This window comes from Kitasatospora sp. NPDC092039, from assembly GCF_044756065.1.
Lineage (GTDB): Bacteria > Actinomycetota > Actinomycetes > Streptomycetales > Streptomycetaceae > Kitasatospora.
Map to the genome: position 1 here is coordinate 115344 of NZ_JBIVSD010000011.1, position 56566 is coordinate 171909.

Annotated in this window: 54 protein-coding genes (2 of these 54 only partly in view); 32 read left to right on the plus strand and 22 right to left on the minus strand. The window is 70.3% G+C overall.

Translation table 11 applies throughout. From position 1 onward, the window contains the following. The 6 genes from ACIQI7_RS22220 to ACIQI7_RS22245 form a co-directional block, all read left to right on the plus strand. Positions 1-592, plus strand: partial view of a hypothetical protein gene (locus tag ACIQI7_RS22220; RefSeq protein WP_401112644.1) — the 3' portion only. The gene continues 56 nt to the left of window position 1, outside the view; the window shows 592 of its 648 coding nt (coding positions 57-648); its start codon lies beyond the left edge, outside the window; its stop codon occupies positions 590-592. Then, positions 589-1431, plus strand: a complete 843-nt coding sequence (locus tag ACIQI7_RS22225; RefSeq protein WP_401112646.1) for a hypothetical protein — start codon at positions 589-591, stop codon at positions 1429-1431. The genes ACIQI7_RS22220 and ACIQI7_RS22225 overlap by 4 nt, the downstream gene beginning before the upstream one ends. 15 nt (positions 1432-1446) lie before the next feature. Continuing rightward, positions 1447-2280: a winged helix-turn-helix transcriptional regulator gene (locus ACIQI7_RS22230; protein ID WP_401112648.1), complete on the plus strand. Its 834-nt coding sequence runs from the start codon at positions 1447-1449 to the stop codon at positions 2278-2280. 116 nt (positions 2281-2396) lie between these two features. After that, on the plus strand, positions 2397-3194 hold the full coding sequence (locus tag ACIQI7_RS22235; protein ID WP_401112650.1) for a DUF317 domain-containing protein: 798 nt from the start codon (positions 2397-2399) through the stop codon (positions 3192-3194). An 18-nt stretch (positions 3195-3212) separates the two neighbouring features. After that, the gene (locus tag ACIQI7_RS22240) at positions 3213-4031 is read left to right on the plus strand and encodes a DUF317 domain-containing protein (protein ID WP_401112652.1); all 819 of its coding nucleotides are present in this window, start codon (positions 3213-3215) and stop codon (positions 4029-4031) included. Positions 4032-4059: 28 nt separating this feature from the next. Next, positions 4060-4545: a hypothetical protein gene (locus ACIQI7_RS22245; RefSeq protein ID WP_401112654.1), complete on the plus strand. Its 486-nt coding sequence runs from the start codon at positions 4060-4062 to the stop codon at positions 4543-4545. 7 nt (positions 4546-4552) lie between these two features. On the opposite strand, the gene ACIQI7_RS22250 is transcribed toward ACIQI7_RS22245, so the two are convergent. Both ACIQI7_RS22250 and ACIQI7_RS22255 read right to left on the minus strand, forming a co-directional pair. Beyond that, complete coding sequence (locus ACIQI7_RS22250) at positions 4553-4816, minus strand: hypothetical protein (protein ID WP_401112656.1); 264 nt, start codon at positions 4814-4816, stop codon at positions 4553-4555. Positions 4817-5170: 354 nt separating this feature from the next. Then, positions 5171-5974, minus strand: coding sequence for a restriction endonuclease (locus ACIQI7_RS22255; RefSeq protein WP_401112658.1), 804 nt, complete (start codon positions 5972-5974; stop codon positions 5171-5173). A 500-nt stretch (positions 5975-6474) separates the two neighbouring features. On the opposite strand from ACIQI7_RS22255, the gene ACIQI7_RS22260 reads away from it, so the two are divergent. The 7 genes from ACIQI7_RS22260 to ACIQI7_RS22290 all read left to right on the plus strand — a co-directional run bounded on the left by ACIQI7_RS22260 (position 6475) and on the right by ACIQI7_RS22290 (position 9117). Further along, entirely contained in the window at positions 6475-6822 is a 348-nt protein-coding gene (locus ACIQI7_RS22260) for a DUF317 domain-containing protein (RefSeq protein WP_401112659.1), read from the plus strand. Positions 6823-6853: 31 nt separating this feature from the next. After that, the gene (locus ACIQI7_RS22265; protein WP_401112661.1) at positions 6854-7198 is read left to right on the plus strand and encodes a hypothetical protein; all 345 of its coding nucleotides are present in this window, start codon (positions 6854-6856) and stop codon (positions 7196-7198) included. A gap of 159 nt (positions 7199-7357) precedes the next feature. Then, entirely contained in the window at positions 7358-7600 is a 243-nt protein-coding gene (locus ACIQI7_RS22270; RefSeq protein ID WP_401112663.1) for a hypothetical protein, read from the plus strand. 59 nt (positions 7601-7659) lie between these two features. Continuing rightward, complete coding sequence (locus tag ACIQI7_RS22275; RefSeq protein ID WP_401112664.1) at positions 7660-8067, plus strand: hypothetical protein; 408 nt, start codon at positions 7660-7662, stop codon at positions 8065-8067. Positions 8068-8143: 76 nt separating this feature from the next. Then, positions 8144-8356, plus strand: a complete 213-nt coding sequence (locus tag ACIQI7_RS22280) for a hypothetical protein (protein WP_280683814.1) — start codon at positions 8144-8146, stop codon at positions 8354-8356. 174 nt (positions 8357-8530) lie between these two features. Next, positions 8531-8773: an esterase gene (locus ACIQI7_RS22285; protein ID WP_401112665.1), complete on the plus strand. Its 243-nt coding sequence runs from the start codon at positions 8531-8533 to the stop codon at positions 8771-8773. Positions 8774-8886: 113 nt separating this feature from the next. Continuing rightward, positions 8887-9117 carry a MarR family transcriptional regulator gene (locus tag ACIQI7_RS22290; protein WP_401112667.1) on the plus strand — a complete coding sequence of 77 codons (231 nt, stop codon included), beginning with the start codon at positions 8887-8889 and terminating at the stop codon, positions 9115-9117. Between the two features lie 591 nt (positions 9118-9708). Here ACIQI7_RS22290 and ACIQI7_RS22295 read toward each other — a convergent pair. Genes ACIQI7_RS22295 through ACIQI7_RS22310 form a run of 4 tightly spaced genes read right to left on the minus strand, consistent with a single transcriptional unit; the run spans position 9709 to position 16965 of the window. After that, positions 9709-12477 (minus strand): RNaseH domain-containing protein, encoded by a 2769-nt coding sequence (locus ACIQI7_RS22295; protein ID WP_401112669.1) that lies wholly within the window; start codon positions 12475-12477, stop codon positions 9709-9711. Further along, a complete protein-coding gene (locus tag ACIQI7_RS22300) occupies positions 12477-13850 on the minus strand; it encodes a hypothetical protein (protein ID WP_401112671.1) in 1374 nt (457 codons plus the stop codon). The genes ACIQI7_RS22295 and ACIQI7_RS22300 overlap by 1 nt, the downstream gene beginning before the upstream one ends. Then, positions 13826-15787, minus strand: coding sequence for a hypothetical protein (locus ACIQI7_RS22305; RefSeq protein ID WP_401112673.1), 1962 nt, complete (start codon positions 15785-15787; stop codon positions 13826-13828). The genes ACIQI7_RS22300 and ACIQI7_RS22305 overlap by 25 nt, the downstream gene beginning before the upstream one ends. After that, on the minus strand, positions 15784-16965 hold the full coding sequence (locus ACIQI7_RS22310; protein ID WP_401112675.1) for a hypothetical protein: 1182 nt from the start codon (positions 16963-16965) through the stop codon (positions 15784-15786). Before ACIQI7_RS22310 ends, ACIQI7_RS22305 begins: the two co-directional genes overlap by 4 nt. 50 nt (positions 16966-17015) lie before the next feature. Here ACIQI7_RS22310 and ACIQI7_RS22315 point away from each other — a divergent pair, with 50 nt between their 5' ends. Then, positions 17016-17510 carry a putative phosphothreonine lyase domain-containg protein gene (locus ACIQI7_RS22315; protein WP_401112676.1) on the plus strand — a complete coding sequence of 165 codons (495 nt, stop codon included), beginning with the start codon at positions 17016-17018 and terminating at the stop codon, positions 17508-17510. A gap of 226 nt (positions 17511-17736) precedes the next feature. Here ACIQI7_RS22315 and ACIQI7_RS22320 read toward each other — a convergent pair whose 3' ends face one another. The 9 genes from ACIQI7_RS22320 to ACIQI7_RS22360 form a co-directional block, all read right to left on the minus strand. After that, positions 17737-18135, minus strand: a complete 399-nt coding sequence (locus tag ACIQI7_RS22320; RefSeq protein ID WP_401112678.1) for a hypothetical protein — start codon at positions 18133-18135, stop codon at positions 17737-17739. A 71-nt stretch (positions 18136-18206) separates the two neighbouring features. Then, positions 18207-19952: a relaxase/mobilization nuclease domain-containing protein gene (locus ACIQI7_RS22325; protein WP_401112679.1), complete on the minus strand. Its 1746-nt coding sequence runs from the start codon at positions 19950-19952 to the stop codon at positions 18207-18209. Then, on the minus strand, positions 19949-20299 hold the full coding sequence (locus ACIQI7_RS22330; protein ID WP_401112680.1) for a MobC family plasmid mobilization relaxosome protein: 351 nt from the start codon (positions 20297-20299) through the stop codon (positions 19949-19951). Before ACIQI7_RS22330 ends, ACIQI7_RS22325 begins: the two co-directional genes overlap by 4 nt. 264 nt (positions 20300-20563) lie before the next feature. Then, positions 20564-20788, minus strand: coding sequence for a hypothetical protein (locus ACIQI7_RS22335; RefSeq protein ID WP_401112682.1), 225 nt, complete (start codon positions 20786-20788; stop codon positions 20564-20566). Between the two features lie 80 nt (positions 20789-20868). Further along, complete coding sequence (locus ACIQI7_RS22340) at positions 20869-21915, minus strand: DUF2637 domain-containing protein (RefSeq protein ID WP_401112684.1); 1047 nt, start codon at positions 21913-21915, stop codon at positions 20869-20871. Next, positions 21912-22487, minus strand: coding sequence for a WhiB family transcriptional regulator (locus ACIQI7_RS22345; RefSeq protein ID WP_401112686.1), 576 nt, complete (start codon positions 22485-22487; stop codon positions 21912-21914). Before ACIQI7_RS22345 ends, ACIQI7_RS22340 begins: the two co-directional genes overlap by 4 nt. A 108-nt stretch (positions 22488-22595) precedes the next feature. Beyond that, complete coding sequence (locus tag ACIQI7_RS22350; RefSeq protein WP_401112688.1) at positions 22596-23303, minus strand: ATP-binding protein; 708 nt, start codon at positions 23301-23303, stop codon at positions 22596-22598. Further along, positions 23303-23554, minus strand: coding sequence for a hypothetical protein (locus tag ACIQI7_RS22355; RefSeq protein ID WP_401112690.1), 252 nt, complete (start codon positions 23552-23554; stop codon positions 23303-23305). The genes ACIQI7_RS22350 and ACIQI7_RS22355 overlap by 1 nt, the downstream gene beginning before the upstream one ends. A 792-nt stretch (positions 23555-24346) precedes the next feature. Beyond that, positions 24347-24667, minus strand: a complete 321-nt coding sequence (locus ACIQI7_RS22360) for a transcriptional regulator (RefSeq protein WP_401112692.1) — start codon at positions 24665-24667, stop codon at positions 24347-24349. Between the two features lie 618 nt (positions 24668-25285). On the opposite strand from ACIQI7_RS22360, the gene ACIQI7_RS22365 reads away from it, so the two are divergent. The 4 genes from ACIQI7_RS22365 (at position 25286) to ACIQI7_RS22380 (ending at position 29083) form a co-directional block, all read left to right on the plus strand. Continuing rightward, positions 25286-25705, plus strand: coding sequence for a helix-turn-helix domain-containing protein (locus tag ACIQI7_RS22365; RefSeq protein WP_401112694.1), 420 nt, complete (start codon positions 25286-25288; stop codon positions 25703-25705). A 440-nt stretch (positions 25706-26145) separates the two neighbouring features. After that, entirely contained in the window at positions 26146-26634 is a 489-nt protein-coding gene (locus ACIQI7_RS22370) for an ImmA/IrrE family metallo-endopeptidase (RefSeq protein ID WP_401112695.1), read from the plus strand. Positions 26635-26650: 16 nt separating this feature from the next. Beyond that, positions 26651-27895 (plus strand): MAB_1171c family putative transporter, encoded by a 1245-nt coding sequence (locus ACIQI7_RS22375; protein WP_401112697.1) that lies wholly within the window; start codon positions 26651-26653, stop codon positions 27893-27895. Positions 27896-27904: 9 nt separating this feature from the next. Beyond that, on the plus strand, positions 27905-29083 hold the full coding sequence (locus ACIQI7_RS22380; protein ID WP_401112699.1) for a cytochrome P450: 1179 nt from the start codon (positions 27905-27907) through the stop codon (positions 29081-29083). A gap of 183 nt (positions 29084-29266) precedes the next feature. Here ACIQI7_RS22380 and ACIQI7_RS22385 read toward each other — a convergent pair whose 3' ends face one another. Continuing rightward, a complete protein-coding gene (locus ACIQI7_RS22385; RefSeq protein WP_401112700.1) occupies positions 29267-30091 on the minus strand; it encodes a hypothetical protein in 825 nt (274 codons plus the stop codon). Positions 30092-30135: 44 nt separating this feature from the next. Between ACIQI7_RS22385 and ACIQI7_RS22390 the strand changes: the two genes are divergently transcribed. Further along, on the plus strand, positions 30136-30564 hold the full coding sequence (locus ACIQI7_RS22390) for an NUDIX domain-containing protein (protein WP_401112702.1): 429 nt from the start codon (positions 30136-30138) through the stop codon (positions 30562-30564). Here the strand turns inward: ACIQI7_RS22390 and ACIQI7_RS22395 are convergent. Continuing rightward, a complete protein-coding gene (locus ACIQI7_RS22395; protein WP_401112704.1) occupies positions 30559-32142 on the minus strand; it encodes an SUMF1/EgtB/PvdO family nonheme iron enzyme in 1584 nt (527 codons plus the stop codon). The two genes, ACIQI7_RS22390 and ACIQI7_RS22395, sit on opposite strands and share 6 nt — an antisense overlap. A 577-nt stretch (positions 32143-32719) precedes the next feature. Between ACIQI7_RS22395 and ACIQI7_RS22400 the strand changes: the two genes are divergently transcribed. The 6 genes from ACIQI7_RS22400 to ACIQI7_RS22425 all read left to right on the plus strand — a co-directional run bounded on the left by ACIQI7_RS22400 (position 32720) and on the right by ACIQI7_RS22425 (position 37586). Beyond that, a complete protein-coding gene (locus ACIQI7_RS22400) occupies positions 32720-33595 on the plus strand; it encodes a helix-turn-helix domain-containing protein (RefSeq protein ID WP_401112705.1) in 876 nt (291 codons plus the stop codon). Next, the gene (locus ACIQI7_RS22405) at positions 33592-33822 is read left to right on the plus strand and encodes a DUF397 domain-containing protein (RefSeq protein ID WP_401112707.1); all 231 of its coding nucleotides are present in this window, start codon (positions 33592-33594) and stop codon (positions 33820-33822) included. The genes ACIQI7_RS22400 and ACIQI7_RS22405 overlap by 4 nt, the downstream gene beginning before the upstream one ends. Continuing rightward, on the plus strand, positions 33819-34085 hold the full coding sequence (locus ACIQI7_RS22410) for a DUF397 domain-containing protein (RefSeq protein WP_401112708.1): 267 nt from the start codon (positions 33819-33821) through the stop codon (positions 34083-34085). The genes ACIQI7_RS22405 and ACIQI7_RS22410 overlap by 4 nt, the downstream gene beginning before the upstream one ends. A gap of 119 nt (positions 34086-34204) precedes the next feature. Next, positions 34205-35506, plus strand: coding sequence for a helix-turn-helix domain-containing protein (locus ACIQI7_RS22415; protein WP_401112710.1), 1302 nt, complete (start codon positions 34205-34207; stop codon positions 35504-35506). Beyond that, the gene (locus ACIQI7_RS22420) at positions 35503-36387 is read left to right on the plus strand and encodes a phosphotransferase enzyme family protein (protein WP_401112712.1); all 885 of its coding nucleotides are present in this window, start codon (positions 35503-35505) and stop codon (positions 36385-36387) included. The genes ACIQI7_RS22415 and ACIQI7_RS22420 overlap by 4 nt, the downstream gene beginning before the upstream one ends. A gap of 749 nt (positions 36388-37136) precedes the next feature. Beyond that, positions 37137-37586 carry a DNA/RNA non-specific endonuclease gene (locus tag ACIQI7_RS22425; protein WP_401112714.1) on the plus strand — a complete coding sequence of 150 codons (450 nt, stop codon included), beginning with the start codon at positions 37137-37139 and terminating at the stop codon, positions 37584-37586. Between the two features lie 69 nt (positions 37587-37655). Here the strand turns inward: ACIQI7_RS22425 and ACIQI7_RS22430 are convergent, their stop codons facing one another. The 5 genes from ACIQI7_RS22430 to ACIQI7_RS22450 all read right to left on the minus strand — a co-directional run bounded on the left by ACIQI7_RS22430 (position 37656) and on the right by ACIQI7_RS22450 (position 47248). Continuing rightward, complete coding sequence (locus ACIQI7_RS22430; protein ID WP_401112716.1) at positions 37656-41354, minus strand: hypothetical protein; 3699 nt, start codon at positions 41352-41354, stop codon at positions 37656-37658. A 362-nt stretch (positions 41355-41716) separates the two neighbouring features. Beyond that, a complete protein-coding gene (locus tag ACIQI7_RS22435) occupies positions 41717-43378 on the minus strand; it encodes a hypothetical protein (RefSeq protein ID WP_401112718.1) in 1662 nt (553 codons plus the stop codon). Beyond that, on the minus strand, positions 43375-44439 hold the full coding sequence (locus ACIQI7_RS22440) for a polyprenyl synthetase family protein (RefSeq protein ID WP_401112720.1): 1065 nt from the start codon (positions 44437-44439) through the stop codon (positions 43375-43377). Before ACIQI7_RS22440 ends, ACIQI7_RS22435 begins: the two co-directional genes overlap by 4 nt. Beyond that, positions 44436-45770: a hypothetical protein gene (locus ACIQI7_RS22445; RefSeq protein ID WP_401112722.1), complete on the minus strand. Its 1335-nt coding sequence runs from the start codon at positions 45768-45770 to the stop codon at positions 44436-44438. Before ACIQI7_RS22445 ends, ACIQI7_RS22440 begins: the two co-directional genes overlap by 4 nt. A 236-nt stretch (positions 45771-46006) precedes the next feature. Beyond that, on the minus strand, positions 46007-47248 hold the full coding sequence (locus tag ACIQI7_RS22450; protein ID WP_401112724.1) for a hypothetical protein: 1242 nt from the start codon (positions 47246-47248) through the stop codon (positions 46007-46009). 1229 nt (positions 47249-48477) lie between these two features. On the opposite strand from ACIQI7_RS22450, the gene ACIQI7_RS22455 reads away from it, so the two are divergent. The 7 genes from ACIQI7_RS22455 to ACIQI7_RS22485 all read left to right on the plus strand — a co-directional run. Then, entirely contained in the window at positions 48478-48861 is a 384-nt protein-coding gene (locus ACIQI7_RS22455) for a roadblock/LC7 domain-containing protein (protein WP_401112726.1), read from the plus strand. Continuing rightward, positions 48858-50324: a hypothetical protein gene (locus ACIQI7_RS22460; RefSeq protein WP_401112727.1), complete on the plus strand. Its 1467-nt coding sequence runs from the start codon at positions 48858-48860 to the stop codon at positions 50322-50324. The genes ACIQI7_RS22455 and ACIQI7_RS22460 overlap by 4 nt, the downstream gene beginning before the upstream one ends. Positions 50325-50371: 47 nt before the next feature. Beyond that, complete coding sequence (locus ACIQI7_RS22465) at positions 50372-50878, plus strand: response regulator transcription factor (RefSeq protein WP_401112728.1); 507 nt, start codon at positions 50372-50374, stop codon at positions 50876-50878. Positions 50879-50948: 70 nt separating this feature from the next. Beyond that, on the plus strand, positions 50949-52454 hold the full coding sequence (locus tag ACIQI7_RS22470) for a LuxR C-terminal-related transcriptional regulator (protein WP_401112730.1): 1506 nt from the start codon (positions 50949-50951) through the stop codon (positions 52452-52454). Positions 52455-52579: 125 nt separating this feature from the next. After that, a complete protein-coding gene (locus ACIQI7_RS22475; protein ID WP_401112732.1) occupies positions 52580-53047 on the plus strand; it encodes a hypothetical protein in 468 nt (155 codons plus the stop codon). A gap of 31 nt (positions 53048-53078) precedes the next feature. Next, positions 53079-54941: a glycoside hydrolase family 15 protein gene (locus tag ACIQI7_RS22480; protein WP_401112734.1), complete on the plus strand. Its 1863-nt coding sequence runs from the start codon at positions 53079-53081 to the stop codon at positions 54939-54941. A gap of 10 nt (positions 54942-54951) precedes the next feature. Further along, positions 54952-56566 carry the 5' portion of an NB-ARC domain-containing protein gene (locus tag ACIQI7_RS22485; protein WP_401112736.1) on the plus strand. 467 nt of this gene lie beyond the right edge of the window, so only the first 1615 of its 2082 coding nucleotides appear in the window; it begins with the start codon at positions 54952-54954; its stop codon lies beyond the right edge, outside the window.

Sequence of the window (56566 nt, forward strand, 5' to 3'; positions counted from 1 at the left end):
CCAGGCCGTCTCCGGAATCGTCACCGCCCGGCACGCCACCGCGCCCTCGCGCTCCCATCTCCACCCCGTCCTCGGGCCGCTCACCGCCGGGCCGCAGGTGATCACCGCTCTCGCCGGGCGGATGGAGGACCTGCTGGACGCGAGGCTGCCGACCACCCCCGCCACCCTGTTCACCGTCGCGTCCTACGCCTCCGCCCTGGGCTGGCTGAGCGAGTCGCTCGCCGACCTCACCCACGCCGTCGACCTCCTGGCCGCCGAGTCCGGTCTGCCGGCCGACGCCACAGTCACCGCCCCCGGCGAGACTGCGGACTTCAACCTGTCGGACTACGCCCCTCAGGACCGGCAGGCCATCGCGGCCCTCGCCGCCGAGGCCGCCCTCCCGCCCGGCCTCTACCTGCAGATCCTGGGCCATTCCCTGCTCGCCTCCACCGAGTTCATCGCAGCGTGCACGGAGATCATCGGCGCCCTTACCGAGGACGCCCAGCGTCTCTTGGACGAGTCGGTCAGCGTGGTTCCCCTCGGCGGCGAGGGCCCCGACAGCCTGCCCACCCTGGTCCGCTCCCTCCTCGCGCGGATGGAGACGGCGCGGTGAACCCGCATGACCCCCTGGTGAACCCCGGCGCCCACCTCGTCTACGAGTGCCTCGGCGCCCACAACGCCTGGGAGCTGAGCGCTGGCTACCCCGGGTCGGACCCTCTCGGTCGCCTTGCCTTCATGGTCGCCTCCTCAGCCCGCGAGGTCGACCAGCTCCACCAGGAACTCACCGCCCGCGCCCAGACAGTCATCGAGCGCCTGGAACCGATCGCCCGCGGCGACCACGCCACCATGCGCGGCGTCAACGGCATCATCCAGTCCGCCGGCCTCCAGGTCGAACTGCTCACCGCCCGCCGGGGAGCGGCCTACGAGCAACTCAGCAGCGCGGTCAACGCCTACGGTCGGTGCACCGACGCGGGCCTGCCTTCACCGGAGAGCCGACTCGCTCCCAAGCACGCGACGGCCGACGTCACCCCGGTGCCGGCCGCAGGACCCGACCTGCCCGGCGCGGCGGCCGGATACGACCCCCGCGTCCGGGAGTCCGAGGCCCTGGCGGCGATCGACCGCGGTGATCTGCGGCTGTGCGAAAGCGCCGTCTACGGCTACAAGTTCATGTCCGATGGCAGTGGCGAGAGCCCGTCGGTCTGGCCGCACACCGTCGAGGAGCTGATGGCCGAGGACCTCGTCGTTGCCGACACCAGCTCATCGCCCTACCGGCCCGGCCACCTGCTCTCGCTGACGCCCGCCGGCAAGGCCCTCCTCGACGCCTCGCGCGCCGCCGACCAGCGCGTGTCCGCCGCGCTCTCCCGCAGTGCCACCGGCCCCACCACACCACCTGCCGCCGGGCCTGCGCCGGCCACCCCCTCCGTCTCCGCCCAGTCGACCCGCTCCCGTTGACCAGGAACCACCGCCATGTCCCAGACCCGCGCCGCCGTGTCCTCCCAGTCGACCTCCATGAGCATCTCCGACGCGCAACGCACCGAGGCTCTCCTTCGCCGTCTCGCCCCGAAGTGGACCACCCATGTCGTCCACACGATCGCCAAGTGGGGCCCGCAGATGCGCGTTTCCGACGTCGCCCAGCATTTTCCGTCGATCTCCCAGTCGTACGTCAGCAAGCGCCTGGCCGCGATGTCCGAGACCGGCCTGGTCGTCCGCTACGGCGAGTTCGACCGTCTGGCGCCCTACCGGCTCTCGCCCGCGGCCCGCACGCTCGGCCCGGTCTACCGCGCGCTCGCCCAGTGGTCCACCGACCACGTCGGCCACACCCCGCAGGGCCGGCACGACCGGATCGAGGACGCCCTGCACCGCCTGCAACTGGCTGACACCACCGAGACCGTCCGCCTGCTCTCCGAGCACGGGAGCCTGCGCCTTCCCGGCCTCGCCGAACACCTCGGCACCTCCGAGCAGTCCGCCTCCGCCCGGCTGAGCCGCATGCAGGCGGACGGCCTCGTCGCCCGCGCCGGCAACCGGGTGCACGGCGCCCCCTACGTCCTCACCGACGCCGGACGGGCGCTCGGCCCCGTCTACTCCGCCCTCCAGCAGTGGGACCAGCGGCACACGACCACCGTCGCCCCCACGGTGCCGGTCGCCACGCGCACCCTGGCCTCCCCCGCGCCGTCCGTGCGCACCGCTGCCGCGCTGCGCCGCAGCCCGGCCCCCTCCGCGCTGTTCAGCCACGCCCCGGCGCCGCAACCACGCGTCCCCTCCGCCGCAACCGCGGCCTCCCGCCCCTCGCGTGGGCGGTGACCACCGTGGACTCCCAGCTCAGAGCAGCTCCCCGACCCCAGCGTCCCGGGCCCGCACGCCGTCTCACCGCCGTTGGCGGTGTGCGGGCCCGCTCCCCGCCGCGTTCAGGAGGCCCGTTGTCGTCCGCCGCCCCTCTGCTCGTTCGTCCGCTGCGTCTCGCCGGCCCCGGCGACCACCGCCTCGTCTCCGGCCTGCTCGGCTCTGCCCCTGGTTGGAGCCGCGCCCGCGCGCCGGACGGCGGCATCTCCTTCACCAGCCCCTGCCGCACCGCCGCCATCACCGGCTCCGGCCCGCCCGACCACTCGTGGGCCTGGACCGTCCACGGCTACCCGGCGCCCGGCTCAAGGCCGCTGTGGCGTGCGGCATTCGGCCCCGGCACGCCCGCCGAGATCACCGCCGCCTTCACCGCCGTCCTCGTCGACGGCCTGCGCAGCGGGCACCGCGACTACCTGCGCGGCGGACCGCACCACCTGCCCGGTACGCCCGCCTCCGTCCTCGCCGACCGCGGCTGGCAGCCCGCCCCGGGGCCGAAGGGCTTCCATGACCAGGTCGCGCCGGACGCCACCGCCCGCTACCGGCACCGCGTCGGTCACCAGCCGACCGACGCCGAGGTCGCCGGCCTGGCCCCGCCGTCGTGGACCATGCTCGCGGGCGACCCGAAGCACCCTTCCTGGCGTGCGGACTTCACCATCGGCGTGCCGTTCTACCCGCTCCTGCGCGCCACCCTCGCCTTCAGCTCCGTCGAGCCAGTCGAGCGGCCCCTCGGCGCCATCCCGGCCCGCCACCTACCCCATGTCACCGCCCGCCGCGCACCCACCGCGCAACCGGCCCGCCGTCCGTACGCCTGCCCGCCGCCAGGCCCCGCCGCCCCTGCCGCTGCGGTGCCTGCGCCCGGCGGAGCGCGTCGGCGCTGATCCCGTGAAGGAACCCTCATGCCGTACACCCCCGAGAAGCCCCGCGAGTACCGCGTCCAGCCGCGCTACCTCGCTGGGTCGGAGGCCGACGCCACCGATGCCGTCACCCCGCTGATCCGGGCCGGGTGGGCTGTCAGCAACGACGAGCTGGGCAACGCCTACGTCACCGCGCCGGACCTGACGGCCCGCCTGGCGTTCCTGCCCGAGGGCCCGGACTCGACGCTCTGGAAGATCAGCGCGGGTCCGGAGGCGACCGCGATGCCCCGGTGGCTGGTCACCTTCGACGACCGGGTGCCCTACGAGATCGTCCAGGACTTCACCACCGCCCTCGCCGACGCCTACACGCGGGGCCCCGGCGCCTACATCGGCGCCGGCCTGCCCGCCCCGCGCCAGGTGGCCGGGCGGTGGGCGGAGCCCCTCGTCGTCCAGAGCCCCGACCAGCTCGTCACGCGGTCAACGCGCCCCGGCTTCCTGCCGCACGCCGAGGAGATGGACGACACCAGCGAACGGTGGCTCTTCGAATCGGGACCGCCCGCGCGCCGCTGGTACGCCAGCGCCTCCTCGCACGTGCCCGCACCCCTGCTGGAGACGCTCACCGCCGTCGCCTTCGACCCGTCCCCGGTGCACCGGTACCTGCGGCGCACCGACCTTGCGCACCTGCCCGAGGGCGCCGTCGCGACACCCACGGCGCCAAGTCCGCTGGAGGTGGCACGCGTGCGGGCCGCCACCTCCCGCTCCGTCGCCGCGACGCGCGCCCCGGCCGCCGCGCTCGCCTACACCACCTCGACCCCACCGCTTGCGCCCCTTCGGGTCGCCCTCACCGGCCGCGCCCGCTGACCACCCCACCAACGTCTCGGAGGACACCGTGTCCGACGCCACCGCCCTCGACCACGCGGACGCCATGATCGAGCAAGCCTGGAAACGGCCGATCGCCGAACTGGAGCAGGCCGCGCCCCGCCTGCCCGTCGAGGACGCGATGCTGCGCGCGGCCATGCACCACCGCTCCCACCTCGTCGTCGTGTCCAACTCCATTGCCGTGCACCAGGACCGGCTGCACGCCCTGACCCGACCCGGTCACGTCCCCGCCTTCTACGACCTCGACCGGATCACCGCCTCGGCGAGCGCCCTGCGCACGGCCTACGCGGAGAGCAACACGGCCGTCCAGATGATCCGGCAGGTCATCGACGCCCGCGAACTCGCGCTCACCGCCGAGGCCGGCCCGGACGCCGAGCGCGTGCGGGCCGCCACCGCCCGCAGTTCTCGGGCACCCCAGCCCCTCGGACTTCCCGCCGATCAGCCCGCCCAGCCTTCGGCTGCCGCCGTGGCCCAGCCGGTGGCGAACCGGCGTTAGCCGCAGGTCAGTTCGCTTCCGGGTCTCGGTGGGCGCCCGGGTCGTTGGCGCCCACCACGCGGGCCAGCTCCTCCATCGTCAGCTCCACCCGCCGGCCGTCCACCAGCCGCGCCTGCACCGCCTCGTCCTGCCGCCGCTCGGCGCGGCTCGTCGTGGCGACAGCCCACTGGCCCTCGCCGATCGCCGCGACGTCGCCCAACGTCCACGCCCGCCCCGCGCTGCGGATCTTGCACTCCAGCGCCGCCATGTCCCGGCCTCTGCCCGCCGCCATCGCCTTCATCCCCTCGTGATCCCGTACGGCGTAGCGCCGTAACCCTGCTTCAGCACCCGGGCACCCCGATCCATTCCCTCGAAGTTCGCCCACGTGTGACTGGAAGCGATAGTTCGAAGGGGTGCCGAGGTGGGCTGGCGGGGGCCGGATCGGAATAGCTAGTTGGCCATGGTGGGAAGTCGTAGTTGGCCAGTGCTGCTGAGATTGGCCACGGAGCGTTGGGCTGGGGCTCTCATGTGCCGGGTCGGCCTAGTGGGCGAGGGCGCGGGTGAAGTCGTCGAGAGCCTGCCGCAGGGGCGCCCAGAAGGGGTTGCCGGGGAGCTTAAGGAAGCCAGCCGGGCCAGCTGATTCGCCTCACTGGCCACGGATGGCACTGAGCAAGCTCGTCAGGTCCGGCGGCTGCAATGTCTTCCAATCGACTGGACTTTCCCCTGGGGTCATCATGTGATCATAGATGCGCTGACACGTGACGATGGTATTTTCTGCGACGAATTGCAGACCCTCCCAGTCGGTGACATCAAACACCTCGCCGTCAACGAGATCTAGCGGGAAGTAAGCGACTGGCCAGCGATTAAACCTTGCACTCTCTAGCGATGCCCGCATCTGGGACAGGTGTGATGCAACACCGCTTACGGCGCTGGGCTTTCCTTTAAGGAAATCGAACCCAGGAGGTCCAGAGTACCGAGAGAACGCCGCATCTCGCTCATCCTGCGCTAGATCCCAGATGGCCGAAAATGCCTGCATGAGGGATGCGATTCGCTCATCGAGAACCCTCGCCTTTGTCGCCTTGATCTCATCTTCAAATTCTACCCTGAAGTCTTCCAGACTGGTCAGGGTCAGATTTGTATTCTCGGCGGCACGGATCGCCCCGGATTGGAATCCATTCTCGGAGAAGACAAACCCCCGGTCGGCCCCGATGTCATTTACGATGGACTGGAGGGTGAGAATCCTCTCTTTGGGGACCCGTCGATTCCACGCTTTGCACTCAATGATCCAAAGAATATCCACCCCAATAATCCCCATGCGGGCCGATACGTCGATGGCATGCTGGCCTCTCGCGCCATCAATGATTTCGTTGACGCGCGTTTCGAATCCGAGCTCGGACAAGAAAGAGGAAACATTCTGCTCGTAGCTCTGCCATTCTGGCGTAATGGACAAGTGGACACTCCGGCAGGTGCGAGAAGGGCGACAGATGCTGACTGATAGGAGTCCGGCTTCGCAGGTGATCATAACCAGAGTTGGCCCTCCCGGTGGTGGATCCGGCTGTGTTGATCGCCGTTCACTAGCCGTCCCAGTGCGCTACTTGTTGCTTGAAATGGGGTGTGACGTGCGATTCTCCAGCGAGACCCGCATTGACAGCTGATGCAAATCGGGCGGAGTGCCTGACGGCCGGCTAGCAGAAGCACGCTCGCCAGTGCCGTTGGTGGTCGCCCCGGGCTAGTTTCCGAGCGGACGCAACAGTTGAGCCGCTGCCCCGCAGTCACTCACCGTAGTCGGCCTTGGGGTGAGGCCAACCGCCATTGCCCCTGGCCAACTAGCACTTCCGGTCACACCACGGCAGAGGCACGTTCCCGGTAAACGACTACGAACTTCGGGACGCTGCATGTCAACGTACTCATGTCGCCGAAACCGCAGGTCAACGAAGGGACCAGCCCCCCATGAACACCTCCGGCAGCCTTCTGCCCGCCCCCGTCCGCCCGTCCGCCGAAGAGCGCTCCTGGCTCGCATCCGACCACAGCGCGGAGCCAGTCCTCACCCTGCTCTCCGGCCTCGGCTGGCCGATGGTCGACATCCCTGAGGCCAACGTGCACTGCACAAGCCCGGACGGGCGCGTCTACGTCGCCTGGCTACCCGAGGACCCCGACACCTGGAAGCGCGACATCGTCTGGCGCATCCAGGTCCAGCCCACCGGCGCCGCCCCGTGGACCCAGGAGTTCGGCGTCCACACCCCCTCCGCGGCCGTCGCAGGCTTCCTCGCCGCGCTCATCGCCACCCCTGCCCGCTGACACCGGCCAACTACCGCTCCCGGAGGACTTGTTGCCCACCCCTCGCCTCGACCACCGCGTCGCCCACGGCACCGCGCGCGACGCGCTCGGCCGCGCCCTGGCCGACCCGCACATCGCGTGCGCGGACGGCTTCCGCCTCTCGGTGCTCGCCCCCGACCCCGCCGACGTGTTCCTGCTGCCCGCCCTGACGGTGGAGGTCGGCTTCCCCACCCTGCGCCCCGAACCGTGGGAGCGCTGGCGCGAGCACCTCGACCCCGGCGCGGACGAGGACGACCCCACCGAATCCGTGTACCTGCACGTCCCCGTCGCGCTGGTGCGGGACCTGATCGAGGCCCACGGCGGCGAAGCCCTGCCCATTCCGCGCCAGCGCGCCTGACCGGCCAGCACCGCCACCGACCCGGCAAAGGAAGCAGCCCTGACGATCACCATCGTCCTCACCCGCGCCCCCGGCCCCGTCATCTCCGCGCTCGGCCTGACCAACGCCTTCTTCGTCCCGCCCGTCTCCACCGCGTTCGTCCTCAGCCTCGGCTTCGCCGTGAGCGGCCTGCTGCTCACCCTCGACGACGTCAACGAGAGCGACCTGCGCTGCGATGCCCGCGTCCTCGCCCAGCTCGCCAAGACACCCGGCGGCACCCGGGTACGCCGGATCGGCACCGCCCTCGGCCTGCGCGACCGCACCGTCGCCAGGTCCCTCGGCCGCCTGGCCGACTACGGCCTGGTCCTCCTCGGCCCCGAGGACGAGCCGCTTCCTCAGCGCTCCTGCCGCCTCGCTGACTGAACCACCACCGGCTGCCCCGGCCCGCGCCGGGGCAGCCGCCCACCACGAGGGGCAGTGCCGTGACCACCCACCACGTCGTCTTCCACCCGCTCATCGTCGCTTCCTCCACCGCCCACCGCGCCGCCCGCCTCCTCCTGGGCAGCTCCGCCCTTCGGATCGTCCGCGCCGACGAGGTCTGCCCCGGCGACCTGATCGTCTCCGCCTTCACCACCGACGCCCCCGGGCCCCTGCGCCGCACCGACTACTTCGCCGGCGGGCCCTACCCGGCCGACCCCGGCCCGTACGACCCGGCCTGCGGATGCGGCGTCTGCGGCCTGCCCGAGGTCGAGGGGCCGCACGGCACCGTGGTCCTCGCCCGGGACTTCCCCTGGGAGTGCTGCGACCCGTGGCCCGCCGACGAACCCGTCCTCGTCCGTCCCCGACGCCGCCTTCCCGACCCGACGATCCCGTCCGCCGAGAGGGCCTGAGCGGCTGTGCTGTGCGAGAGGCTCCTCCTCAATCTCCCGTGACCACCACCCGTCCCTCCACCGCCCGGAGACCGCTGTGCCCCAGTACCTGACCGTCGCCCACCTGATCGCCCAGCTCCAGACCGTCGACCCGAACCTGCGCGTCCGCCTCGCCGTGAACCCGGACTGGGCCTTCGCCCACTACATCGGCACGGACGTCGTCGTCCACGACGGCATCGCCTACCTCGCCGAGGACGGCCAGGACAGCTACCTGCCCGCCGCCGTCCGCGACGAACTCGCCTGGGCCTGAACCACCAACCGCCCCGAGGAGACCCGCATCCCCGCCACCCGTCGTCTCGCCCTCCCGCAGCCGCTCGACCGGTTCGCGCTACACCCCGTGCCGCCGTGGGCGGGCGGAGCGCTCGTCCGCCGCGTCCCCACCGACCCCGGCCAGCCGATCCCGGTCCTCTGGATCCCGAACACTGTGCCAAGACTCCCCTTCGGCCGCATCCTGCTGCGATGGGAGAAGGCCCCCGAGGCCGGCTGGGACGTCACCGCCCACCTCGGCCTCGCCACCACCGATGTCCACCTCGCCACCTGGCCCGCCGCCCCCGACGACTGGCCCCGCCTGGTGCGTCCCACCCTCCACGAGGTCACCGGCCTTTGCTCCGCCCTCGCCGTCGCCACCGCCGCCCTCAACCTCGCCAACCACCTCGCCGACTCCTGAGAATCACCGCACAAGGCCGCCCCGCGCCGACCGGACCGGGGCGGCCTCGCCGTACGCCTACCCGAGCGGCGACGCGTACGCTCGTCACCGAAGCACCGAGGAAGGACACACGCATGGCCGACGACCAGCAGCTCTGGGGCTACGCCGAGGTCGCCGCACACCTGGGCATCAGCGTCGGCGCCGCCCGCAACCGCCGAAACCGCGGCACCCTTCCCGCCCCCGACGACACCAGCGTCCCCGACCGCCCCCGCTGGAAGCCGTCCACCCTCCAGTGCTGGAAGCCGATCGGCCAGGGCCACCGCAGCGACCTGCATACCAGCCCGGCCACCGACACCAGCAGCTGACGAAGTCCGCCGTGCCTACCTCCTCCAAGGCCCTCGCCCTGTTCCCCGGCTTCGACTTCCGCGGCACGATGCCGACACGCCCGTGACCAGGCCAGCCCCAGGAAGGACTGCCCGCCGATGACCGACGCCCGATCCGCCGCCCCGGCGCGCTCATCCCCTGCTGCGCCCTCGCCGCCCTGGGCGCCGCCACCGCCGTCCCGGCCGCCCTGGCCGACGCCTACGCGGTGTGCACCATCGGTCTGTTCGCCCTCGCCGGCGGCGCGCTCGGCGCCTACCACGATGCGCGCGGCCGACGAGCGGACCGACCGCGCCGTCCTCGAACACCTTCAGCAGGCCCCCCGGCCTCGCACCCGAGACGCTGGCCGACAGCCTCGGCCTGCGCCCGGCCGCCGTCCGGCTCAGCCTCCACCAGCTGACCGTCTCCGGCCGGCTCCCCTCACTGACACCTCCTCCGACGCCGGAGCGCTGACCAAGCGCAAGGGACCGCCGCCCGACACCGGGTGGCGGTCCCTTCGCGTTTCCTGCCTATCCCGGTGGTGAGTACCTATTCCGGCGTGTTGTATTCCTTCCGCGCTCTCGTTGGTCGGTACCTCAGTCCTCGGCCCCTGAGTCAGCGTCGACGGTCCGGCGATACTCCCAATGGTCCTGGTCCATCTGAATGCCGAGGTGGATGGGTGCCGGGTAGCGGGTGCGGTAGTTCCAGTGGAGGGCGTGGTCACACAGGCGAGCGGCGGCCACGGCGTAGGTGACGGGGTCGTGGCCATGGGGAAGATGGAGGACGCTGATCTCCGTGGCGGTGTGGCTGTACCAAGTCTCGGCCTGCTCCTCTGCCGAGGTGCTGGCCCAGCGGGAGTACTTCTCTCCGGCACGGGCGTGGCGAGAGCCTCCCTTGTACTGCTCGGGCACGTTGCACAGGATGAAGTTGTGGGTGGTGCCGTTCATCCGGAAGATTCCGGTGGAGAGCTTACGCTCGTGGAATTCGGCGTCTCCCTCGCCTGTTCGCTCCAGCCGTTCGATGATGGCGGGTGTCGCGATGTGCTCGTTACCTGCGGTGACGCGGAGGACAGCTCGTGGGCGCTGATCGATAGGGAGGGTGAAGCCCGGCAGGGCAGGCCGCTTGTCGAGGGTGCCGTCGAGTTCGGGGGTCCGGCCGTGGTGGCGGTTGGCCAGTAGCGGCCAGATGCTACGGGCCTGGTCGCCGGAGATGTAGACGTTGTAGCCGGTGGCGGCGTGGGCGAAGAGGCCGAGTTCCCACAGTGCCCTGTCGATGGAACGGGGAAGTTGCGCGTCCCTGCGGCGGCCCTCGGGTAGGCGGCGCGCGCGGTGGCGCGTGTTGGCGGTGGCGTAGTCGAGCCAGAGGCCGCCCGGGGAGTCCCCGTTGGGCAGGTAGGCAAGGGACTGCCACAGTCCGTCAGGACCGGGCACGAGTGCGACGAGGGTCCAGATGAGGCGCGGCTGCTCGGTGGCGGGGCCGCGCCGGTCGCCGAGCTGTTGGCGCAGGTGCAAGCCGACGTGGACGAGCGGTTCCTTGATCCCGTTGGGGCCGAAGGTCAGGGCGTCGGTCAGGCGGGGGTGGATCAGACCGGCGGAGCGGTGGAGGTCGGCGATGGCCATGTGGCCGCGGTGGTCGCCTTCGAGTTCACGTCCGAGCAGGTCGAGATCGGTGGTGATCTCGCGTTCCTTCTTGCGGGGGTTGCGCCGTCCGGACTTGTGGGGGGTGAGGAATTGGGTGAGGACTCCGAGGCTGGCCAGTTCGCGGACGGCGTGGGGCTTGGCGTCGAGCTCGTAGGGGTCGATGACCGTCGAGTCGGTCTTGCGGGATTCGCGGCGCTGGCGGCCCCATGCCTTGGCGTCGTACTCGGTCTCGCACAGGGCGAGCAGCCTGGTGCCTTCGGAGGCATCGAGTCCTTGGAGTTGCCGGGCCAGGGCGGGGCGCTGCTTGTGGTGGTCACCGTGTCGGAGGAGGTCGTCTGCGGGTTGCAGGAACGCCTCGACGTGGTCGTTCAGCGGAACCGGCGTGCCCTCGGGCATGCCGGTGGCGGCGAGGTCGGGGCGGTTGTAGTGGTAGGCGAGCAAGCGCTGCATGCGGGTGCGCTCGTCCTGGTGGCGGTAGAGGACGAGGATCCGCAGGCGTTCGCGGCCGGCGGTGAGGAGGATCTCGCCCAGGCGGGGGTCGTCGAGCAGGACGCTGTCGCGGCCTTGGTCGGTGCTGCGTCGGCTACCGAAGGCGCGTCCGGCGACCTGTTCGGCTTGCAGTAGCGGTTGGTCGAGGGTGGCGCTGGCGTAGCGGGCGAGTTCGCGTCTGGAGTGCATGCCGTCGCCCTTGCCGATGGAGTACGTGCCGGAGAAGGGGATGAGGGCGCGCAGGTTGCCGGGTGGTCCGGTGAGGTCGCAGGCACTGGGGGCGAGGAAGTCGGTTTCGTCGGCGGCGCGCGGGAAGACGTCTTCGCCGTGCAGGCGGGTCCAGGCGTCCAGGGCGAGGCGTGTGGTGTGGTCGACGTGGGTGTGGTCGCCGCGGCCACCGAAGGCGAGCTTGAGGAGGGGGCCGTCTGCGGCACGGGGGGCGAACCAGCCGGTGCGGGCGCTGCGGAGGGTGTTGCTCAGGCGGGAGACGACCGGCTCGATGGCGGCGACGGGAACGTTCAGGCCGGGGTAGGACTTGGCGGCTACCTTCAGGTGTAGGGCTGCGCAGTGGGTGCGGGTCTTCCACTCCGGGATTTCCTCGCCGGTGGTGTCAGTGTCCTTGTCGCCGTACGCGGCGCCCCAAGTGTTCGTCCACAGTAGGTCGGTGTCCCAAACCAGGAGGTTGCGGTCCAGGTCGGGGCGGAAGCGGACGGTCTTGCCGTCGATCTGCCAGGGCTCGGCGGCGAGCTTGCTGGCGACGGCCCAGCTGGCTGCCCTCCACGCCCAGTCGGGGGCGTCGATGCAGCCGCCGGTGGGGGTGAAGTGTTCCCACAGCAGGGTCTCTTCGGGGGCGGTGCCGGCGATCAGGTCGGCGATCTCGCTCTGGTAGGCGAAGGAGAAGCGGTCGCGTTCGGTCTGCAGTAGTGCCTGTTCCCACAGGACGATCGCGTCGTGGAGGTCGTCACGGTCGATGGGGCGGCTGGTGGCCAGGTACTTCGGCGGGTGTTCCTTGCTCTGGGGGTAAAGGGCCGCGCAGGTGTAGCCGGTGGCGCGAAGGACGGTGAGCAGTCCCGCGTAGGGCAGGTTTCCCTTGGATCCGGTGATTCCGCGGTACATCTGCCGCAGGGCTGGCCATGCTTTGTCGATCTTGTCGGGCAGGGGGTAGAGGTAGGTGGTGCCGAGGAGCTTCTCGTCGGTGTGAGAGGCAAGCAGGGACAGCCGGGTCTGGGTGCTCATCAGGATCTTTCGAACTCTGCCGTGGTGGCGCGGGGCAGGGGGACGTGGACCAGGTGGGGCTGGTCGGTGGAGTGGGCGAGGTCGAGCCAGGCGGTGAGGGTGGAGCCGTAGGTGCGGCGCAGTTGGTGCTGCTGGTCTTTGGTGAGTTGGTCGTAGTAGGCGCGCAGCAGGGAGGGGTAGTCGGTGCCGAAGTGGGTGGCGAAGAAGGCGTTGTCGACGAGGTAGAGCTGTACGGGGGTGCCGCCTCGGCGGGCGCGTCCGGCGAGCTGGATCATGTCGACGAGGATCCCTGCGAGGACTTCGATCTTCAGGAACTTGGGGAGGCGGGAGAGCATCGGGCTGGCGCCGAGGAGTTGGTACAGGCGTTTGTGGGCGGCGCGGCTCTGGTTGGCGAGCATGCGGGCGGGGTCGGGGCCGGCGCGGCTGGCGGCGGTGCCGGCGGCGCCGATGCTGGCGTACATCGACGTCGGGGAGTGGAGGTCAGCGGGGGGCCGGGTGGCGACCCAGACCGAGGCGAGGGCGGAGCGGTCGGTGCCGGGGACGAGGATGTTCAGGGCGCGGGCGACCAGGCGCATCGGTGCGCAGATCACCTTGACGTTGGGGTGGGTGAAGGGGAGGTCTTCGAGTTGGTCGACGGTGATCATGATCACGCCCGGGGGCGGGGCGACGCCGCCGGGCGGCGTGTTCTTCTTTTTGACCACCACGGCGATCCAGGACGGGTCGGGGATCACGTCGGCGATGCCGGTGGCGAGGACCATGGCCTGGCTGTAGGCGTTGGAGACGACCATCGCGCGGGCCCGGTCGGGTTCGTGGTTCTCCAGGTACCTCAGGTGTTCTGAGAGGCGGTCTGTCCAGAGGCGGGCGCCGAGGTCGCGGAGCCGGGCCGGCTTGCTGGCCTGGTCCTGGCCGCCGATGGCGATGGGGTTCCAGCCGTTGGGGGTGTCGGAGACGTTGCCGGGCAGGGCGGTGACCGACCCGGGTGTTGCGTCGGTCATCACGTAGGCGGGCAGCGTGTGCAGGTGTTCCTTGGCGGCGCCGGGGAAGTACGCGGTCGCGGACAGGGCCAGGACGCTGCGTTCCACTCCGGCGGTGGCCAGGGCGATGGTTCCGCCAAGTTGGACGGTGCTCGTGTGGGGGTCGCCGCTGAGGGCCTGCACGGACAGGCGCCCGCCGCCGCGCTGGTCCTTCTCGACCTTGAAGCCGATCAGCTGGTAGCCCAGCGGCCCGAAGGGCAGTGCGGGGTTGCGGCTGAATGTCCCCAGGGCTTTGGCGAGGTCCCGACCGGCCGTCATCTGCTCCCGGCGCCCCATGCCGGCCAGGGCGGCTTTGAGGTGGCGCAGGGCTTGGCTCAGGCTGCCGAGCCAGGCACGCACCAGCAGAGCGTTGGTGATCTCGCGGCGCTCGTGCTTGGGGACTCCCAGCTTGCCCAGCGCTCTGTCGATCTGAGTCTTCGCCAGAGGCAGGACGTCGCGGCTGGCGTCGCGGCTGACGGCCTTGTCCAGCAGCGCGGCCAGGTCGGCGTAGCGGGGCGGTGGGGGGTTGCTCTTTTTTTCCTCCGGTCGGGAAAGATCTTGCGGAAGTCGCGGTAGACGTCCTGGTCGATCGGCTGGGTGACGTCCACGTGCAGCAGTTTGTCGAGCAGCCACCGGTCCCAGGCTCCGGGCACGTGCCAGCCGGAGTTCAGCCGGTCGTCGTCATCGTGCTCGGCGGGGTCCAGCCACAGGTCGCCTTCCAGGACGTAGTTGAGGAACTGCTCGCCCAGGCTGCGGGCCTTGAACAGAACGGGGACCAGGCGCCGGTCGCTGGCCGCGTCGAGGACCTCGCGCTGCCGGTCGACCTCCACCAGCAGCGACGATCTATGGGATCCCCGGCTGGCCAGGGTGAACTCGTCCGTGCCCATCTCGCACCAGCTCTGCTGCATCCGGTCGACTTCGTCGACCAGCAGCAGCTGGCACCGGCGCATCACAAACTCCAGGAGGCTGATGCGGTCGAGCACGCCGTTGTCGGTCTCCACGGGTACCGGCACTGCCCCGACCAGCAGGTTGTGGTGGTTGGTGACGATCACGTCCGCATCCACGGCCTCGCGGATCAACGCGTACTTGCCGCAGACGCCCAGCCGCGGGCAGGCGTGTGCGGGGCTCGGTCCCTCGCGGTCGTCTGCGGCATCGGCTGGCCTCAGGGACAGGCATGGCTCGGCTCCGCGCCGCACCGGCTCCCCGTCTGTGAGCCATGTCGACAGGTCGCAGCCGTAGGCCAGTTCCTCGAACCGTTGCTCGCGGCCCTGAACCAGGGCCCGGCCGGCCTGCTCGGCCAGCCGGGAGCCGGAGACCAGCGGCACGACCTTCAGCGTGGGGTGGGCGAGGGCGAACTCGGCGGCGGTCTTGCGCACGAGGTCGTCGTCACGCCGGATCTGTTCGTCGAGGGCATGTCGGGTGAGTTCGCCCTCGGCTTCGCGCATGTGCTCGGCGTTGCTCAGGCTCTCGTGGATCTGGCCGACGACGACCGCAACCGGCCCGGTCCGGTTCTGGGCCAGCAGGGGCGCTGCGGCCCTGAGCAGAACGGTCTTCCCGACTCCGGTCGGCGCGTTGACGAGCGTGACCTTGCCTGCGGGCATCCGCAGCCGGGTGACCTTGCGGTCGTCCAGGTCCAGCAGCCGTCCGAAGAACCGGCCCATCAGTCCGGGCTTCCAGCTGTTGCGCGCGTTCGCGGCCACCTGTCGGCCCACCGCCCTAAGCATCCGGCGGCGCGACAGGACGACCTCCTCCCGGTACGGGGAGGTGCGTACTCGTAGTGGTGTGATGCCGTCCTCGCCCTCCCCTTCCGGAATCGTGACGACGGAGTCCTTGCCGAAAGCCCACATCCCGGCGGTCGCTACGGGCTGCGGACCGCGGCTGCTGTAGTAGATCGACTCCGCCTCGCGCAGCAGGCCCCGCGCGAGCTCCAGCGGTCGCTGCGCGTGGGCAACGAGCAGGTGGGTCGCCTTGCGCGGGTCTACACCTTCCGGCATCCGGTAGAAGCTGTCCGGCTGGCAGGCCCACCAACACGCGAGCTGTTCGAATTCCTTCCGGTCGGCCAGCGCGGGAGGCCGCACGTGCCAGTAGGTGCCCGCCATCTGCCTTACCTGGCGGGGCACTTGAGTCCAGCGATCCCACAGATCGGTACGCGCGGCAGCGAAGACGTGCGCTTGGTCCAGCGGGACAATCCGCTGCCCCTTCGGGTCCACGAATCCGAAGTACTCGTCCGCCAACGCCAGTGGAATGGCCAGCGCCAGCTTCCGCAGCTCCCACTCCTCCTCGGCCCTGTCCCTCACCGGGTCTCCCTGGCAGCCCGCTTGACCTGCTCGACGAGGCGGGTGAGCGTGAGTACCTTCGTCCTCCGCCCGGTCAGCCGAGTGTTGAGATACGCCACCTCGTGGGCCTGGTGGTCAGGCAGGACGATATAGAGCGCATAGCGCGTCGGCTCGCGTTCCAGCAGCGCCTTGGCGAGAGCGTCGGCCGACGCCCAGTCCTTGGCGTCCACCCGCCAGGTCCGGTTCGGCCGTCCGGGCACCGCGACCGTGATCCTCAAGTCGTATTCGTCGGGACGCGGTTCGCCCGGCCACATCTCCACCTGTACGTGGGCCTGGCCTTTCAACCGGTCACGCAGTTCGATCTCCAGCAGGGTGGGCAGCACCCCGTACCGCCACACCGGACGGCTGAGCGCCAGGTGATCCACGCTGGCGGGAAGACCGACTACCGGCTCCGATGCCCTGCCCGTTCCCAGCAGGATCGGTGCCACCCCGTGCCCACCCCGTTCCAGGGACAGGCGGTAGTGCACGCCCCGGGCACGGTGCGCCTCGCAACGCACCTCTACCTCCTGGCCGGTCTCCACCACCCGCATCGGCCACCGGCACTTCGGGCACGGGTACCACCAGCCCTCCAGCTGACACCACGGCCAGTCGCTGACCGCCTCGAAGAAGTCGAAGCGCATCCACAACCGATCCCACCGCTTGCGCAACGTTCTCAGCGGCCCGGCCGGGCACTCAGCCAGAAGGGCCCGCGCCTGCCGGTACTCCTCCGGTTCCAGCCGACGCATCACCTCGTACAGGCGCCGCTCCTCCTGCTCCGCCCTCACCCGCGCCCAGGACCAGTGCCGGTCCAGCGCCGCCTGCGGAACAAGATGCTCCCGGCACAGATCCTCCAGTGCGTCACGGACCAACCCGGCATCATCCAACAGCCTCAAGCCACCGAACCGGTCATCGACGTCGCCCGGCGGCGGCAGAAGCTGAGCAAGCGGGCCGTGCAGACCCCGGCGGAACTCCCTCATCCCCAACTGCACTACCCGGCCTGACAGGTGGGCAGCACGCAGCACACCGAGGCAGTCCATCAGCATGGCTGCCCGCCGTACGCTCTCCAGCCCGGCGTCAGTCTCAGCCGCTACTGCCAGGCAGCAGGCGGTCAATGCCTGCTCCCGGCGAACCCGTACGTCGTCACATTCCGTCAGCGCCACACGCACAAGATGGAACACGAATAAGGGGTTCCACGGCATAGGCTGCGTTCGTGCACGCACACATCACTCGCACGGCCCATCGACGCCACCGAGCCCGCCCTTCGGCCATCACCAGCGACCCGTGGCTCTGGGCCACCGTTGGCGGTGGAGCCTTTCCGAGCGGCAGGCCGTCCGCGAAACCGTACGGAAAGTGGCTCTGGTTCCTGCCCCTTCGAGCGCTCGATGCCGGCTGGCAGCTGGTCGAAAAGGCTGTGCATGAAGGCAAGTTGGGACCAATCGCCAAGGTCGCCACGCTCGGAAACCCCTTCGACGGAGACCCCACCCGCCGACCTGTAGTCATCTTCACCGAAGACTGCAACGACAAAGAAGACATCCATCGAGTGCTGGTCGCGCTGCGAGACCTCGGCATCAGCGACGCGCTCGCCTACAAGACGCACGAAGCCACCAGACTGGGCGAGTACGGCGACAGGGTCAGCACCTACACCAGCCCCACAGGCACCACCACGCTCGTACGCCGCACCCCGCGCTACGTCGCACCTTCCTGATCCATCACGAACCAAGCTAGCACCGGACTTCGAGACCCCGGGCCACCCTGGACCGGTCCGGCATATCCGTTCCGAGCTGCATCCGATGCAACATCGCCAGGTCCGGGACGGCCGCCTTCGCCGGGGCGCCAAACGGGGAACCAACCTCAACCGGTTCCCCGGAGAGCCGCAGCTCCAGGCCGTGTGCAGCGCGCGCGAGATGTTGCACCGGATGCAGTACCGCTCGTTACTCCAGGTACAGCCCGGCAAACATGCCGTCGAACCCCAGAGCGATTCGGGCCTCGGTGAGGCTGCCGTACCGCGTCCAGGTCGGGTCCGCGATCATGGCGTCGAAGTCCCGCCGGGTGATCTCCGGCTCCAGCCACTCCGCCCCGCAGCGACAGCCGATCCAGACGTGGCGGCGGTGGTTGATCAGCAGCCAGTCGCGGCGCGCGCGGCAGCTGGTGCAGGTCACCGGGATGCCGCGCAGCGCCAGTTCGGAGGGGCACTGCGCGAGACGGACGGTCTCGGGTCCGCTGGGCGGCTGGGTCTCGTACTCCAGCTGCAGGAGCGGGTCGGAGGCGGCTGGGGCCTGGCTGATGATCGAGGTCGGGGCGGTGTTGGTGTGCTCGGTGGTTCTGGTCACGGGCTCTCCGTTCGCGGTGCTCGGGTACTTGCGTAACACCTGGTGGGACCGGGTGTCGAGGGATTTCGGGGTCAGCGGCGTGGTGCCGGGCGGTGCGGGCCAGCCGGGGGCTGGGGCGGTGTCGGCTGCGCGGGGCGGGCCTGGGCCGGCGCGGTCCGGGCACGGGCGCCGGCAGCCGTGCGGACGTGGGGGTGTTCGGGGTGGGCGGGCAGGTCGGCGAGGCGGCGGATGCGCCAGACGAGGACGTCGGTGGTGTTGCGGGCGGTTTCCAGCTCCCGCCGGTCGGCTGCCTTCTCCAGGAGGGCCTTGGGGTCGTGGCCGGCCTTCTCGGCTTCCGCGAGGACGGCGGCCAGGGCGTCGTGCTCGGGCACCGGCCCCTTCGGGTTGCCGGTGCTGCCGAGGACGGTGCGGATGGTGGTGTCGTGACGAAGGCGCTCGCCCTTCGGGAGGACGCGGCCGATCTCGCGCATGGTGCGCATGGGGGTGGCTGCGGCCTGCTGGTAGGCGGAGCGCAGGTGGTCGGCGGCCTGGCGGGAAGCGGCGGCCTGCTGGGCGTGGCCCCGGGCGGAGTGCCAGCGGGCGGCGGCCAGGGTGACCAGCACGAAGGTGGACAGGACCATAGCAGTGGCGCCGCCGTCCTCGCCCCGACCGAGCGCGCTGCCAGCGTGGACGATTCCGCGGGCGGCGGAGCGCAGGGCGCGGATGTCGGCGTTCTCGGCGCGGACGTGGCTGCGGGTGGCGCGTTCGAAGGCGCGGGCGGCTTCTCGGAGTTCGGCCCGGGTGGCGGCCGGGGAGGTCTGGGCGAGGGCGTCGAGGATCTCCCCGGCGCCGACGAGGTGGGCGGCGGCCTCGTCGTCGTCCTGGTCGAGGACGGCGGCGGCGCGCTCGACGACACCGGCGGCGTCCCGGCGGCAGTGCGCGGGAGCGGAGCGCCCGGCGCGGGCGGTGTGGTCGTCCGGCGCGGGAGCGCCGGTGGCGGGTGCGGCGTCGAGGCGGCGGCGGATCTTGGGGAGGGAGAGGTCGGGGGCGAGTTTGGATCCGGGGAACCAGATGGGCTCCCCACGGGCGTTGCGGTCACCGGGCAGGGCGACGTTGTAGCCGAGGGTGTCGCCGGAGGGCGCGTGGCGCAGCTTGACCCGGAGGCCGGCTTCGCGGAGGCGGGTGACGAACTCCTCCTCGGTGGCGGCTCCGGCGACGGCCTGGCGGACGGCTTCGCGAAGGGTTTCGCGTGGGGTTTCGATGCGGCCGGTTCGTTCGGCCTTGAAGTGCTCCTGGCTGGTGGGGTTCTTGGCGGCGGTGCCGTCGCCCGGGTTGAGCTGGCGCAGGCCGTACTCCTTCTCGATGAGGCGGGCTTCGGCCTGGGCCTTGCGGCGGTCGAAGGAGAGGCCGGCCAGGCGGCCGTCCTGGCGCACGAGGGTCGCGGCGATGTGGATGTGGTCGGGTGCGTGGCGGACGGCGACCCAGCGGCAGGCGGCGGTGTCGCCTTCGGGGGCGATGCCGGTGGCCTGGACGATGCGGCGGGCGATGGTGGCCCACTCGGCGTCGTCGAGGTGCCGGTCGCCGGGGGCTGTGCGGACGGAGCAGTGCCAGATCCTGGTGGCCGGGGCCTGCTTGCCGAGGGCCTTGACGGGCTGGTCGAGCTGGTTGGCGAGCTTGGCGACCTGGTGCCGTTCGGGGTTGGGGCCCGGGTCGGGTGCGAAGCCGTTCCAGGAGGCGACGAGGTGCTGGTGGGTGTGTTCCTCGTGTTTGCCGGGTCCGAAGAGGTAGTCGATGAGGGGGAAGGCGCGGTCGGTGCCGGTGCGGATCTTGGGGATCACCGGCGGATGAGCCAATCGACGGCCTCGTCGACGGCGTCGATGGAGGCTTCGACGCGGGCCAGGAGTCGGCGCAGGTCGGCGCCCGGCTGGGCGCCGGCGTTCACGTAGTGGGCGAGCTGGTTGAGGTTGTTGCCGACGGCGCCGAGCTGGCGGTTGGACTCCATGAGTTCCTGGATGCCGCGCCGGTAGTCGGCGACGGCGGCGCTGGGGTCGTCGCCGTCGGCGGCGGCCACGGCTGCGGCTGCGGTGTAGCCGCCGGGGGCGAGGTCGGCTCGGGCGGCGGCGCGCTGGAGGAGGGACCACTCGGGGTCGCTGAAGCGGGGGCAGATGCGATTGGTACGCGGCATGCTTTGGCGCAGGCGGCGGCGCGGCGCAACGCGGACGGCGTCGTCGGTCGGCGGGCTCTGCTGCTTCTCCCCCTTTCGTCGCAACCGGGGGGCGGGCCCCCCGGGGGGGGGCCGCCCCCCGGGGGTCGCCCCCCGACCGGGGAGCCTCCGCCCCCTCCGGGGCGGGGGCGGGGTAAGGACTCCTTACCCCACAACTTGCTCCGCCAGGAGCCTGATCACGGTCACTGACCGGTCCGACTGTGGTGCCGTCCTGATTGGGGGCGGTCACCGGCTGGCCTCACTGTCGCGCTGGCGGATGTCGAGGAGGAGGTCTTCGACGAAGTCGAGGGCGAGGACGGGGTGGTGGAGGGTCCAGGGGCGGGAGTGCCGGCCGCGTTGGATGCTGCGGGCATCGTCCGGGCCGGTTTCGACGCGGTGGAGGTGGCCGCGCTGGGTGAGGACAGCGAGCCAGGAGTCCGCCTCGACCCAGGTGGCGGGGGTGGTGCGCATGGTGGGGTGCTCCCTGGTGGTGGTGCGGGCAGGTGACCGCCGGGGTGACCTGGTCGGTCACCCCGGCGGTCTGGGGTCGGTCAGTTCCGGTCCGCGGTGATCGGCTGACCGTGCTGGGCGCGGAGCTGGGCCATCAGGCGGGTCAGGGTGTCGCTGGACAGGGGGATCTGCTGACCGCGGATCGCCTCGGCGACCACCTTGCGGGTCAGCTTGTCCTCCTCCCTGACCGCCTGCCGGGCGATCTTCAGCAGGTCCTCGGTGTCCGGGTCAGGGCGGCGGTCACTGTCCCGGTCAGTGACCGGCGGGGCGGCGGGCGGGGCCGTGACCGGCTGACCGGTGGCCTCGCTGGGGCTGACCCGCGCGGTGGTAACCGGCGGCTTGACCGCCGGTCGGTTGGTGACCGACCGGTCGGTGTCCGGGTGACCGCCCGGGTCAGAGGGCTTGATCAGGCTGACCGGGGTCAGCGGCGGCTGCGGCGCCGTGGCGGTGACTGGGGAAGTGACCTGGTGGCTGACCGGCTGACCGAAGACGGAGTGACCGGCGCTGTTCTGACCGGCGGTCGGCGCCACCGGCAGGCCGGTCAGTCCGGCTTCCTCCGCAGTGGCCTGACCGACGGCGGGGGCGGCCTGACCGAGGGCGGCCTCAGCCGGTCGGTCACCGTGACCGACCAGCCCAGCGGGGCTGACCGTCCCTCGGGCGATGAGGATGTAGAGGTGGACGGCGCCGGCCAGGGCGAGCGGGGCGATGGTGGACAGCACCGCGACCACCGTGTCGCCCAGCCGAAGTCCACCGGCTGCATTGTCCTGCTCGTTGAGCCGGACGGCATGCAGGGCGTTGGCCCACAGGCTTGTGCCCGTGGCCGCACCGAAGAGCGTCCACACGTAGATCCGGGCCCGCAGCGGTGCGGTGCGCAGGACCAGCAGGGCGCGGACCCCGTAGGCGATGAAGCCGTCGACGATGATCGGGAAGAGGTAGGTGAGGAAGCCCCGGACGTGGATGGCGCCGGCCATCTGCTGAAGGGCGGAGAAGCTCAGCGCGCAGCCGGAGGCGCCGAGGGCGATGACGACGGCGCGGTCCCAGCCGGTGGCGTGGGCGGCGGTCGGGGTGGTTGCGATCGTGGTGCTCATGCGGCCGTCCCGAAGTCGTCGCGGTTCAGCTGCTCGGTGCTGGTGGCGGCGTGGCCGGTCGAGGCGGCGCGGGCGGCGGCTTGCTCGGCGATCTGCCGGTGGCGGATCGTGCGGCGGGTCTCGCGGTAGAGCTTGAGGGCGTGCTCCGGGCTGATCTTGAGGAGCCAGGCGAGGCGCTCGACCGGGACGTCCTGGCGGTACCCAGCGAGGACGATCGCGCGGCGCTCCGCCTTGGTGACGGAGATGTCGCGTCCGGCCAGCACCGCGTTGACGCGGCTGTAGTCGAGGCGGTCGTTGATCTTGGCGTGCAGGGGTTCGCGTTCCTCTTCGGTGAGGCCGCCCCGGATGCCGTGGGTGTCGCCGGTTTCGAGGGCGGCGTCCAGGCAGACGCGGGCGACCGGGCACTGGGCGCACAGCGCCTTCGCGGTGGCGATCTTGTCGGCGTCCTCCGGCCCGGGAAAGAAGGTTTCCGGGTCGATCAGGTTGTACTCGGTCGGGGTGCAGACAGCCTGGTCCTGCCAGGTGTGGTCGCCGAGGGTGCGGTGGCGGGCAGGGGTGGTCGTGGTGGTCATGCGGGTTGCTCCGATCGCTCTCCGCGCGCGAGGTCGGCGTCGGCGGAGAGGTGCGCTGGGTCGGTGAAGTCGGGCGGCTCGCCGTGGGGCGGCCGGGCACTGCGGTCGTCAGGCGGCGCGCTGGAGGCGTCTGCGGTCGACCGGCTCGAACTCGACCCGGGTGGTCATCTGGGCGAGCCGGGAGGTGACGCGGTCACCGAGGTGGGCCTTGAGGTCCCTGATCGGCAGGTTCGTGGTGATCAGGGTCGGGCGCATGTGGTTGTAGCGGCGGTTAATCAGCCGGTAGGTCTGTTCCTCGACGAACTCGGAGGTCTTGGCCGCGCCGAGGTCGTCGAGGATCAGCAGCGGCACCCGGCTGTAGGCGGTGAGGACCCGCTCGGCGTCGGTGTCCGAGCTGGGCCGCAGCTGGGCGTAGAGGTCGGCGGCGGTGGTGGCGCGCCAGCGCACCCCGATGCCGGCCTGCACGAGGGCGCGCACGGCACCGTACGCCTCGTGGGTCTTCCCGGCGCCGACGACCCCGGCCATCAGCAGGCTGGGGCCGGTGGTGACTTGGCGTCGTGCGCCCAGGCTCGGGGCAGCGGCCTGGGCGGCGACCTGCCGCGCCCAGGTGAGGACCTGCGGGTTCGTGGCGAGCGCGTCACGGTAGCGCGGCGGCAGCCCGGCAGACAGGGCAGCCTCCGCCGAGTAGGGCTCCACCTCGTTGGGGAGGGCGTCGACCGTGTCCTGGTCGATGCCCCGGGCGGCGAGGATGCGGGCCATCCGGTCGAGCACCGAGGGCGCGTCGGCGAGGGTCTGCGGGTCGCGGCGGGTGCGCATCACAGCTCCTCGGCGTAGGCGACGGCAGCGTCGACCGGGTTGGTCCACGCCTGGTGGGCGGGCACGTTAGGCCGGATTCCCGGCCGCGCCAAACCGGTGCTTCGTGCGTTCATGGCGTCGTTGACCAGGCTCGGCAGCCGGGAGGGGTGGCCCTGGATCTCGGCGAACCGCCGCAGCCCGGCGCGGACATGGTCGGCGGCGATGCCCTCGTCCAGCAGGGCCTTGACGACCTTGCCGAGGTGGCCGAGCACGCTGCCCGGCGGGCGCTCGACACAGGCGGCGACGTACTCGCCGACCAGCCGACCGGCCGAGACGGTGTCCGCGTCGGACGCCTGGCGCCCCGTAGGGAAGGAAGATCCAAGATCCTAGATCCAGGCGCTGAGGACTCCGGGAGGGTTCGGCGAACCTTCGGGGAGGCTTCGCCGAACGCCGCTTGACCTGCGGTTTTCCGGGGAGCCGGAACCGACTTGCGCTCGGCGTCGATCACCGGGGCGACCGCTTCCGCGGCACCCAGAATCGTCTGCGGGTCGGGCGCCGGGATGGGCTCGTTCGGCTGCAGGAGGGCTGTGGGAGTGTTCGCCGAGGTTTCGGCGAAAGGTCGGGGAGCGTTCGCGACGTCCTCGGCTGCGGTTCCCGGGGTACGGGCGAGAGCGGCCCGCTGAATGCAGGGGCCCTTGCAGACGCCGCACCGCTCCGGCTCGCAGTGCGGGCAGGCGGGCAGCCGGGACAGGCTGGGCTTGTCGATCTTCTGGTGGTTGCGCCAGGTCGGGTAGTGGAAGTACTTGCGTCCGTCGCAGCCGGTGTAGCGGCAGATCGCCCCGGCGGTGGCGAGCTGCTGAAGGTGCCCCTCAACCTCGGTGCGGGAGATCTCCTCGCGCATCGGCCAGATGAGGCCATAGACGATCGCCGCGTTGTCGCGGTGACGGCCGTGGTCGTCGGCGTGGTTGGTCATGCCGAGGAAGGTGACCATGGCCGGGATGGATACCTCGGCCAGCGTCTCGGAGACCCAGGTCTCCGGCTTGACCGCTCGTATTCGGGCCATGTCAGCGGCTCCGAGCGGCGACAAGGCCCACGTTGAGTTGCCCGGTGGCGAGCTCGAGCGTGTGGGGTCGCGTCCAGTCCGCCTCCGGCCAGGTACGCAGCACCCATCGCGCGGTGACCTTGGTCGTGGCCCGGCTCAGCGGAAGCTGCTCTCCGTCGGCGTCGAGGGCCACCGTGTAGGGGTGGGGCCACTGGCGGTGCGGGTCAGCGAGGCTGACGCGGACGGCGACAGCGCCCGGGATCATGTTGGCCAGCTGGACGGCTAGCCGCCGCTGTATGGGGCTACGCGTCCCATTTTTGGTTTCCTTGGGCATGGCGAGCATGCGATACTCCGTGGCTCGTAGGAGCGCGCGCGGCGGTCTCTCGTGCGAAGAAAGTCCCGCCGCTCGCGAGGTAGTGAATCGGCACCTCTCGGGGTGCCGGCCCGGCGTCCCGGAGTTGGTAGCTCCAGGACGCCGGTCGCTTTTCAGGGCCGCGATCTACGGCATCCGCCCTCCCTCCGGCCCCACCGTCCGTCGCGGCGGGACCAGAACCATAGAGCCACCCGGGGCACCACATCCACTCTCTTAACTTCCAGGCCAGGCTTGACCTTTGGGTGCCGATCATCCATGGGCGACACCACCGCTTCCGTGTCGACTGAAGGCGCGAAAGCGGACATGAGAACTCCAGGCTGCGGTCGCCGACCGGCGCTCCGCCGGCCGAGCTGTTCATGCGAAGGACTGCTGCCGAAGGCATCCAGTGGAACCCCTGGGACTTCCCACCGAGGGACCTCCAGGACAGGCTCCGACGAGCCCACGGCCAGCTAGCTGGCCGTTCGGCGCGATCAACGTACACCAAACTGGCCGCGCCGTGGACAGTTAACTGGCTCACACGACGTGCAATCCGGGCCCGTCGGCCACTAAAGTGACCGAGCAGGATCAATCAACACGGAGGAGCAGGCGATGGCGGAGGCCAGGGCGGGCGGCGACGGCGCCGCGAGAATCACCGCCGTGTTCACATACCTGCTGGAGCATCGACACCCGACCGACAGGGCGCCATACAGCCTCGTCGAGGTCGCCGCCGGCACCAGCATCAGCGTCAGCACGCTCAAGGCGATGAAGTCGGGCGACAACGCGAACCCCAAGATCAACACCCTTCTCGAGATCGCGCGCTTCTTCAATGTGCCGCCAGACGTATGGGTCACCGACAAGCCGCTCGCTCACGTGCTGGCCGACCGGGACCTGCACGACGCCATGCGCGACGCCGGCGTGGAGTCGATCGCACTGCGAAGCAAGGACCTCACGCCAGAGAACAAGCAGCTGGTAGCCCAGGTCATCGCCAACGCCAGGAAGTCACAGGGCCTGGATCAGGACGCCCGCTGATCCTCCCAATTTTAATATTTATTTTTGAACCGAATCTATGCGCATAGATCCCAGCGATCTATGCGCATTTTTGCTACCACCCCGCCATCTACGGCAACGAGGGCCAACCTTCTCCGCCGAATCGTCAAATGAGACGCAGATCACGGACAGACTTGACGTGATCACGACGCTTCACTTTCAGTGATGAACTAACGACCCATCAATAAGTATCGGCCCCGAACTAATGGGATATTCATCAGGCGGCCCGAAGCCGTTCAGGCACGGTGCGTAGCGGACTTGACCGCATCCGGCATACATCCGGGCTGGGCAGCGAGGTAACTAAAGATCAACGACGCCCAACGATCTTCGCTTTGTGCTTACGATCGTTCCCGCCCTGCACAGCCCAGGCCGTGCAGGGCGAGTTAGTGACTTCGCCTTTCTTGATCACTTAGGAGGGGGCCGTGTATGCGGCGTGCGAGGAACGCCTCGGCCAACTGTTGCCACTCCTACCTCACTGCTTCACCGAGGAAGAGCTGGTTCAAGCAGTCTCCGCGCTGATCGGCCGACCGATTCAGATCGAACCGAGAGACTTTAAGGGAGACTTCGCCTGCGGCCTCCGGGAGCGCTATTCAGACCGCGAAGTGATCAGCTACCAACGAAATGCTTCGCCGCTCCATCGCCGCCAAATAATTGCCCATGAACTCGCGCACATCATCTGCGGCCACAAAGGGGAGTTGACCCTTGCAGATATCCCACCGGATGAGGAGCTGGCCAAATCGATCGACTGGTCCGTCCTCGGAATCAGCGCGCGCACGTCCTACGAGACGGAGGAAGAGCAGGAGGCGGAGCTGACGGCCACCCTCATAATTCGCCGAATGTACCGCGGGACCGTTCTCCCCCCGTCGAGTCCCAGCGGCGCCAACGAGCGCTGGGACGCACTTTTTGCTTGACCCTCAAGGACCCCCAATGATCAGCGTCATCTTCGGCGGCATGCCCATCCTGCTGCTCGCAGCCTCGTTCTACTGGGCGTTCAGACGCCGTCCGGGCAAGCGTCCGCCCGGCACCCTGAGCCTGTCCGCCCTCCTCGGTGCCTTCGCCGTGGCCTTCAGCGCGTACCAACCAACGGTCCGGGCGTTGGAGGATGCCGTGGCACTGGACTTCTCGCGGCTGGTGAGCAACTCCGCGACGCTGTCCGCCGCAGCCAGCGTCTCCGCAGTCCTCATCTACCTCAACCACGACGCTGCCGAAGCTCGGCAGCGGGTTCACCAACGCCTCTGCCTCCTGGCAACGGCCGTCACCACGATGGCCGTCGCCTTCGCGCTCACGCCTCACACCATGGTGTGGAGTGCCGTCGAGATCCGGGGCGGCCTCAATGCAGTGCCCACGTCGCTGCACATCTACTCCGCGGCGTACATCGCCTACCTCGGATACGCCGTCTACGACTGCCTCACCCAGACCTGGACTCGCTCCAAAGCCGCGACCCGCACCAGCCAGCGCCTGGGTCTCCGCATGACGGCCCTGGGCTGCCTCTTCGCTCTCGTCTACGCCGCCTACAAGACCGTCAACACCGTTGCAGCCCTGTTCGGATGGAACGCCGTCCCGGGCGGCCCCAAGTGCACAAGCCTGTTCACCCCTACCTCCTGTGCCTTCAGTGTCGCCGCGCCGGCCATCAGTGTCTTCCTGATCACGGTAGGCCTCACCCTTCCGGCCGTGCTGTGGCCGCTGACACAGGTCCTCCGACGCCGCTGGGAACGGAAGACGGCTGCCGACCTACTCCCCCTCTGGCGCGACCTGACCGAGGTCTGCCCCGACGTGGTGCTGCGGACCATCGGTGGTTCCGCCGAGTCCGACCTCGTGCTCTACCGCCGGGTGGTGGAGATCTGCGACGGCATCCTCGACCTGGACGCCTACCGGTCTCGCGCGATTGAACGGCTGGCCTCCGATGCTGTCGCGCACCGCGGGCAGCGTGGTACCGAGGCTGGCGCCGCAATCGTCGAGGCGGCTGTTGTAGCTGCGGCAATCGAGGCAGCCCGCACCGGCACTCGGCCCCATGATGACCCCGCACCGCAGGCGACCGGCGAGTCCGCCCGCGCAGGAGACCTCCGAGCCGAGGCCCTGTGGCTACGCTCGGTCTCCCAGCAGTACACGACTTCCGACATCGTCCGCACCGTCGTAGCTGCCCAGCGGCAGACGGCACTTGAAGCGGCATAGGGACTGACCATGGCCTCACCCTTCGCCGACCCGGCGTTCTACGCCGACAGGTACCCCACATACGCGAGGCTGCGCGCGGCCTCCCCCGTCCTACAGGTGTTGTCGGACGGCGTCACCTCAGCGACCGTCGTCACTGGCTACGACGAGGCTCGACAGGCATTCACCGCCCCGCTGTCGAAGGACACCAGCGCGTACTTCGCCGATAGACCATCGGGCCGGTCTCTGCACCCGGCCGTCGCACGCACAATGCTCGCAACCGATCCGCCAGAGCACACCCGACTGCGGCGGCTGGTGACCAAGGCGTTTACTCCTGCCCGAGTCGACGGCCTTCGCCCCTATATCCGTTCCCTGGCCGAGCAGCTCGTTGGGCCGTGGGGACCCGGAACCGAGGTCGACCTCGTCGAGGAGCTGGCCGGCCCGCTGCCGGTCACCGTGATCTGCCAACTCCTAGGGGTACCCCCGGTCGATCGGGCGTCGGTCAGCTCCTGGTCGACCGACCTGTTCGCCACCGGCGACCACGAGCGGATCGACGCTGCGTCCCACGCCCTGGCCGGCTACATGGCGGAGCTGATCAGCAGCACGCGCGTTCGCCCAAACCGCTCGCTGCTCTCCGACCTGATCGCTGTGCACGACGAGGACTCCGGTCGGCTCAGCGAGGACGAGCTGCTCTCCCTCGCCGTACTACTGCTGGTCGCCGGCCACGAGACCACGACTGCGGCAATCGGCACCGCCGTCCTCGCGCTGCTCCAGCACCCTGCCGAACTTGAGCACCTACGTGCCAGCCCGCACTGCATCCCGGGCGCCGTCGACGAGTTGCTCCGCTACGACTCCCCGGTCAGCATCGCCACGTGGCGCTGGGCACCCACCGAGGTGGACCTCTGTGGCACCGCAGTGCCCACCGGCAGCCCGGTGTTCCTGTGCCCCGGCGCGGCCAACCGAGACCCGCGGCAGTTCCCCGACCCCGACCAGCTCAATCTCGGCCGCGCGAACGCCACCAACCACCTCGCATTCGGACACGGGATCCACCGCTGCCTCGGCGCCCCGCTGGCCCGAGCCGAGATCGAGATCGTGCTGCAGGTTCTGTTCGAGCACTTCCCGAAACTCCGGCTGGCGGTAGCACCGGGTGAACTCGCCTGGCGGCACTCCCGCCTGGTCCGCGGACTGACCTCTCTACCCGTGAGGCTGTAAGGGGGTTGCGTTGACGACAGCCCATCCAACCGCAGAGCCGAGCCACGGCGCTGGTGTCGGGGCGCTGCGGCCGGGGTTGCGGTCCGGCTGTGCTTCGGCGACGCTCAGGGCCGCGCCATGGCGATCCGCACCTCGCGGCCGCGGTGTGACCCGCCCCGTTCGGTCCAGCGGTGGAGCATCACCTCAGACGACGCCGACTTCCGCGGCCGGTTCGGGGGCACCGAGGTCCACCATCAACTCGCCGGTGACGACCTGAACAACGTGGTTCCGGGCGTAGCCCGCGACGGCGAGGGAGAGCTTCGGCTCCGCGCGACCGGCGTGACGGGCGGTCGCCGCGAAGTGGTGCACGAGGCCGGGGGTGGTGCGCCCCCGGCCTTGGAGAAGCCGCAGGTTGTCCGGCCCGTGCTCGTCCAGCAGGCGGGCTGCCTCGACCGGACCGGGCTTCTCGACCAGGCCGGCCATGATCCGCACCGGCCCGGTGCCGGTGCACATGACGACGCCGTGCTGAGCAGCCCCTGCCACGTCGAAGGGTGCTGTGAGCACGGCCGGATGCTCGGGGTCCGTCTGCTCCAGCAGGGTGGCGAGCGCGGAGTGGGTGACGTCGACGTTGTCGGCGAAGGCGAACGCCAGGTTGCCGGTGCGCAGGTGGACGGACCCGTTCAGCACGGACGTGAGGTCCGCGTAGCGTCCCCGCTGCGCCATGAACTCGACGTCGAGGCCGGCGGCCGGCTGCGGCCCGATCTGCCACGTTCCGGTCGCTTCCTGGTAGCGCCGGTGGGCGTCGGGCGACAGCGCGTGGCAGGGCCAGGCGTAGAAGCCCGCGTAGTACGGATGGTGCACGACGACCGCGCGCTCGGCACCGCCGGCCACCGCCTCTTCGAGGACGTGGAGCAGGCCGGGCTGTCCCCCGACCGGGCGAAACTCCTTGGGCAGCAGCCGCGACCAACCGGCCACCCGGGTGCCCAGCCCACCGGCGGCGATGACCACGGGGATGGTGGGATTCTTCAACGGACGGTTCTCCTAAAGGCGTTGGGACGCGATACGGTGCGCGGATGCATACACGTGTGACGGGCATCGCCGTGCGGGACGGCCGGATGCTGCTGCTGAACCAGGACACGGAGGGACCACGGACGTGGTCACTGCCCGGCGGGAAGGTCGAGGACGGCGAGACCCTGGCTGGGGCGCTGCGCCGGGAGATGCGGGAGGAGACCGGACTCGATGTCGAGGTCGGCTCCCTCCTGTACGTCTGCGATGTCACGGCGGTCGGCGTCGTGCACATCACCTTCGAAGTCGCGGTGACCGGTGGCCGGATCGGCGACATCGCCGATGGTGCGGACACCAGGCCGATCCGGAGCGTGGAGTGGGTGAAGCTCGACGACCTTCCCGGCTACGGCTTTTCCGAGCGGTTCGTGAAGCTCGCCAAGGCCGACTGGCCGGGCGCCGGTACGTACATGGGACCGAAGTCGAACATCGGGCTATGACCTCGTGTCGGCGGGCCGGGTGAGCACGTCCACCAGTCGGCGGTCCAGCTCACCCGGCGTCCGGTCCCACTCGTCGAGTTCACCGATCCAGCCGACGATCCGCTGCGCGATCTCCCAGGCACCGAGTGCGTCGGCGGCGCAGGCCTCCGGGCCGCGCACCAGACGCACCCCGACGCCGCGCGAGGACCCGAGCAGGAAGCGCGACCGGTGTTCCTCGACCGTCCCACTGTCGCCCGGGGTGTTCCAGGCGGAACCGAACAGATACCGACGGAGCGGAGCCTCGTCGCCGGTGTCCGGCCCGTCGGCGCACCAGATCTGGAGGTTTCCTGTCAGGTGGTGGATCTGCCCGGCGCCCCTGCCGGGCTCCACCACCGAGATGGTGTCTCCGAACGCGTAGCCGGTGTTGTACCCGGGACCGGCCGTGGCGACCGCGGCAAGGGCCTCCTCGCGGGTGGGCAGTCGGGCGCCGTGCCAGGCCGCGAGCGCGGCGGCGCCCAGCCAGGTGACCCAGTAGGCGGGGTGGCGTTCGAACCCGGGGCTGGGTCGCCACCTTCGGCCCTGGTCGAGATGAAGGCGGCCGCCCCGCTCGTGCGGCATCGGGTTGACCAGCAGGTGTGTGCCGTGCCGCGTGTTCTCCAGGCCGGCCTCCAGCAGGGCGTTCAGCAGATCGGCGGCCTCCAGGTTCGAGATCAGCAGGTTGCGCCACATCACCGGGCTCAGCCCGCTCCGACGGTAGGCCACGCTCGGCGGCCGAGGGTCCGCCTGCGCCGGTACCGCCGCGCGCCGCCGAGTGTGTTCGCGTGGCTCACGCTGCTCGTACTCGTCGTCTCCGGCCAGCCAGTGGCTCGCAGTTTTCACGATCGCCGCGTCCACGAACGCGGTGGCACGGGCCAGGGCGGTCGCAACGTGGTGACGGACCAACGCGGCGCTGCCCGCCGGAAGTTCGGCGACCAGCTCGTTCTTGGATCGGCTGGTGTCGAAGTCCCCACCGTCCCCGCGCTTCGGCGGGCCGGACGGGGCGGTCAGCGGGACGCCCAGGAATCCGGCGAGCCCTGACCGGACTTCCGCGGGGGCGGCAACGTGCCGCTCGTACGACAGGTGGGCGAGGGGACGGCCGCATCCGGAGAGGTCCGCGCGCAGCGCCTCGGCGAGCAGCAGGGCGTTGACGGCGATCATCCGCGCGAGCGCCACCGACGGCTGCGGATCGTCCAGGGGCAGGAGCGGCGACCAGTCCCGCCATCGTGGCGTCCGGGCGGTGCGGGCAAGGCCGAGATAGCGCTCCGCGTAAGCCCAGCGCTGCCACAGGCCGCCGCGCTCGAACGAGGAGGCGATGCCGAGCGGTGCGCGGGTGAGGACCAGGACCGGGGAGTCCGGCAGCAGCCCGATGACCGACCTGGACGCGAAGAACAGGTTGGTCTCCTTGACCGCGTGCCGCTTCGAACCATGGAGGTCGTGGAGTGCGCAGACCAGGTGGTGCCGGTTGAGGCCGGTCAGCTGGGACTCCGGCCGTCGGTTCAGGGCCGACAACGGGTGTGCCGCGCCGAGTTGCTGCCGGAAGGGCTCGTTGTGCTGGTGCATCGAGGCTCGAAGCTGGTCGCTGACCCAGTTCGAGCCAACGCGTTCGAATGCGCCGATGATCAGCAACGGTGCACGGCCTGTGCGGCCTGCGGCCTTCACGATCTCTTCCAGCATCACACCCTCCGCCACGCCATCGCGCGCCGAATCCGTCCGTATCTCCTGGTCCACACGTCTTCCTTCCATCGGGCTACCTGAGGTCGCCGCTACGACCATGGCCTGCACCTGGTCTTGCCGTGCGTCGGCCGAGACGCGCGAGCGGTGGGACACACCAGGGCCAAGAGCGGGTCGTTCGTTCCACCAAGGTGGTCGCCCTGAGAGGGCGGAGAAGGCGAAGACCCTGGTGCAGACCTCGGCAAGACGTCACGAGGTCGCTGGGGCACAAGCAAGCGAGAGGTGGCAATCCGCATCCGGATCGCTTCGGTGCGTCACCGCCATCAGGGTCCCGTCTTCCCCGCGCGCCGTCAAGCACGTGACTGGCAAGATGCCAATTCTCTTGCCTCGCATGTGCCATGCACGCGCTGCCGCTAAGCTGACGGGACGACAGAGTCCCTTGAACCACGGCTTCGCGGAGGGATCCATGGCGCCAGCCGTCCCGCAGCAACCTCTGGCTGCACGCAGCAAATTCGGTGCCGACCTGCGACGTCGACGCGAAGCCGCAGGCTGGACGGCCGAAGAGGTCGGCGACCGGATCGGCTGCAGCACTTCCAAGATCACGCGGGTCGAAACCGGCAAGCGCAGCGCCACCCCGGCTGACTTCGAGGCCCTCATGGACCTCTTCGAGGTCTCCGAGCCGGACCGGGACCACCTGGAGGCGCTCTTCCGGCGAGGCCGGACGCGTACGGCCATGTGGTGGGACGCCTATGCGGACGTCCTCAGCAGCAGGTACGCGGAGTTCATCTCCTACGAGCACGAGGCCGCCTCCGCGGCCGAGTACCAGATCGCGTACATACCTGCTCTGCTGCAGACCGAGGCCTACGCCCGCGCCGTCACCGAGGTGGGCTTCGCGGCACTCGGCCCGGACCAGGTCGACGGCCTGGTCGAGGTGAAGAGCATGAGGCAGCATCGCCTGCACGACGAAGTCCCCCTTCGTTTGACGGTCGTCGTCAGCCAGGCGGCGTTGGAGTTCGAGGTGGGAGGGCCGGCGGTCCAGGCGGCGCAGCTCCGTCATCTCCAGGACATCTGCCGCCTGGAAAACGTGGACCTTCGAGTCGTCCCGTTCGACCGAGGAGCCGAAGGCGTGTTGACCGGAGCGTTCACCCTGTTCCAGGGCAACGGCCAGGAGGAGCCGGACACCGCCTTCGCCGAGGCCGTCACGGGGACGATCGTGGTCGACGACGCACTCGGGCTTCGGCGCCTCGCCCGCCTCCACTCCTACCTCCTGCGTGCCGCCCTTGGCCCCCAGGAGTCGCTGGCACTCATCGAGCAGACCGAGAGAAGACTGACCGCATCATGATCGACACGAACGACCTTTACGAAGTGCCGCTCGACAACGTGCGCTGGCACAAGAGCAGTTACACCGCGAACAACAGCAACTGCGTCGAGATGGCGGCCGTGCCGGGGTTGCCGGCCATCGCCATCCGCGATTCGAAGAACCCGGAGATCCCGGCGCTCCGATCCGGTACCGATCAGGTGCGTTCGTTCATCCGTGCTCTCGCCGCCGACACCCTGGTCGAAGCGTGACGACAAACGTTCCGGTCGCCAAGGCAGACCTCTATACGCTCGACCTCCGCACGGCCCGGTGGCTGTCAGCTCCGGGCAGCGATTCCGCGGACCGCCTGGAGGTCGCGCACCTTCCGGGCGGCGCCGCCGCACTTCGGCACTCGGCCACGGGGAAGGTCCTCTTCTTCACCTCGGCGGAGTGGAACGCCTTCGTTCGAGGATGCCAGGACGGCGAGTTCGAGCCGGACATCGACGAGGCCGAGCACCAGGCCGTCCGGCGCTGACGAAGACGCCGGGTACATCGCAGTAGATCTATGGAACAGCTGGTTCCCAGTCCAGGAAAGAGAACTTCCCCGGCATGGGGACAACGCGCTTGTCCCCATGCCGGGTCGAGGGGGCCGATATGGCGGCACGACCCAACACCCTGCACCCGGAGCGTTCGCCCGAGGAGTGGCTGGGCAACGAGATCCGGCAGTGGCGCACGCTGAGGGGCTACGGGCAGGACGAGCTCGGCGAACTGGCACACCTCAGCGGCGATCTCATCGGCAAGATGGAACGCGGTGAACGCAGGTGCCTACAGCACCACACCGAAGCACTCGATGTCGCTCTGGACACCGGCGGAGCGCTCACGCGCAGCCTCGTGCTGGTGTACATGCGGGTGGACCTCCGTAGCGGTGACGACGCCGCCGTCACGGCGGTAGAGGCACCCGGCCCGCACTCCTCCGCCGCGCTCTTTAACGCCTCCGTCCCCATCGCAGCCCCGACGATCCCCATCATCCCGGAACCAGGGACGACGGTGCGCCCGGGGGACGTGGCCCACGTACGGTCAGCAGCTGCGGTCCTGCGCAGTTGGGACAACCTCCACGGCGGAGGCGGACTCGTACGCGAGACAGCCGTCGCACAGCTCCGGTGGGCGGAGGCTCTCACCTCGGCGCCATGCAGTAGCCCATTGCGCCTGGAGTTGCTCACCGCGGCGAGCCGTCTCGCCTCGGCCGCCGGCGCCGTTCTGCTCGACGCGGGCGAGTTCGCCGAGGCCGGCCGGCGCCTTCGGTGGGCGACCGACCTCGCGGAGGAGGCGGGCGACTGGTCCGCACGTGCGGTCTCGTACAACCTCCGTTCCCGGCTCGCTACTTGGTGCGAGCGCTACGACGACGGCGTGACCCTGGCCGAGTTGGGCCTCGTTCGGTCCGACTGGCTCTCCTCGGCCGAGCGGGCCATGCTGCACAACGCCGCGGCGCGAGGGCACGCCCGGTTGGGCAACCGCCAGGCGGCTCTCGCCGCCATCGGACGGTCCGACGAAGCGTACGCCCAGCTCCGGGCCGCCGAGGAGTCGCGTTGGATGACCTACTACGACGAAGCCCAGCACCACGGCGACACCGGTCACGCCGTCTACGACCTCGCACTCGCGGGTCACGCGGTCGACGACGCACTCGACCGGCTCAGGACCGCCGTCGACGGGCATGCCCAGCCGTTCGCCCGGTCCAGGACGTTCAGCAGGACCAAGCTGGCCGGTCTGCTGCTGGTCATGGGAAACGCCGACGCCGCACTTCCGGAGGCCGAACGGGCCGTGGCCGAGGTCGCACAGCTCCGTTCACACCGAGCTGTGCGAGAGCTCCAGGAGCTGGCGAAGCTCGCACGTCGGTACGAACAGCACGCCAGGCTCGACGGCCTGCGCCTCCAGATCGCCGCTACGGTAGGTGAGTGACCACTGCCAGCGACTCCCATGTCGTCCTGCTCAGCGCATGTGCCGACGCCGGTCTGTCCGCCGATGGTGCCGAGCTGATCAGACTGGGTGAGAACGCCCTGTGGCGTCTTCCTGACGGAGTGGTGGCCCGCGTCGCCCGCCCCGGCCAGTGGTCCGCGGCGGTGCAGGAGATCGCGATAGCCCGCTGGCTCCACGAGTGCGGCCTGCCGGTCGTCCGGCCGGTGGAGGCCTTCTCCGCCCCGATCCCCGTCGGCGACCGGCCCGTCACCTTCTGGCACGAACTGCCGCCCCACCGACCGGGCACCGGCGCCGACATGGCGCCGCTTCTCCGCAGGTTGCACGACCTGCCGGCCCCCGGGCACATCGACCTCGGCCTCCTCGATCCCCTCGTCCGGCTCGCCGAACGGATCGACGAAGCAGCCACCCTCGACGTCCACCAGCGACGCTGGCTGCGGGCGTACCTCGCCGACCTGCAGACCGCATGGGACGAACTCCCCGTCGGACAGCCGCTCTGCGTGGTCCACGGAGACGCCTGGGGCGGCAACACCGCGGTCACCCCCACCACCACGTATCTGCTCGACTTCGAGCGCTCCTCGCGGGGCCGGCGCGAGTACGACCTCGCGACGATGGCGGCCGGCTTCACGAGCTTCGGCAGCGTAACGGCGAAGCAGTACGAGGCAATCTGCACCGCCTATGGTGCCGACGTCACGGAGTGGCCGAGCTATCCGGTCCTGCGCAACATCCGCGAGCTACGCGTCACCTGTTTCGCTCTCCAGCTCGCCGCGGCCGACCCCGTGCGGCACCGCGCCCAGGCCCACTACCGCCTCGCCTGTATCCAGGGTCGGGAAGGCGCTCGGCCATGGGGCTGGACCGTCCTGTAGAGAATCTCTGGCCTGCAAACACTGACGTCATCGCTGGCGCTGGCCCCGTCTACTTGCACCAGGGATCGGTCGCGTTCGATGCGCACGCCCTCGACTGTGCGGGCCTCGCGGCGCTGCGGCCGTGGTCCAGACAGGGCGTCACTCCGCAGCCCACCGGCCGCCTCGTGCGGCAGTCGCGGGCACGGGTCGCCCGCCCGGCCGTGGCCCCCGGGATTGGCCCGCTCCGGGGGTTTTCTCTCTGCCATCGGGTGAACACGCGCGGGGGCGCGTGGCAGACGGTCCGCCACAGCAAATGGTTCGAATACCAATGAATCTCTTCGGTGAGGTGAACCATGCCCCTTTTCCCCGTACGGCTAGGCCGGGCCGAGACCCCCCGCTCCCTCACGCACCACGCCCCCGGGGCGCCGCCCCGTTCCGGCAGGCGTGTGGCACGTCGACTGAGGCGCTTGGTGGCGGTGGCGGTGCTCGCAGCGGTCGCGGTTGTCGTCCCTGCCACGCCGGACGCCGTCGCTGCGACGGGCGTCAGAGCGGTACTGGCTCCGCCGCAGGGGTACAACTGCCCCGAGTACTATGCCGCCCCTACTCCCCCGGGCTGGCCAGGGCCAGGCGACTCCGTCCAGGACACGCAGCGCGCGGTCCGCTGGGACCTTGACAGTCTCGGCCGCCCGGCCAGGGCCCGCTTCATGCAGCCCAGGAACCGGGGCGCCTACCGGGATGACCAGCGGACCAGTGGCCCCTGCCAGGGGACGGTGGGGCACTACTACGAAACTCAGTGGGGGCAGCCCGCGCTGCCGCCGGTCGCCGCCGGCCCGCCTCCCGGCAACGGGCAGAGCTGGAACGGGGGGCATCTGATCGCCTACACCTACTTCGGGCCCGACACCCGCTACAACCTGGTGCCCCAATTGAAGCGAGTGAACACGGGGCTGTACAAGCGGTTTGAAAACGCGGCCCGCGCCTGCCTTATCCCCGTCAATCCTCCCAGGGCAGGCAGCGTCGACGAGTACTCCGTCACCGTCAATTACTTCAACGACGCCGCGCACGATCCGCGCTTCCCGCAGTCCTTCGATGTCGCGGTGACGCTCACGGGCCAGGCCGGAACCGCCCGGGCCACCGGGAGGATCCCGTGGGACGCCCCGTCAGGCAACGGGAGCCAGCTCGCGCAGGATCTGACAGCCGCGAGGATTGCTTCCGGCTGCTGAGCGGGCAGGGCCCGGGACCCGTACGGTGCACGCCGGGCCCGGGCCCCGGAGGTCGGCCGCCGTCGGGCGCTACAGCTTGCCCTCGGCGGTGTTGACGGCGCAGTTCTTGACGTCGTCGCCAAGGGTGCCGAGCTGGTCATAGATGAGTTTCGGAGTGTTCTTGAAGTGGTTGATGATGTCCTCGAAGCTGGTGATGCCTAGGTCGTCGACGCTCAGGTCGATCTTGGGCAGGTGGCCACCGGTAAGGGTGACGGTGGCTTTGAGGGCGAGGGAGACGGTGGCCTGGTCTTTGGTGACGGTGAGGGTGAGGCTGCCGGTGGCGTTGACGTCCAGGACGGTGCCGGTGAGCTTCCAGCTGCTGGGCGCGTCGATGCTGAAGTCGAGGGTAGCGGTGGCCTTGGCGGTGAGGCCGGAGTCGAGGTCGAGGGTGCATGCGAGGTCGGCGGTGAAGCCGCCGACCTTGACCTTGAGGTCGAAGGCGAAGCCGTCCTTGCCCAGGGAGGCGTCCAGGGAGGCGGAGGCGCCCAAAAGTTCCACCTTCCCGGACAGGGCAAGGATCTTCTTGGGGGCGTTGCCGCTCGTGATGTTCTTCAGGTCGAGGAGGTAGTGGGGACCTTTGGCCTGGTCGGTGGCGCTGGAGAGGGTGAGAAGTTTCGCGATCGTCAGCGGTTTTTCGATCTCGCTGTCGACGTAGATGCCGGTGCGGGTGATCTCGACCTTGAATCGCCAGTTGTTGTCGAAGAAGTCGATGTCGCCGGAGGCGAACAGGCCCTGCTGCCATGTGGTCTTCGTGATGTCGTCCTTCCAGCCGCCCGCGTCGGTGACCAGGCAGACTTCGAGCTGGTGGATGACGATCTTCTTGAGGATGTCGAGCCAGCTCGGCGGAGTGGTGACGAGGGCCGCGATGTCGTGGAGGCTGACGCCCTTCTTCGTGTCGGCGGGTTTCAGGGCGAAGTAGAAGACGGTGACCATGGGCGGCTCCACGCTGCCCTTGGCGGTCAGGTCCAGGGTGACGGCGTCGTTGCCGCTGCCGAAGGTGAGCTCCCCGCCGCCGCCCAGGACGAGCTTGCCGTCCTTGAGGCTGATCTCGACGAAGAAGCCGTTGATGGTGAACCCGTCGATGCCGAAGGCGTTCTTCCACGCGGGCGGGCTGTCGTAGAAGTCGGGGCCGGGCAGCGGTTCAGCGCCCCACACCTCGTGGGGGGTGGGCACCAGGAGCGCGTAGGGCACGTCGGCGCCGTGCGCCCATGGCAGCAGGGCGTCGGTGCCGGCAGCGGGTGGCGCAGTCCACAGGACGGGCACGGGGGTGTGGCCGAGGGCGGTGAGATCGCACAGGAGCCTCTCGAGGGCGGCCGGGGCCGGAGTGAGGACGGCGACCGCGGCCATGCCCGTGCCGGCAGGGGCCGGTTCGGGGTCGGGGGTGAGGAGGGTATAGCCGGGGGCGTCCAGGGCCAGGGCAAGCTGATGGGGCGGCACCTTTCCGGCGGCGGCGCCGTAGGCCTTCGCGGGTGTGAGGACAAGTTTCAGGGACAATGCCCAGCCGCCGGCGGAGGGCTTGCTGACGGCGCCCTGGCCGGTGAGCTGGAGCTTGACGCTGCCAGCCGCAGCGGGGAGTTGGAGGACGAACGCGGTGGCGAGGGCGATCTCGTAGGTGGCGGGTTTGACGGTGAGCGTGAGGGCGCCGAACCCGTTGCCAGCCTTGGCGAGGACGGCGGCGAACTCGGAGTTCTTGATCGGGCTGGCCAGGCGAGCGGTGACGGTGATGCCGCTGGCACTGGGGAACAGCCGGGTGAGGAAAGCGAGGTCGCCGCCGAAGCCGAGGGTGGAGAAGAAGGTGAGGCCCTTGCCGACCGTGGCGGGCAAGCCCTTGGGCTTCTTGACGGTACCGGTGTCGATGTTCTGCTGGTCGGCGGTGCTGACGACCAGTCCGGAGTCGGTGAAGGTGAGGTCGCCGAGGATGGGCAGGTCCTTCGCCCAGGCACCGATGTCGCGCGGGGAAAACGACCAGTTCTCCTGCCACAGGCCCACCACCAGGACGGTTGTCTTGCCGGTTGACTCGCCGGCCGGGCGGGCGGCCTTTCCGACGACGGACAGCGTGTACTTGTCGTAGGTGACGTCGCCGGACAGCGCGAGTTCCCAGCCCTGTCCGTACTGCACGCTCGCGGTGGTCTTGCTGAAGGTGATGGCGGGCATTCCGGAGGGCAGGGAGAGTCCGGTGTCGGCGGCGAGCTGCTTGATGAGGTCGGTCAGCGAAACGGTGGGGAACTGGCCGCTCAAACGGAAGGATCCGGGGATCGCGCAGGCCGCGGTGATCTTGATGCCGTCGGTGAGGGGCTTGCCGGTCGGGGCGACGACGGCGATGGCGTTCAGGCTCGCGGTGGTGTTCTTCTTGTCATGCTGGAGGGCGAAGCCGGCCTGGGTGAGGGTGATGGTTGCGGCGCCGAGTTCGAGGGCGGCGTTGGTGTCGGCGTCGGCCGCCATGCTGAACGTGCCCGTGGTGGGGGTGACCTCGCCCCAGAAGTCGGTGAGGTTGATGGCCGGCATGTGGCCGAGGTCCGTGCCGGGCAGGAAGTGCTGGACGACGTCTTTCAGCGGGACCGGCTTGAGGGTGTCGTCCGCGACAGTGAGGGTGCCGGGCGGGACGATGCCCTCGACGAGGAGGGGAAGCTTGTCGGCGACCTCGAAGCGGGCCCGGACGACGAGCCAGGCGCTGCGGGTGGACTGCAGGGGCTCGAACACGGACAGTTCCGCACCCACGCCGGTCAGCTTCAGGTTGCCCTCGGCGATGTCCCAGGTCCGGCCGGGGGCGGAGTCGATATCGACCGTGACCTGCCGCAGGGCCTTGGCCAGGCTTCCGCCGGTGTTCGTGGGGTCGATGGTGATCAGGACGTCGCGCAGCTGGAGGGTGTCGCCGAGGGGGAAGCCGGCTTTGTCGGCCTTCGTGAACGCCTTGTCCAGGCCTGCGAAGTCCTTGAGGTCGGAGGCGGCGACCGGATCCTTTGGTGGCGCCCCGGTCAGGATGAGAGTCGCGGGCCCGCTCTGGAGGCTTGTGCCGATCTCGACGGTGAGGGTCTTGGAGATCCGGACGTCGGCGCGCAGTTCCACGTTGTAGTAGGGGGTGGGGGTGTCCAGGTCGCGGGAGCCCGCCCACAGCAGGAACGACGCTTCCTGCATGTCCTGGCCGGCCTTGCTTCGGGAGCGCAGGTCGACGCCGGGGCGGCCGTTCTTGTCGGCAGGCATGAGGGGGCCGGTGAGGGTGAGGGCGCCGTCGGTCAGGGGCAGCAGGAAGGCCAACGCCGAGTCGGTGGGGGGTTTGGCCTTGGGGGCGTGGAAGGTCATCCCGGGCGGCAGGTCGGGCAGGCCGTCGGCGGCCTCACGTTTGGTGGAGGTGAGCAGGAGCAGGGGCGGTTCGGCGTAGGTGAGGCGGTCGAGCGCAAGGCCCTTGATCTTCGGGAAGGCGGCGCCGAACGTCCAGCTGACGGGCAGGACCAGGTGCGCGTAGAGGGAGGGACTCTGGTCGGCGGGGTCGATCCCGAAGACGACGGTGGTCTTGATGGCTTGGGCGGCCGGCCATCCCGCGAGGCTGCCGGCGGCGGTGACGCCGGTCGCGGCGTTCTCGAGGGTGGCGTCGTGGAGGGTCAGGCCGCCAGGGAACCAGGCGGCCAGCTGCCGGGAGGCGGCCTGGGTGTCGAGGTTGGCAGCCGTCACGGTCAGGGTGCCGTCCTTGAAGCATGACTCGATCCGGTCCTGCAGGGCCTTGGTGTCCATGGTGTTCCTGTCCGTCAGGCCGGACCGGTCCGGCAGGTGGAGGGACGTCCGGGCGGGTGGCCGCGGTCGGGCTGTGGGGCAGGACGGCGGGTGCGCCGGCGGGCACAGGAGTGGGGGCGTGCTGGCGCCGCGACGGCTGCACCCCCGCAGACGGCGGCGCGCCCTGCTGCGGCACGGTGCCGGCTCCCATAGCCTGCTTCGCCGGATCCGGCCGGCGCGCGTTGGGGCGAGGTGCGGCTGTCGCGGTGTCGCGCCGCGGCACTGGGCAGCAGGGCGGCGGACCGACGCCGTATCCGCCCGCAGTGCCCTATGCCCCGGGCCGGGGCGGCGCCCGCTGCGGTCCTGCGGTGCCGCGCGCCGAACTAGTCGAGGTTCTTGGCGATGGCGGCGCGGGCGGTTTTCGCCAGGGCCTTTCCGATGTCGGGGCGCTTGTCGTCGAGGGCTTTGTTGAGGCTTTTGAGGACGCGGTCTTTCATGGCGGGCTGCGCGAGGACCTGGTTGGCGGCGCCCTGCAGGAGGCTGCCCTCGGGGATGAGGACGGTGATTGTCAGGTCGTCGCGCTTGACGTCCAGGCGCACGGATTCGACGGTGACGGTGAGGTGGTCGAGGTCTTTGCCGCCGAACGTCAGCTCGGTGCTGAGGGTCGCGGCCGTGGCGCTGGCCGTGTAGTGGCCGTTGACGGGCGTCTTGTTCCAGTCGGCGGTGAGGCTGCCCTGGCACTTCCACGGCGGGTCTGGTACGTGCTGATGGCCTTTCAGGGTCGCCAGCTTCACGGTGGCGCTGACGCGCCCCTTCGCGAGTGCGGCGTCGGAAGCGGGGACGAGGGCATTGGAGAAACCCGTCGCGGTGCCGTCCAGTGTCACGTCCTCGAAAGGCTTGAACTTCCCTCCGAGAACGATCTCGCCGATCGTGATCTTGCCCAGGGTGTAGGGCTCCAGGACGGGGTCCTTCGCGCCCACGATCAGGTCCGGAAGGTAGAGAGGGGACTTGCCGTCGGCCAGGGCAGTGCGCATCCGGTCGAAGAGGTACTGGTCGACGGCGGGGTCGGGGCCGGTGCTGTCATGGGCGAGGGTGCCGCTGGTGATGGGGCCCATGACATTGTCGAGTGCGGCGGCGAGCTGGTCGGTGAGGGCGCGAGAGAGGGCGTCGAGGGTGGCGGCGGCGTTCAGGGAGTCGGTCAGGGCGGTGGTGAGCTTCTTCTGGCCGACGGGGTCGTCGAAGGCCTGCTTCGCCATGTCGAGCCAGGCCTTCTTGAAGTCTTCGTCAGCGCTCTGGTCGATGGTCAGGGCGGAGGCGTCGAGGGTGTATGTGGGGTCGGAGCTGGTGTGGCCCTTGGTGGTGATCTTGTTGACGGTGACGGTGAGGGTGCGGTCGGCGCCGGTTCCGGTGACAGCCACGGTGAGGTCGATGTCGGCGGCCAGGTTGCTCACGTCGAGGCGGAAGGCACCGGACCCGGTGACGTGGTCGACGGGCCATTTCAGGTGGGACAGCTTCGTGGGGGTCTTGGTGGGTTCGTGCGCGCCAATGTCGGCGGCGCACACGTCCTGGTCGAGGCGGTAGTGGCCGTCGAGGCCGACCTTCTTGGGCAGCGCGGCGCCGGTGAGGGCGCTGAAGAGCAGGGAGATAATCATGCTGTAGCCGCCGCTGGTCCCGGAGAGGTTCCTCAGGCCGCCGACCTGGACGTTGTCCAGTCCGGTGATCGTGGCAGTGGGGATCGCCAGAACGGGTTCGGGGGAGGTGGGCAGGGGGATGCCCTCGAACTTCGTGCCGTCGACGGGAGGGTCGGCATCGCCCGCGTTGATGTCGTCCAGGGCCGTCTGGTACCACTGCTTGGCGATGTTGACGGAGGTCTCGCCTCCGTCGAAGGCGCCCGGCTTCCAGTCGGTCGCCTTGACTGGCAGGAGCGGGGAGCCGTCCTTCGTGGAGGCCTTGGCGAGGATGGCGGGAAGGTTGTGCGGGTGGGCGGGGTTGTTCAGGCGCGGAAGCATCGTGGCGGCGATGAACTCGATGAGGGCCTTGCTCATACCGGGTCCAATCCGTGGTGGGGGAACTGGGGGTGCGGGGCGCGGTCGACGATGTCCAGGGCGACCTCGGTCAGGGCGTCGCGGTAGGGGCCCGCTGGGAAGGGCCGCAGGTAGGTCAGGGCGTCCAGGGCCTGGGTGCGGGCCTGGGCGTAGGCTCTCGCGCAGGCACCGGTGGCGCGCACCGCGCGCGCGGCCGCGCGCAGCTGCTCGTCGTCGTGGCCGGCGCCGCGCAGGATCCGGGTGACCGGGTGGGCAGGGCCCAGTGCGTGGGCGGCGTGGATTAGCGGCAGGGACCAGCGGCCGCGGGCGAGGTCGGTGCAGGGGGGCTTGCCGGTGGTGTGCTGGTCGTGGGTGACGTCGAGGATGTCGTCCATGACCTGGAAGGCGCGTCCCACGCGACGGCCGAAGAAGCCGGCCCGGCGGGCGTCGGCGGTGCGGCCGCCGGCCAGGGTGACGCCCGCCTCACAGGCGAGCCCGAACAGGACCGCTGTCTTGCGTTCGATGGTGCGCCAGTAGTGGGCGAGCAGCACCTCGGTGTCCCAGGCGGGGTCGGTACGCAGTTCGTCGAGCTCGCCGCAGCACACGCAGAACGCAGTGTCCAGGACGGTGCGCACGAGGTCGATGTCGCGCTGGGCGTCGATGCCGTCGACGAAGCCGCGGATGGCCTGGACGAACTGCAGGTCGCCGATGAGAACGGCAGTATGGGTGCCGCGTTCGGCATTCACTGAGGGCAGGCCTCGGCGCAGGCCCGAGTCGTCGACGACGTCGTCGTGGATGAGGGTGGCCACGTGCAGCATCTCCAGGCTCACTGCGCCGTTGACGACCTTGTCCGGCAGCGGGCCGCTGCCGTGGACCATGCGAGCGGCCAGCAGCAGCATCATCGGCCGCAGCTTCTTGCCGCGCCGGTGCAGGGCGTGCTCGGTGGGGGTGAGGTACTTGGCCTGCGGGCGCAGGGCATCCTCCAGGACCTGGCGGTACCGGACCAGGTCCTCGCTCAGCAGCGTGCGCCACACCCCCTCCAGCACGTCGCCGCGGGCGTGCTGGCGGGCGTCGACGATCACTCGTCCTCCTCCTGCCGGCCGCCCCGGGTGCTGGGCGGTGCGAAGGAGGGGTGCGCGGTGCGGGCGGCGGCGGCGACGCGTTCGCGGATCGATTCGCGTAGCAGCACGGCGATGAACCGCATGGATGCGATGCGGGCCCTGGCCGCCGCGGCGACCTCTCCCTGCCAGCCGCTGTCGTCGAAGTCCAGGACCGGCTCGGGCACGTGGACGTCGATCCACACCGGAGGGCCGTCGTCGCCAGTGGTGGCGGTGGCGGTGGCACCCTCGACGACAGCTTGGAAGGTGCCCTGGTGGTAGGCCTCACCGACGAGAGCGAGCCGGGCGGCGTCTGCGGCGATGATCGCCGCGCGCACACGCTGGATATGCCTCAGGTCCTCCCTGTCCATACCCGGCGGCAAGGCACCGGAGCCCTCACGCTCCACCCGGTCCAGGTAGCGGTCGGGATCGAGGTAGACGTCCGGGTCCGCCACCGACACTCTGCGCTTCCCATCGGCCGGGGCCTCCCTGACCGCCTTTCGGATCTCGGGCGCGGTCCTCGGCGTGATCTGCTTCTTGTCGTTGCCCGTCCGGTCCTTGACACGCGTCGCGAACTCGTCGGACGCGGCCGATGCGTCCATGTACTCCTGCTCCGCGACGGGGTCGTTCTTCTTCTTCGCGGCCTTCGCCAGATGCAGCATCGCCGTCTTCAAGGTGTTGTGCTGCGTGAACGCGTTCTCGTTGTAGGTGACGTCCTTGCCGTCGACCTTCTTGATCACATCCGGCTTGTTCACGACTTTCGTGTCGTCGCCCATCGCGTCGGCCGTGTCCACAGCCATCTGGGCGGTCACCCCGCCGCGTTCCCAGCCGTTCATGTACCCCGAGGTGAAGGCGGTGTTGTAGTGCTCGTTGAAGCGGTAATAGGTGCTGACGAGCCGGAATCCGTTGGGGCTTTCGGCGATCAGCCGTGTGCGCTCCTTGCGCGCGGCTGCCAGGTGCTGCTCGCGCGTCGCGTCGTCGAGGTTGAGGAAGAGGGGGTCACCGGGCGAGGGCGGGGCCTGGCCCAGCGGCATCAGGCTGCCGCCGCTGTCGACCGGGTTCTCCAGTTCCGGGCGCACGTCCAGGCTGTAGCGTCCGTGCAGCAGCAGCGGCGGCAGCGCCCAGGCGCAGGCACCCTCCCGCCCGGCCTGCGCGGTCGGCACGGGTCCGCCTTGCGCCGTGAGTGTCATGTCCCCCAGCCGCAGGCTCAGTACCGCGGTCGGGGCGAAGCGGTGGCCGGCCGGCAAGGCCACACCCGAGGCCAACGGGAAGCTCGGCGTATCTGGAAGACGCAGCATGGCGGACGTGTCAGGCACAGAGTCTCCCAAGGGAGCGGAGGTCGGAAGGACACTGACGGCCCGGCAGGCGGGGCGCCGGCGCGAAGCGAGCGAGGTCCGTCACGGGGATCGGTCGCGGTTGGGACGCCCCGTGACATCGATATGACCGCCCGGGATCAGCGGCATTCCGTCCCCCGGGGAGGGGCCGCCGCCGGGCCGTCCCAGCCGGTCCGGGACGGTGAACACCATTCCCGGTGCCGGCAGCCGGCCTCGGATCACGTCGCTTCGACATCGGCTCCAAGAACCAGATACGAGACCTCGCCGGACCCGTCCAGCAACTTCAACCGGACGGTGAGCCCCTCGGACTTCATCTCCAGCGGCAACGAGAAGGGGAAGCTGTAGGTCTTCCCTTCGTAGTCCTTCTTCAGTTCCTTCCACGGATCCTTTTTGTGGTCGCTGTTGAGCTTCTTCTCGAGCTCATTGAGGCCGCCCGACTCCACTGCCTTGTACCTTGTGTCGAACTCTGGAACGTTAGCCTTGACCTTGATCTCTGTTTCGCCCAGATCGGTGATCTCGCACTGGATCAGGATCGGGTCCGGGTCGGTAGTGGCGTCGAACTCGGGGTTTTCCTCAAGTTTGAAATCGACGGTAACCTTGAACTTCTCGAGTGCGATATAGACGTTGATGACCGGGTCGAACAGGTTCCGATCCATGGCGGCCCCCTTGAGGACCGGATAGAGCGTGGCCTTGGTTTCCTTCGTGGTGTAGGTCTTCTTTCGGTTCAGGCCGAGCTCGTCGGACTTGGCCGCGATGGCCTTGTTCACCATGGGCTCGGTCAGAGCGGGGCCAACAGCGATCACGCAGGGGTGGCGCTTCTCCCAGATCTTCTGGCCCGTCTTGCCGATGGCGAGGTTATCGAGCACCCCGTGCTCCGTGTGGACGTTATTTCTTGCCAGGTTCGCGCCCAGGGCCACGTAGACGCCGTCCACGACACCGCGGCTTGCCGGGACCAGCTCGGAACCGCCGATCTTGGGGAGTTCGAACTCCGGCAACGCGTTGTTCGCCGCCCCGAGGAGCTCCGGCAGGAGCTGGAGCAGTGTTTCGCGGTTCAGCTCGCTGAGCTTGGAGTCGCCCAGGTCGGCTGCCAGCGCGATCGGCTTGAATTTGGCGAAATCGCGTAGCACGTCCATGTACACCACGATGTCCACACCGGAGACACCGTCCTCGGGCTTGCTGCCGGTCTGGATGGTGATCGCCGGCAGGGTGACCTGGAGGACAGCCGTATTGGAGGCCGCCGGCGGCGTCTTGCCACCAGCGTCGGTGGCCTTGTCCCACTTTGCCATGCTGGGCGGCCCGACGGCCACCGTGGGGGCCTTGGTGACATCCCAGGACACGGACACCCCGCTCTGGGTCGTGGTGCCCTTGAACCACTTCGGGTGCGACCTGTAGACGGCGCTGACGCAGTCGTCGAATCCCTTGGCGGTGACGCCGATGACGAGGTCGTTCGGGTAGGGCATGACGCCCACGATGACTCCCGGAGGGTGATTTCCGCCGGGCCTGCCCCGCACGGTGACCCATCTATCCCTGCCGCGGTCCGCACCCCACACTGATCCGTATTCGAACCACGCGGACGGTGGAAGCGCCGTCACTCCAGCAGGGCACCCTCCATTCCGCCGACCGCCGGGCATTGACATCCCCGCCCTCCGCCGGGCCCAGAACCCTCAACCACGGCGAAGCCGTGAGCGTCCCCGTCATGGCCATCATCGAGGCAGAACTTCGCAACGCCGTGCGAGGGCTCGCCTCGCAGTTCGCCGGTCAGGTAGTGCTCGACGACGGTGCCGGCGCGGTCGGCGGAGATGCCCGCGGCCCGGCAAGATGCGGGTCATCAGGTGGTCCTCGATCGAAACGCGCACAGCTCACCGCCCCCGGCAGCCAAGCGGGGCGGGCACAGGGCCGGCGGGCGTGCGGGGATGTGCGCGGGTGCGAGGCGGGCACGGTGTGCGCCTCCACGGGAAAGGGGACGGCGAGCCAGCGGCGGGCGGAAGAGGGACCACCCTGGACGGCAGCCGGAGAAGGCCGGAACGCCTCTGAGGCGGCGCGGGCCGGGGCGGCTCAGCCGAGCCCGGTCTCAGCGGGAGGGAGGGTCAGACGCCGGCGTACACGAGGTGGTCGAGCGCGGTCCGGCCGCGGTCGACGAGCATGGTGTTGTCTTCCAGTACGACTGCCCATCGGAGTCAGGCTGCCGGGGAACTACGCCGAGCCCTCACACAAAACCCGGGCGGCTCCACCGCGTTATCGGTCGCGTTCCCTTCAAGGCGACCCAACGACCGCCCCTAACGGTTCGATTCCTCTGCCACCCGTAAGGGGCAGAGCTCGCGGACGCACCCGCTCACGTTGAAGAGTTCGGCGTCCGCCTTCTCCGGTCTCGAACTCTCCCTACCCCGAAGGCGACAGCCAACGAACGTGTCGAGGTCCAGATCAGCGTGCCGACGTGGTCCCAACGTTCCCGTGACGAGAAGCGGGGCTACAACTCTTGTTCGCTACGTCGTCGAGGCTGCCCGGCTCCGTCGATGGGGACAACTCAGTCCTCCCGGGGTTGTCCCCATCCACCCCCTCCCGCTCGCGCTGCCCCTTGGCCACTCTGAACGTGTTGGAGACGCCACCCGGCGATCCCCTCGGGTCCCAGCCGATCCTCAGGCTTCGGTCCCCTCACCCCACGTTCGTTCTGGCCAAGGAGGCTCACGCGTTGCGCCATCCGCAGTTCCTGAAGGACTTGGTCACCGGCACCGCCGGCACCATCGCCGCCATCCACGTCAGCCCCGAGGGGCTGGTCCTCGGCAGTTCACCCGGGGTCCGCGAAGACGAGGCCGACCACTGGGCGGCCGTGATGGCGGCGCTGCATGCCGTGAGCAGCCGCGGCGCCGAGATCATCGGCCGCCGCACTGCCGAGCACGCCTCCTGGGGGCACAGCGTGATCGAAGACCGGTCCGGCTGCACGCTGATTCTCGTCGGTGCCAACGACGGCACGATGCTCGCCGTGGTATGCGGGAAGAACGCTCAGTTGGGCGATGTCGCCGCCAGGCTCGTCGAACTGGCGGACAGCACCGTCGCCAGGGGGGCTGCGGCGTGAACCCGATCTCGACCAAGATCCCCATCCGCCTGCGGCGCCCGTTGCCGCTGCCCGATGTCCTCGGCACCGTGCACATCCCCGACCCACTCAGCCCCGGCATGGCTGGACTGGCCTCCTACCTCACCCGGCGCCACGCCCGGATCACGATCTCGCCCGTGCAGGCGGACCTTCGTCCCGAGCTGGTCGAGCGGCTTGAACGTCACGGGGCCGTCCTCCGCGGGGCCGCGCCCGGTACGGCCTCGCTGGTCTGGGGCGGTGATAACACCGTGACCCACGACATCACCAGCCACATCGCCGGCCACGGTCTGCCCATGATGGGCTACGCACGGGCCATCGAGCTGCTGGCCGGCACGGCGCCGATCACGGTCGCCGTCGCGGGCAGCCATTCGACCACCATGGCTGCCGCCGCGCTCACCTGCGCGCTCGTCAGCCGCGATCCCGGGTGGATCCTCGCCGAGGCCCCGATGGGGGACACTGCCGGCTATGACGGCGGCGGAGAGGTCCTGGTGGTGGACCTCTGCCCGGACGGCTCCAGCCACGAGACGTCGCCGCCCGGTTGGCGCTTCCGCACGCTCGGCGAAGGGCTGAGCCCCACGGTGACGCTGGTCACCGCCGTGGATGCGGCACCGCCGGCTTTCTGGAACCAGCAGGAAGCGCTGGACCAGATGGAGGACCTCGCCCGGCGGAGCGACACGGTGGTGGTGTGGGCCGCCCAGCCCGGGTGCAAGGAGCTCGCGGACCGGCTGCGCAGGCACCGGCCGGGTCCGAGGGTGGTGACCGTCGGCCGCGGCACCGACATGGACGTCCAGGTGCTCCGGACGTTCTGGACCGGGGAGGACCACCGCGTCACCGTCCAGGCCGACGGCGAACGCCACACGTTCACCGTGCCGGTCGCCGGTACGAACAACGCCATGGCCGTGGCCGCCGCGTGCGCCGCGGGCTGGGCTCTCGGTGTTCCCGGCCGTGAACTCGTCGACGGACTCGGCGCGTTCGCGGGCGTCGAACGGTCGCTGACCCGGCTGGGCTCGACGGGCGGCATCGACGTCGTCGAGTCCCGGGCTGTGCACCCGAAGGAAATCGCTGCCGACCTCCAGGGCGCCCGGATGCTCACCGAGGGCGCGGTGGTCGCCGTCTACGAGCCCTCCGGGCACCTGCGGTCGAACGCCCTCGCCAGTCTGATCGCCGAAGCCTTGGGCGCCGCCGACCGGACCGTACTGCTTCCCGTCCACTCGACATTCCCCCGCGGTCAAAACCACGCTGACGGCGGCGAATCCATCCTCAACGCCAGTTCCACCGGCACGGTGATCCGCTTCGAGTCCGACCTGCACCGGCAGGGCTCCGAGGCCCTGGTTGCCTCCCTCGTGCAGCAGGGCGACCTGATCCTCACCATCGGCTCCCAGGCCGCCCGGCGGATCGGGCCCTCGCTGCTGGCCGCTCTCCACCGGCCGCAGCCCGCCCGATAGCCCCAACCCCACCCCCGTCACGACCCCGCTCCTGTTGGAGGTCCCCCATGCCCACACCCGTTCCCGTCAAGCCCGATCTGTCCGACGCCGACGTCCTCCTCCTGCAGCAGGTGGCCCGCGGCGCCCTTCGCGGCGAGACCAGCCGCGCCACCGGTATCGAGAAGGCCAAGGTCGGCGCCGCCGTCGGCGCCCTGGCGACGAAGGTCGGTGCGAAGTCGCGCTTCCACGCCTCCGCTTTGGGTGCCGCCTGGGGCTTGGTGACGGACGTGCACGTGATGAACCCCACCGGAAAGTCGCTGTCGGCGCGGCACGTCGAGGTCCTCGCCTGCCTGGTGGGTGGTGAGGGCCCGGCCGCCATCGCAGAGCGGCTGGGGCTGACCGTGAACACGGTGAAGACCTACATCCAGACGATCCTCCGGGCCCTCGGGGTTCGGTCGAGGGAGCAGGCGAGCGCGGCGGCCGTGTTGGCCGATCTGGTGCCGTTGCGAGCCTTGGGGGCCGGTTGGCCGAACGTGAAACTCAGCGAACTTCCGCAGCCGACGGGGACGCGCTGATGCCGCGCCGCATCCGGCAGGCCGGAGGCCCCGGCGTGCTGCCGATTCCCACGCCCGGGGTGATCGGCTGATGCGGACGAAGGTACCGCGCCCGACGCTGACCGCGCAGCAGGTCGCGGTGGTGGACCGGGTCGGCCTCGGGATGACGAACGCGGAGATCGGCGCGGCGATGAACCTGGGTGTCGACACTGTCAAGGGCTACCTGCACCAAGTGTACGACCGGTTGGAGACGACGAACCGGGTTCACGCCTTCGTGCGGGCGTGGCAGTCCGGTCTGCTCCCCCGTAAGGCCTCGATGGGTGCTGCTCCGGTGCTGTCCGACGAGCAGAAGTTGATCCTGCGGATCTGGGCGCAGGGTGGGAACCGCCGCGATGTCGCCCGCGCGCTGGAGGTCCGGGAGAGCGCGGCTGAGCTCTACGAGGACGCCGTCCTGGATGCCCTCGGTACTCGCAAGCGCGTTGTCGCCGTCCGCCGGGCGCTCGAACACCTGCTGATCGATCCGGCCTGGGACACCCTGGCCGACCTCACCACACCCATGGCGGCCGATCCGGGCCAGGGCCGCACCCTGCACCACCGAACGAGAGGAGGGGCCGGTGCATCCGAGCCCGTAGACGAAACGCACGCCGAACCCGAACACCCTGATCCGCTGGAACGCTCGGTCGCGATGCTGCGCTCCGCGCAGGGCCTGGCCGTGCACCTCGGTGCGCTGGCCGGCCTGCCGGAGGTGCCGTCGCTGGCGGCAGTCCTGGCCGGGGCGGCACTTCGCGGGGCGGCGCCGGCCGTCGTGCGGCTGGTGCACCAGGCGCTGGCCCTCGGTGTCCCGTGCGCCTTGGTGTTTCCCGCGGCAGTGGACGATGCCGACTGTGCCGTCGAGGCGGTAGGTCTGGGAGCGGCCTGGTCATGCGCGGTCCGCCAGGGGGCGTACGACCGCGGCACCGCCGCCTATCTGGAAGCGGCTCACTTGCTCGGGGCCCCGCTCGACGAGCTGGTGGTCGTGTGCACCACCGACCAGGCGCCCGTGGCGGAAAGAGCCGGGCTCCGCAGGATTCTGACGACCCCGAGCATTGTGCCGGGCACCAGGCCTCGACGTCCCCCGCGACCCGAGTTGAACGCACTGGAACGCCGGATCGCCGAACTGGCCGCACAGGGACTGGGCGTCGCCGAGATCGGCCACCGGGTCCATGCCGGGGAGTACCTGGTCCGGACCCGCCTGGCCGACTTGCGCCGGCGCATCGGCGCCGTGGACGACGCACACCTGGTCGTCCGCCTGATCACGGCGAAAGCGATCAGCACCGAGCGGCTGCGCGCCGATCTGCCCGACCTCGCCCCCGAGCTGGATCAGGCGGGGCGGGCCGTGATGGCGCTGATCTGCACCGGGACGCTGAGCGAGGCCGGGGCGAACGCCGTCGGCCTGAGCCTGCGCACGGCCCGCACGGTCGAGGGGCGCGTCGTCCGTGCGCTCTCCCGGCGCGGCAGCCGCACCCATGCTGCGGCCGTCGCCGTGCTCACCGGAATCGTCGTGCTGCCCCCGCCGAGCCACACCCACCCCTTGGAGCCGATATGCCCGGTGGCATGAACCCGGCCGCACGAACGGTCCTCTCCCGGCCGCCGTCCAGGCCCGCCGACCGACGCCCGCTCGCCAGGTCGTACGGAGGAACCCCACTTCTGCCGGACCGTGGACAGCCCGCCAAGGCTGGGGCAGTGCAGTACGTACGGGCGCCCTTCCTGACGTTGCCCGGCGACAGTCCGATCATCCTCCTGGTCGGTTCTGCGACCGGGCGTCCGCACTGGCAGCGGCACGCCTTCCGGCTGCTCGCCGACAACGGCTTCGCCGGGACCGTCCTCGACCCGTACGTGCCCGGCGACACCGAGCTGCCGTGGCGCACGGGCTGGCTCGCCCGAGCCGAGGAGGCAGCCGACGTGCTGCTGTGCTGGCGGCCGCTCGGCCCGTGGCCGGTCACCCGCGCGCACCGCACCCACGTTGTCGACCGACGTCGTCCGGCGATCGTCGTCGGGTGTCCCGCCGACGCCGGCTGGCAGGAAGCCACCCGGCGCTGCCTCGCGGCGGATGTACCCGATCTGCCGGTGCACTCCACGCTCCACGCCACCGTCGAGGCGATCCTGCGGCTCTTGGAGCAGCCCGTCGCGCATACCCGACGCCGCCCCTGACAAGCTACCTCCCCACCAACCAGGACTTCGTATGCCCGTTCCCCTCCCGATCGAGGGCTATGCTCCGATCGGCAACGGCCGCTCCGCGGCGCTCGTCGACCTCCACGGTGCGATCCCGTGGCTGTGCCTGCCGGAGTTCGACTCGCCGGCGGTGTTCGCCGCGCTCGTGGGCGACCGGCGCCACGGCTACTGGTCGCTGTCCCCCGCCTCCGCTCAGCCCCTCCCCGTGACCCACCGCGCCTACCGCAGCGGCGGCCTCGTCCTGGACCAGGTCTGGGAACTGCCCGAGGGGACCTTGCAGGTCACCGAGTTCATGCCCGCCTCCGCCGCCGAGCGGCCCGCCCAGGTGATCCGGATCGCCAGGTGTCTGCGCGGCCGGGTCGGCGTCACCTCCCGCATCGTCGTCGCGCCCGACTACGGCCGCGCCCACCCCGCCCTGCGCGAGGTCACCGGCCCGGACGGCGTCCGGCGCTTCGCCGCCGAGTACCAGGGCGCCACCCTCTGGCTGGACGGTGTCGCCCACCGGTCCCGGCGACGCGGTGCCGCCGTTGCCGAGACCGTCCTGACCGCAGGGCAGCAGACCGCGTACGCCCTGACCTGGCAGAACGTCGGTGCCTCGGTTCCGCCCGTACCCGACCCCGGCCAGGCGCTCGCCGCCACGCTGCGGGAGTGGGCCGACTGGAGCGCCAACGTCACCTGCACCGGGCACTACCGCGACGCGGTCCTCGGCTCCGTGGCCGTCCTCGGCTCCCTCATCCACCACCCCACCGGCACGGTCATCGCTGCCCCCACCACCTCCCTGCCCGAGGAGATCGGCGGCGAACGCAACTGGGACTACCGCTACGCGTGGCTACGCGACTCCGCGCTCACAATCCGGGAACTGCTGCGTGCCGGGCACTTCCTGGAGCAGGCACGTGCCTGGCGGACGTGGCTGGTCGACACGATCGGCGACCCGACCACCGCGCGGATCATGTACCGGCTCGACGGCAGCAGCGAACTCACCGAGACCGTCCTGGACCATCTGCCCGGCTACCAGGGCTCCCGCCCGGTGCGGATCGGCAACGGCGCGGCCTGCCAGCTCCAGCTCGACGTCTTCGGCTACGTGGTGGACGCCCTGCTGGCTGCCGAGGACGCCGGCCTCGAACCGGATCCCTCCGCCGACGCGCTGCTGCTCGGACTGGCCGAACTCGTCGTCGCCACCGCCCACAAGCCGGACCGGGGCATCTGGGAGATCCGCGGGCCCGAACGCCACTTCACCCACTCCAAGATCATGGCCTGGGTCGCGATCGACCGGACCGTCCGACTCCTGGAACGCCGCCCGGACCACGACCGCGCCGCCCTGGCCCGCCTGCGCGGAGTCGCGGCGCTCCTCCACACCGACATCCTCGCCCGGGGCTACGACGAGGAGCGCAACGCCTTCACCCAGTCCTACGGCAGCCGCGAGCTGGACGCCTCCCTACTGTTCCTGCCGCAGACCGGCTTCCTGCCGCCCGACGACAAGCGGGTGATCGGCACCATCGAAGCCATCCAACGCGAACTCGCCACCTACGACGGGCTCGTGCTGCGCTACCGCACCCAGCAGGACGCCGACGCCAACGTGGACGGCCTCGCGGGTGAGGAGGGCGCGTTCTTCGCGTGCTCGTTCTGGCTCGCCTCCGCGCTCGCCCTGATCGATCGTACCGACGAGGCCCGCGAGCGTATGGACGCGCTGCTCGCCCTGCGCAACGACGTCGGCATCCTCGCCGAGGAGTACGACCCCGGCAGCGGCCGCCAGCTCGGCAACACCCCGCAGGGGCTGAGCCACCTGGCGCTTGTCAACGCCGCCGTCACCCTCGGCGCCCCCTCCGCCCCTGCCCTTCCGAGTCCCCGGACCGGCGCCGTTGCCTCGCTCTGACGACCGCTCCGTGCCGACCCTCTCCAACCGCATCGACGGTACCCACGTTCACCACGCCGTCCAGGCCGCCCAGATCCGTGACGTCCACTTCCATCCCGCCGCGCCGACTCGGCCGATTCCCCGACAACTCGCGGCGGTGACACGGGTGTTCACCGACCGCGCGCACGATGTCGCCGCCCTGGACGGGCTGCTCACCGCGCCACCGGAGGGCACCGCTCCGGTGATCGTGATCACCGGGCCCAGCGGGATCGGCAAGACCGCCCTGGTGTCACGCTGGGGCGTCCGGCACGCCGAGCGGTACCCGGACGGGCAACTCCTCGTGCGGCTTCGCGCGGGCACCGTCAGGGGCCCGGGCCCGGCCGCCGAAGCCGCCCGATCCCTACTCCGTGGCCTCGGCACCAACGACGTAGAACATTTCCCCTGGAAAGAGGAGGACTTGCAGGCGCTGTGGCGGTCCAGCGCCGCCACCCGACGGCTGCTGGTGGTGCTGGAAGACGCCGCCACCGCCGACCAAGTTGTACCCCTGATCCCCGCCACCAGTGAGTGCCTGGTCGTCGTCACCAGCCGCTCACCGCTGCCCGCGCTCGCCGCTCTCGGCGCTCACCATCACCACCTGGGCCCGCTCACGCCCGCCCATGCCGTCCAGCTGCTCAGCCGCATCCTCGGCGAGGACCGGGTGCGCGCCGAGCCGGCCGCCGCCGAGGCCCTCGCTCGCGCCTGCAACGGCAACCCGCTGGCCCTGGCCCTGGCCGCCGGCGCGGTCGTCCTCGCCCCCGCGCACCCACTCGCCTCCCACCCCGCGCTCGTTGCAACCGAATTGGAGAGTCTCCCCATGACCACCGCCGTCGCCCTCGCATCGCTACCCGAACCCGAGGCGCGCCTACTCCGGCTCGCCATAGTGATCCCCGCGCCCGACCTCGACCACCTCACCGTGGCCGCCGCCACCGCCACCCCCGCCGCCCACACCCTGCAGCTGCTGCACGAACTCGCGGCCCGGCACTTGCTGGACCGCACCGGCCGCCAGTCCGTGCGCGGCGACGTCTACAGCATCCGACCCGAGGTCCGCGAACTGATCCGCGACCCCGTCCACAACCAGCGGCTCGTGGTGCAGCGCTATCTCGACCACCTGATCGCCGCCGCCCAGGACACCGTCCAGCGCCTCACCCCGCACCACCGCGTGCTGCCCCGCCAGCACCGCCACCATCCTGCCGAGCCGGTGCACATCACCGACGACCGCACCGCCCTGGACTGGCTGGAGGCCATCGCTCCTGCGGTCCTGCCCGCCCTCGCCGCCGCCCGCACTCTCGGCGAGCACCAGGCGGCCGCGGTCATGGTCCACGACCTGTGGCCCCTGTTCCACCGCCTGCGGCGTACCGACCTGAGCGTCACCTGCCACAAGCTGGGCCTCGACTCCGCCCGGATCTGGGGCCACCCCATGGCCACGTACGAGATGACCACCACCCTGGCCATCTCGCACAAGCGGGCTGGAGAGCACGAGGACGCCCTCCGGCTCTACGAGGACGGCCGTACGCTCGCCACCGAGGACCAGGACCTCGAGCGCGTCGCCCAGTGCACCGCCGGCATCGGCGCCACCCTGTACGACGCCGGGCGGTACGCCGCCGCCG

What these genes read in the sequence shown, in the direction of transcription:
- ACIQI7_RS22230 (WP_401112648.1), top strand. Translation starts at nt 1,447, where the DNA reads ATGTCCCAGACCCGCGCCGCCGTGTCCTCCCAGTCGACCTCCATGAGC.
- ACIQI7_RS22240 (WP_401112652.1), top strand. Translation starts at nt 3,213, where the DNA reads ATGCCGTACACCCCCGAGAAGCCCCGCGAGTACCGCGTCCAGCCGCGC.
- ACIQI7_RS22250 (WP_401112656.1), bottom strand. Translation starts at nt 4,816, where the DNA reads ATGGCGGCGGGCAGAGGCCGGGACATGGCGGCGCTGGAGTGCAAGATC.
- ACIQI7_RS22260 (WP_401112659.1), top strand. Translation starts at nt 6,475, where the DNA reads ATGAACACCTCCGGCAGCCTTCTGCCCGCCCCCGTCCGCCCGTCCGCC.
- ACIQI7_RS22290 (WP_401112667.1), top strand. Translation starts at nt 8,887, where the DNA reads ATGGCCGACGACCAGCAGCTCTGGGGCTACGCCGAGGTCGCCGCACAC.
- ACIQI7_RS22295 (WP_401112669.1), bottom strand. Translation starts at nt 12,477, where the DNA reads ATGAGCACCCAGACCCGGCTGTCCCTGCTTGCCTCTCACACCGACGAG.
- ACIQI7_RS22330 (WP_401112680.1), bottom strand. Translation starts at nt 20,299, where the DNA reads ATGCCGCGTACCAATCGCATCTGCCCCCGCTTCAGCGACCCCGAGTGG.
- ACIQI7_RS22335 (WP_401112682.1), bottom strand. Translation starts at nt 20,788, where the DNA reads ATGCGCACCACCCCCGCCACCTGGGTCGAGGCGGACTCCTGGCTCGCT.
- ACIQI7_RS22340 (WP_401112684.1), bottom strand. Translation starts at nt 21,915, where the DNA reads ATGAGCACCACGATCGCAACCACCCCGACCGCCGCCCACGCCACCGGC.
- ACIQI7_RS22345 (WP_401112686.1), bottom strand. Translation starts at nt 22,487, where the DNA reads ATGACCACCACGACCACCCCTGCCCGCCACCGCACCCTCGGCGACCAC.
- ACIQI7_RS22350 (WP_401112688.1), bottom strand. Translation starts at nt 23,303, where the DNA reads ATGCGCACCCGCCGCGACCCGCAGACCCTCGCCGACGCGCCCTCGGTG.
- ACIQI7_RS22360 (WP_401112692.1), bottom strand. Translation starts at nt 24,667, where the DNA reads ATGCTCGCCATGCCCAAGGAAACCAAAAATGGGACGCGTAGCCCCATA.
- ACIQI7_RS22365 (WP_401112694.1), top strand. Translation starts at nt 25,286, where the DNA reads ATGGCGGAGGCCAGGGCGGGCGGCGACGGCGCCGCGAGAATCACCGCC.
- ACIQI7_RS22375 (WP_401112697.1), top strand. Translation starts at nt 26,651, where the DNA reads ATGATCAGCGTCATCTTCGGCGGCATGCCCATCCTGCTGCTCGCAGCC.
- ACIQI7_RS22380 (WP_401112699.1), top strand. Translation starts at nt 27,905, where the DNA reads ATGGCCTCACCCTTCGCCGACCCGGCGTTCTACGCCGACAGGTACCCC.
- ACIQI7_RS22390 (WP_401112702.1), top strand. Translation starts at nt 30,136, where the DNA reads ATGCATACACGTGTGACGGGCATCGCCGTGCGGGACGGCCGGATGCTG.
- ACIQI7_RS22395 (WP_401112704.1), bottom strand. Translation starts at nt 32,142, where the DNA reads ATGCACCAGCACAACGAGCCCTTCCGGCAGCAACTCGGCGCGGCACAC.
- ACIQI7_RS22400 (WP_401112705.1), top strand. Translation starts at nt 32,720, where the DNA reads ATGGCGCCAGCCGTCCCGCAGCAACCTCTGGCTGCACGCAGCAAATTC.
- ACIQI7_RS22405 (WP_401112707.1), top strand. Translation starts at nt 33,592, where the DNA reads ATGATCGACACGAACGACCTTTACGAAGTGCCGCTCGACAACGTGCGC.
- ACIQI7_RS22415 (WP_401112710.1), top strand. Translation starts at nt 34,205, where the DNA reads ATGGCGGCACGACCCAACACCCTGCACCCGGAGCGTTCGCCCGAGGAG.
- ACIQI7_RS22430 (WP_401112716.1), bottom strand. Translation starts at nt 41,354, where the DNA reads ATGGACACCAAGGCCCTGCAGGACCGGATCGAGTCATGCTTCAAGGAC.
- ACIQI7_RS22435 (WP_401112718.1), bottom strand. Translation starts at nt 43,378, where the DNA reads ATGAGCAAGGCCCTCATCGAGTTCATCGCCGCCACGATGCTTCCGCGC.
- ACIQI7_RS22450 (WP_401112724.1), bottom strand. Translation starts at nt 47,248, where the DNA reads ATGCCCTACCCGAACGACCTCGTCATCGGCGTCACCGCCAAGGGATTC.
- ACIQI7_RS22465 (WP_401112728.1), top strand. Translation starts at nt 50,372, where the DNA reads ATGCCCACACCCGTTCCCGTCAAGCCCGATCTGTCCGACGCCGACGTC.
- ACIQI7_RS22470 (WP_401112730.1), top strand. Translation starts at nt 50,949, where the DNA reads ATGCGGACGAAGGTACCGCGCCCGACGCTGACCGCGCAGCAGGTCGCG.
- ACIQI7_RS22480 (WP_401112734.1), top strand. Translation starts at nt 53,079, where the DNA reads ATGCCCGTTCCCCTCCCGATCGAGGGCTATGCTCCGATCGGCAACGGC.